Origin of the sequence: Achromobacter sp. RTa (genome assembly GCF_000757485.1) — a bacterium.
Classification (GTDB): Bacteria; Pseudomonadota; Gammaproteobacteria; order Burkholderiales; family Burkholderiaceae_B; genus Achromobacter.
In genome coordinates this window covers 1-55034 of the sequence record NZ_JPYO01000037.1, presented here as the reverse complement: position 1 = coordinate 55034, position 55034 = coordinate 1, and the positions used below count along the sequence as shown (strand labels likewise).

Genomic DNA, 55034 nt, shown 5'->3' with positions numbered 1-55034 from the left:
GATCAATCCGCCGTTGGCGGGCAGCCAGGTCAACGCGATCAGGCGCACCCGCTCGTCGAGCATGGCCTCCAGGGCCTGCGCATCCACGCAGCCGCTGTCGTCAGAAGGAATGGCCTCCAGCGTGGCGCCGGCGCGCTGCGCCGCGAGCCGCATCGCCGCCAGGTTGCCGCCCCATTCATGGCGGCCGACCAGGATGCGGTCGCCAGGCTTCCAGGCCGGCAGCGCGGCGAAAGCGGCGCCCCAGCCCGATGAGTTCCCGCCGGTCAGCGCGATCTCGTCAGGCTGCGCATTGAACAGCCGGGCGGCCAGCACTCGGGCCCTTTCCGTCTGTTCGCGCGAGGCCACGCCGGCCTCCATCGGCCCCAGCGTGGCTTCGCGGTGCAGATGCGAATGAATCGCCTGCAGCGTGGCGGCCGACGGGAGCGACGCGCCCGCGTGGTTGAAGTGGACGGTGGTTTGGGCGCCCGGGGTAAGGGCGCGCAACGCCTGCACGGCGGCCGGGGTCAGGGAGGCGGACATGGCGGTTCCGGGATGACTGCGTCAGGCTTGCGTGAGGGCGACGACGGCTTCGACCTCCACGGCGACGCCCTGGGGCAGGGAAGCCACCCCGACGGCGCTGCGGGCATGGCGGCCCGCGTCGCCGAATACGTCCACCATCAGGTCGGAGGCGCCGTTGGCGACGGCGCTCTGGCGGTTGAAGTCCGGCGTGCTTGCTACGAACACGCCCAGGCGCACCACGCGCGCCACCCGGTCCATCCGGTCGCCGGTGGCGGCGGCGATCTGCGACAGCACGCCCAGCGCGGACAGGCGCGCCGCCTCGACGCCATCCGCATCGGAGATCTGGTCGCCGAGGCGGCCCAGGTAGGCGGCCTTGCCGTTCTTGCGGGATATCTGGCCGGAGATATAGAGCAGATTGCCTTCCTGCACGCAGGATACGTAGTTGGCGGCGGGGGCGGCGGCGGCTTCCAGGGCGAGGCCAAGTTCGGCCACGCGGCCGGAGATCGAACGGGTCATGAGGGGGCTCCTGTGCAGGGATCTAGTGGAAACCCCCATGCTATCGGCCGTGGCGCGCCGTGACCAATCAATTCTTGTGACGTACGTATGAGCAAAACTAATGCGTGTCGCCGGGCGCCGCCGCCGCTTGCTCCAGCCAGGAATGGAAGCGCCGCGCCGCGTCGCCGAGTGCGCCGCGCGGCGTCACGAACCACCAGCCGATGCGCGGCGCCTCCAGCGTGGCGCCGGGCAGCGCCTCGACCAGCGCGCCGCTGGCCAGCTGGGCTCCGATCAGGCGGTGCCGGCCCATCGCCAACCCCTGGCCCGCCAAGGCGGCTTCCACCACGATGTTGTAGTCGTGCAGGCGCACCGGCCGCACGCGGCTGAGATCCAGGCCGTAGCGTTGCGCCCAGGCGTCCCATTCGAATGGATGTTTGGCGTGGGAGGCCAGCAGGGGATAGCGCAGCAGGTCCTCCGGCGCGCGCGGGCGCTTCTTTCCCGCGATGAGCCCGGGGGCGCAGACGATGGACAGGCGCTCCGCCATCAGCAGCCGCGCCCGTACGCCGGGCCAGGCGCCGCGCCCATAGCGTATCGCCACGTCGACCTCTCCGCCCGCGACGTCTGCCAGCGCGATGTCGGGCAGCAGCTGCAGGTCGATGTCCGGATGAGCGGCGGCGAATCCCGCCAGCCGCGGCGCGAGCCAGCGCGTGGCGAACGAGGCCAGCAGCCCGACCCGCAGCTTGCTGCGCGCCGCCGCGGGCGCGCGGATTTCGTCGGTGCCCAGGCGCAGCAATTCGAATGCGGCATGCACCCGGTCGTAGTAGGCCTGGCCTGCGGCGGTCAGGGCCACGGCGCGGGTGCGGCGTTCGAACAATGCCACGCCCAGCTCCGCCTCCAGGCGCTGGATGTGATGGCTGATGGCGCTTTGCGTGACGAACAGTTCCTGGGCCGCCTGCGAAAAGCTCAGCCGCCGCGCGGCCGCTTCAAAGGCACGCAGGGAGACCAGGGCGGGCAGGGATCGCGCGGAACGCATGGTGCAGGGCAATCGTGATGGAGGAAATGCGCATCATCGTACTGCGCGGCGGGCGGGAAGCAGCCCGGAAATGCAAAAGGCCCGCAACATGTTGCGGGCCCTTCAGTACTGCATTCTTTGGCTCCCCGAGCTGGGCTCGAACCAGCGACCTGCGGATTAACAGTCCGTCGCTCTACCGACTGAGCTATCGGGGAACAGGTAGAGGGGCCGAATTATGCACAAATTTCGGGAAGTTTGCAAAACGGTCGGGGACGGAACAGGCACGGCTGCGTCGCGCGGGATTTTTCCAGTCGCCGCGCCCGCTGGACGCTCTCGTGTACCCGCTTGATTTAATTCATTCAAATGAATTAAATTGTCGACTCAACCTTGTCAGGAGCGCAGCATGATTCAAATTCCCCCTCCTCTATCCTTGGCCGAGCGCGACAGGCGCTGGCAGCTGGCGCGCCGGCTCATGCGCGAAGAACGTCTCGACGCGTTGATCGTCTATGGCGACCGGGAGGCGGCCGCTCCGGCGGCCTTCGCGCCGGATTGCTACTTCACTAACGACCGACCAGGATCGCTGGTGCTCTTTGTTGGCGAGGACGCGCCGCTGGTATTCACGTTCGCCTCCATGATGGTGGCTGACCATATCCAGGCCGCAATGCGCGGCGACCTGCAATGGCTGGCGCCCGAGCAGTTGCGCGTGGGCAAGACCGGCCGCGACGCAGGCGCCTATCTGGCCAGCCGCGGCCTTGCCGGCGCGCGCGTCGGCATCATCGGTCTGGAGCCATACCCGCCCTTCTATTTCGATGGCGCCTTGCCCTGCCGCACGATGGAGGGGTTGGCGGGCGCGCTTGCGCGGGCCGAGTTCGTGCCAGTGTATCGGGCATTCTTCGCATTGGCGTCCGTCAAGAGCGAAGAGGAACTGGGGCTTATCCGCTATGCCGCGCACATTGGCGAGGCCATGAGCGAGACCCTGCGCGCGACCGCCCGCCCGGGGGTATCCGAGGCAGAACTGGTCGCTGCCGTGACATCCACCTGCTTCTCCATGGGGGGCTACACCGCCGAGATTCTGCTGGGGTCGGGGCCGGAATATGTGGGCTGGGGCCCGCCGGCCTGGCAGTACCGTTCGCAGCGTCCTCGCGTATTGCGTGAGGGGGACATCGTGCTGTCCGAGATATTCGCCCTCTACGGCATGATGGAAACGCAGCATCAGGCCGCGGTGGCGGTCGGCGACGTGCATCCGGATATTCTCCGCGCGGCGGCAGTCGCCCGCGAGTGCTACGAGCGTGGGCTGTGGGCGCTTCATGCCGGCAACACGTTCGGCGCCGTGGTGGACGCGATGGAGCAGCCGCTGCTGGAGGCGGGCGGTTGGCACGTGCATCCGCTGATACACAGCATCAATCCCTATGGGCCGGTGGGCTTTGGTACGGCGCCCGGCATAGAATGCCTACCTGAAGCCGGCCGCTATGTGCAGTTGCAACGTCTGCCCACGGTAGCGCGGGAACTGGAGCTGAAGCCGGGCATGTGTTTCGCTTTTGAGCCCAACTGCGCTTTTGGGCGGCATGTGGCCAACGTTGGCGGTACCGTCATCGTGGGCGACACGGCTGGCGTTGAACTCAACCAGAACTCGACGAGATTGATGCAGGCAAGGTGGTAGCCATGACGCCTCGCCTCACGGATACGATGAAGCCATCCACAGACGGTCATGCGGAACGCGCCCGCGAAACGCGCGACAAACTGATCGAGGCGGGGCTGTCGCTGTTCAGCCGATACGGGCTGGACGGCGTGCGCACGCGTGAACTGGCCGACAGGGCGGGCGTGAATCAGTCGGCCATTCCCTATCATTTCGGCGGTAAGGACGGTGTATATGCCGCAGTCATCCGGCGCGTGGCGAACGGCATCGTCGAGCGAGCAGGCCTGGAACGCATATTGGCCGAGCAGCCGTCCGGCGCCGCCGCCTCGGCGCGCGCGCTGGAGGCGCTGATGCGGGCATTCACGCGCGCGCTGCTGGACGGCGCCGGCGAATCCGTAAGCGGCAGCCTGCTGTTGGCGCGCGAACAGCTTCAACCTTCGCCGGTCTTTGACGAGACTTATGGACAACTGTTCCAGCCCTTGCACGTGGCGGTGACGCAGCGGGTTGCCGGCATACGGGGCGACTCAGCGGACGACGCCAGCAATATTCTGCGCGCGCACGCCATTCTCGGTCAGGCAATCGCATTCGCGGTGGCCAGGCAGGCGCTATTGCGGCGCCTGACCGTGCAGGCATTGCCGCAGGCCGTCGTGGACGAGATCGCGGTGCTGGTGGGCTGCATGGCGGTCGCGGCCGCCAAGGCCGGCTAGCGCCACGCCGCGCTTAGCGGCCGAGCGGAGGGTCCAGGCTCAGGACGTGACCCGCCAGCCGCACCAGTTGCCGGTTCAATTCGTCCAGCTCGGCCTGTGACAGGATGGACTGGCTGGCGGCAGTGATTGCCCGCGCGGCGATATCGACTCGGTCGTAAACGGCTTCGCCCACGGCCGTCAGCCTGACCTCGACCACCCTGGCATTGGTGGCGCGCTTGGCGCGCACCGCGAAACCGCGCTGTTCGACCTGATCCACGATGCGGCTCACGACCGATTGTTCGATCAGGGTGCCTTTGCAGATTTCGCTGATGGTGGCGACCTCCGCCCAACGCAGATGCTGCATGACGCGGAACTGCTGCAGCGTCAGCTCGACAGGACGCAGCGCACGCAGGAGCTGCGCATTCATTGCGTTCATCAGACGGCTCAGGTTGTACGGCAGATAGCCTGTTGGAGCCGCGCGCGCATCAGGGACTGGAGCACTGGTCTTTTTCGCCATGCGGCCATTCTAGCATCCACCTCCAGCCCGGTCAGAGCCCATTCTTGCGCCAATAAATTCCCTTGCATGAATCTATAAATAAAGATAATACGCTATGAATATAGGGAAAACGATATACGAAAAATAAAAAGAATGTAATTGCATATATTAACTCCGTACGTTAACTTGGCGCCACAAGCAGTCCAACTGAACCAAGGGTGCAGCGGAGACATAACGATGATCGGGGGAATGTTCCGGCGCTATGGCGCCGGCATGTGGCTGGCGCTCGGCGCCTCGGCGGCGGACGCGCAGCCGTCCATGACGTTGTACGGCGTGCTCGACACGGCAGTCGAGCACGTCAACAGGATTGGCGTAGACCACCGCAGTGTGACTCGTATGCCCGGAATAACGGGCTCTACGCCGTCACGCTGGGGGCTCAAGGGAGTTGAAGACCTGGGCGGCGGGCTTAAGGCGATGTTCCAGCTGGAAGGCGGATACGCCGTCGACAATGGCCGGCTGACGCAGGGAGGACGGCTGTACGGACGCCAGTCCTGGGTGGGTTTGACGGGGCCCTGGGGCCAGGTGTCGCTGGGGCGTCAGTTCACCATGAGCGCCTGGGCCACGATGGATGCGGACGTGCTAGGCCCGACGCTGTATGGCACCAGCAATCTGGACATGGTGCTGGCCAACCCGCGCGCCGACAACACCGTCGCCTATCGCGGCACGTTTGGCGCGGTGACGGTGGGCGGCACCTACAGCTTCGGGCGCGACAGCGTCAACGATGGCCCGAGCTTCTCCGGGCAGAACTGCGCGGGCGGTTTCAGCGCCGACCGCCGCGCCTGCAGGCAATGGACCGCCATGCTGATGTATCGGGGCGCAGGCTGGAACGTGAGCACGGCATACGACGTACTGCGCGGCGGGCCGGGCGCATTCGCGGGGCTGACCTCCAGCGCGCTGCGCGACCGCCGCTTCATGGTGGCGGGGTATGTCCTGAGCGGCGCAGGCAAGGTCGGCGCGGGCTATTTGCGCCGCGATAACGATGCCAGCCGCAATCCCAGAAGCCACTTGTGGTGGTTGGGGATCGCGTATGACCTGACGCCCGCGTTCAACTTGGGCGTGCAGGCCACATGGCTGGACTATCGGCACAGCCCCGATCGCACCTTGCTGCTGTCGGTGATGGCGCGGACCTCGCTGTCCAAACGCACCGCGCTGTATCTCACATCGGGCTACATCGACAACGGTGGACAGGTGACGACCTCGGTCAGCTCGGGCGCGCCGGGATCGGCGACCGCGCCGGGCGGCAATCAGCTAGGGGTGGCGCTCGGGGTAAGGCATCTTTTCTAGCGGGCGCGACGGGCGGCGCCCGCCAGCACTCGCACGGAAGTTCCAGGAGACAGGGTATGGCAGCAAAACGTGTGGAAATTTCAGGGGCGGGATTCGCCGGTTTGACCGCCGCTGCTGCGTTCGCGCAGCGCGGATGGTCGGTGCGGGTGCATGAGCGTGCGCCCACATTGCGCACGGCAGGCGCAGGGATCTTCGTTTTCGAGAATGGACTCAGGGTGTTGCGGGCTATCGACGCCTACGAAGATGCGGTGTGCGGCGCGCATATCGCCCCGGCGCGCGAGACGCGTGATAGCGCGGGACGTCTTCTGGCGCGGCATCCCGGCGGTCCGTCGCAGCGCGTCGTTACCGTTGTGCGCCAGCAGCTGCTGGAGTCGGTGGCGGCGGCGGCCCGTCGCGCGGGGGCGGAAATATGCATGAGTTCGGAAGTGGTGGACGCCACGCCCGAAGGCCGGATCCGATTGGCTGACGGACAGAGCGCCATCGCGGATCTGGTTATTGCCGCCGACGGCGTGCATTCGCAGATTCGCGACAGGCTTGAACTGCTGCGCTCGCGCGTGAAGCTGGGGGACGGCGCGATCCGCGTGTTGTTGCCACGCCGACATGACGATACCGACAGCCAGCAGGAAATCGTCGAGCATTGGTCGGGTAAGCGGCGCCTGCTGTATGTGCCCTGCGGCCATGATTGGCTGTATCTGGCATTGACCACGTTGAATGACGATCACGAAGGCAAGAGATTGCCGCTTGATGCTGGCGCGTGGGCGCGAACGTTTCCGCATCTCCGCAGGCTGATCGAACGCATCGGCCAGGAAGGGCGTTGGGACGAGTTCGAGATGATCCGTCTGTACCGCTGGTCGCACGGCCGTGTGGCGGTGGTGGGCGACGCCGCCCACGCACAGGCACCCAATCTGGGGCAAGGCGGCGGTTGCGCCATGATGAGCGCGCTGGGGTTGGCCGTGGCGCTCGAGCAAGAAATCGACATTCCCCAGGCGTTGCAGGCCTGGGAGGCGCGCGAGCGGCCGTTGATCGAACATACCCAACGGGTGTCGCGGCTTTACAGCCGCGTGGGACGCCTGCCGGAGTGCCTGCGCAGCCTGACGTTCAGCATTGCCGGCCGTTCGGCCTGGATGGTACGCCAGCGGATGCGCGCCGCCAATCATCACCCCACCGGAGCGCGCTGATGGCATTCGATCGTTTGCGGCAGTTGCCGCCCATGTTGCATTCCGGGGCACAGGACTATGCGAGGCAAGTGCTGAATGCTTCGCGCGCCGCCTCGCAAGCCGCGGGGTTCGTCGGCGATCTGGCTTACGGCGCGGATCCCTGGCAGACCCTGGATATCTATGCGCCCGCGTCATTCGGACAGGCGCCAATGGCGGTGCTGCTGTCGTTTCACGGCGGCGCCTGGATGAATGGCTACAAGGAATGGATGGGGTTCCAGGCGCCGGCGCTGGCGCATATTCCATTGATTTTGGTCACACCCGACTACCGTCTGGCGCCGGCCGTGGGCATGGCCGAGATAGTGGACGACTGCTACGCGGCACTGGCCTGGACCTACAGCAACATCGCCCGCTTCGGCGGAGACCCGGCGCGGATCTGGGTCGGCGGTCACTCGGCGGGAGCGCATCTGGCGGCCGTGCTCGCACTGCGACCCGATCTGGCCGAGCGCCATGGATTGCCGGCCGACGTCGTGCGAGGAGCGGCCTTGATCAGCGCGCCGCTGGCGCTGGACTTTCTCCATGCGCCGGCCACGCAGGCCGATCACAAGCTGGCGCAAGCGCTTGGCGCGGGGGCCGCTCAATGGAGTCCACTGCGTCTGGCCGAGCGGGCCGCCGTGCCGTTCTGCCTCGATTGGGGGGAACACGATTTTCCGCGCATCGTAGAGCAGAACCGGGCCTTTGTGGCGCGCCTGCAAGCGCGCGGCCTGTCCGTGAGCGGGCGGGAGTGGGCCGGACATGACCACTTTTCGGTGCATGTGGCCTGCGGCCAACCCGGTAGCGCATGGGCCCAGCAGTTCACCCATTATTTCTGAGCAGGAGAGCAACGGCATGCAGGCACATCATCAGCAAAGTATTTTTTCCCCTCGGCGGCTGGGGCACGTGAACTTCATCGTGGCCGATCTTGAGCGATCCATTGGCTTTTATCAGCAGGCCTGCGGCCTGAATCTGGAGTTCACCGAAACCGGTATCCGAGCGGGATTCATGGGCGTGGGCCATACCCCGCACGATATAGGCATGATCGAGCAGACGCAGGAGGCCCGCTACGGCCGCGATGGGCACCTGCAGATGCCGCGCGGCGTGGCCAGCCGTATCGGTCTGAATCACCTGGCCTGGGAGATGGAGTCCGAGGCAGCCCTGGTGACGGCTTGGGAGCAGGCGCAGGCGGCCGGCCTGGGGGAGTCTTCGCGCACGGTGGATCACCAGATCGCCCGCAGCATCTACCTGCGTGATCCGGACGGCAACATGAACGAGTTCTACGCCGACACCATCGCCGAGTGGCGTGCCGTGCTGCACGGCGACATGGATCTCATCACTTCGACGTGGGAGCCCGGCACACCGGCGCCATCGCCCGAGCCGCGATGGCATGAGAATCCGCCCACTCGGGTGTTCGAGGGTGCCGTAATGCAGCCCCGGCGCTTGTCCCATGCCGTGCTGCTGACACCGGACCTGGCGCCAATGCTGCGCTTCTATACCGGGATTGCGGGCTTGCGCGTGGTTCACGCCGGGGCGGACGTCGCGCTGCTGCGGCCTCGGGCGACGCAGTCGGCGTATCAGCTGGCGTTGGTGCGCAGCCAGGAAAAGGGTTTGCATCATTTCGCGTTTGAAGTCGACGGCGGGACGGACTGGACCGGCAGCGCGCTGCGCTTGCGGGATATGGGGCTTGCGGCCGAATCCAGGCAAGACGGTCCGCTCAAGCGCAGCCTGTTCGTGACGGATGCCGACGGTTTCTTAGTCGAGTTCTGCGCGCCCTTGCCCCATGCGCTCGAACGGCTGGAGACGGCAGGGTGGCTTCCGATTTCCGAGGACACGGCTTTTCGCGTGTAGCCCTTCGCGCCGTTTCGCCACGCCGGCGGGGGGCGTTCTCCCCCGATGACATCGACTTCTAGGACGGCCTCATGCAAGCTGCCGAATCCCCGTATTCCGGCGATCTCCGCCATCGCCACACAGCCCATCATTCCCGAGGCGCGATCATTGCCCGGCTGGAACGTCTGCACAAGTCTTCGCTGCAGGTGCGTGCGCGCCTGCTGATAGGCCTGGCGACCTTTTTCGATGGCTTCGATGCCCTGGTCATCGCGGCCACGCTGCCGCTCTTGATCAAAGAATGGTCGCTATCGCCAGCTCAAGCCGGGCTTCTGGTCGCGGTCAGCGCGGCCGGCGCCCTGATCGGCACGCTGGTGTTTCCACAGATCGCCGACCGCTACGGCCGGGTGCGGGCGGTCACCATCAGCACTGCCATCATCGGAGTGGGCAGCATCGCCTGCGGCTTCACCCAGAACTACGAGCTATTCCTGTTGATCCGCTTCATCCAGGGCGTGGGCATCGGCGGCGAGCTGCCTGTCGCCGCAACCTACATCAACGAAATCGCCCGGGCCCACGGCCGGGGGCGGTTTGTGCTGTTGTACGAGGTCATCTATCCGGTTGGACTGCTGCTGTCCACCATCGTGGGCGCCTGGATGGTGCCGAGGTTGGGCTGGGCATCTCTGTATTTCGTGGGCGGTGCGCCGGCGCTGCTGGCGCTGCTGATACCGCGCTTCGTGCCGGAATCCCCGCGCTGGCTTGCCGAGAAAGGACGCTTGGTGGAATCGCACGAGGCGTTGCGGCGATTCGAGGACAGTGCCCGGGAGCCGCTGCCCATACCCGGGGACAGCGCGAGCTTCGACGCCCTGCTCGCCTCCACGCCGGCGCGCCGGGTGCGCGATGTGTTCGGGCCGCTGTATCTGCGGCGCACCTTGGTCATTGCGCTGTTGTGGGCGTCTTGCGGCTTCATCCAATCCAGCCTCACGACCTGGTTGCCCACTATCTATCAGACCCTCTACAAGGTGCCGTTGCAGACCGCGCTGAATCTGGCGATCGGCGCTTCCGCGCTAGGTGTGGTGGGGTCGATCGTGTGCGCGCTCCTGGTGGACCGGGTTGGCCGCAAGCCCGTCATCATCTGGGCCTTTGCCGGGTGCACGATTGCGCTGACGGCGGCCGGCCTGCTGGCGGACCAAGGCGTATATGTCCTCGCCATGCTGTGCTCGCTGGCCTTCGGATTGCTGGCATGCGGATTCATTACGGTGTTTGTCTATACCCCCGAGATGTATCCGACCGGCGTACGCGCATTGGGCTGTGGCGTGGGCGGCGTATGGGCCAAGCTTGCCGCGATCTCCGGGCCGATGGTGATGACGCAGTTCGTGGGGTCGGGTCATCTCGGGCTGGCGTTCTTCTGCCTGGGCGGGGTGACGCTGATCACGGCATTCGCGGTGGGCCGCCATGGAATCGAAACTCGTGGGAAGGTGCTGGAAGAGTTGGAGGCCTGACGGCCGTCACCTGCGCCAAGATTGAGCGATCACGCGCGGGGAGCGCCTGCCAGTTCGCCCGGACAAAAAAAACCCCGCTTCGCCTTAGGCGCTGCGGGGTTTCATTCTGTTCGGGCTGCAAGCTTGGTGCCGGTGAAAGGAATCGAACCCTCGACCTTCTCATTACAAGTGAGCTGCTCTACCAACTGAGCTACACCGGCTTTGCCTGCGTGACCTTTGCACAGGGATCGCATTGTAATGAAAAAATGCGGCCCTGGCGTGGCCGTGCCTGCGCGGCGGCTATTTGACGATGGTCAGGCGCGGACGCTTGGGTTCGTCGTCGTCTCCGCCGTCGTCGCCGGGGGCGGCGGCGTCGGAGCCTTCGGGCGCGGCGGCGGCCGCCGTGCCCTGGGCGCCGGCTTCCGGCGGTTCGTAGGGCTGCACTTCGAAGCCCATGCCCGCGCCGGTTTCGCGCGCGTAGATGGCGCTGACGGCGCCCACGGGAACGTAGACGTTTTCGGTCACGCCGCTGAAGCGGGCCTGGAATTCGATGAATTCATTGCCCAGCACCAGGCGGTTGGTGGCCAGCGTGCCGACGTTCAGTGTGATCTGTCCGTCGCGCACATGGGCGACGGGCACCATGGTGTGCTCGTCGACCTGCACGGTGATGTACGGCGTGTAGCCGTTATCGGTGCACCATTCATGCAGCGCGCGGATCAGATACGGTTTGGTCGAAGTTTCACCCATTGCGGAACAGCCTTAACGACGCATCACTTTTTCCGAAGGCGTCAGCGCTTCGATATAGGCCGGGCGCGAGAAGATGCGTTCGGCGTACTTCTGCAGCGGAGCCGCGTTCTTGGGCAGCTCGATGCCGTAGTGGTCCAGGCGCCACAGCAGCGGGGCCACGGCCACGTCGAGCATGGAGAATTCCTCGCCCAGCATGTACTTGTTCTTCAGCAGCATGGGAGCCAGCTGGGCCAGGCGATCGCGGATGTTCTGGCGGGCGTTGGCCAGCTTCTTTTCGTCGGGCTTGGCGCTGCGGTCTTCGAGCGTCGAGACGTGGACGAACAGTTCCTTTTCGAAGTTGTAGAGGAACAGGCGCGTGCGGGCGCGCATGACCGGGTCGGCGGGCATGAGCTGCGGGTGGGGGAAGCGCTCGTCGATGTACTCGTTGATGATGTTCGACTCGTACAGGACCAGGTCGCGCTCGACCAGAATGGGCACTTGACCGTACGGGTTCATCACCGAGATGTCTTCGGGCTTGTTGTACAGGTCGATGTCGCGGATCTCGAAATCCATGCCTTTTTCGAACAACACGAAACGGCAGCGTTGCGAAAACGGACACGTGGTTCCGGAATAGAGCACCATCATGGCGGTAAGTCCTTTATTAAAAACGAAAGGCCAGCGCCTTAATCTAGCAGGCGCTGGCCCCAATTGCCAGGCGGGATAGGCATACGGCCCTATCCGCCGATCCCGTCCCCATTTACAGCCGGGGACGGCGAAAAAACCTGGCGGGGCTTGCGGTTAGCGCACGTGTTTCCAGTACGAGGCATTCAGGCGCCAAGTAACCAGGAAGAACAGCAGCAGGAACAACATGACGCCGACACCGAGGCGAACGCGGAACGTCTGGACGGGCTCGGCCATCCAGGACATGAACGCGGTCAGATCGGCGATGTCGTTGTCGTATGTTGCGACTTGGGCCGGGTTGGCGGCCTTGAATTTGGCATCGAAGGTGGCATGGCCGTGGTAGTTGGCTACCGGTTCGGCCTTGACCGTGGAAAAACCTTGAGCATCGTACACCGTCGTGACCCGTTCCCAGGTCTTGGGCGCGCCTTCCTTGCCTTCCACCTCGTGCATGGCGACGGTAGTGAGCTCGCGCGGACCCTGGCGTTCCCAGAGGGCATGGGGCATGCCCACGGCCGGGAAGACCAGGTTGTTCCAGCCCGTCGCGCGCGACGTGTCGCGGTAGAAGGTGCGCAGGTAGGTGTAGATGTAGTCGGAACCCGAGGGGCCGGCGTTCACGGACTTGGCGCGGGCGATCACGGACAGGTCCGGGGGCGTCGTGCCAAACCACTGCTTGGCGTCCTTCGGGGTCATGGCGACGGTCATCATGTCGCCGACCTTTTCGCCGGTGAACAGCAGGCTTTCCTTGATTTGCTGGTCGGTCAGCCCGATGTCCTTGAGCTTGTTGTAGCGCATCGAGGACGCGCTATGGCAGTTCAGGCAGTAGTTGACGAACAGCTTGGCTCCGTTCTGCAGCGACGACATGTCGTTGACGCGGTACGGGGCCTTGTCCAGCGGGAATCCGCCCTCGGCGGCGAAAGTGGAGGTGCACGCGAGCAACAAGGCCACGGCACCAATCAGCTTCTTGATCATGGTTAATCCGTTATCTGGTGGGCTCAGTGGGCGTGGAACGTGACGCGCTCGGGCACTTTCTTGAAGGTGCCAAGGCGGCTCCAGACCGGCATCAGGAAGAAGAATGCCAGGTACAGAAGCGTGCCGATCTGCGACGTGATGTTCAACGGCGGACTGGGCGGCTGCGTACCGATGTAGCCGAGCACCAGGAAATTGACCATGAAGATGCCGTAGATCCATTTGTGCCACGTGGGGCGGTAGCGGATCGACTTGACCGGGGAATGGTCCAGCCACGGCAGGAAGAACAGGATGACCACGGTGCCGCCCATGGCGACCACGCCCCAGAACTTGGCGTCGATCACGCGCAGCAGCACGGCCACGACGATCAAGATGCCGGGGATGGCGACGCGCATGAGGCCCTTCAGGTTGCTCTTGACGAGCAGGGCGATGGCGCCCAGCACCGAGGCGCCAGCCAGCACCCACGTGAACTCGTCGGTGGTGGCGCGCAGCATCGAGTAGAACGGCGTGAAGTACCACACCGGGGCGATGTGCGGAGGCGTCTTCAGCGAGTCGGCGGGGATGAAGTTGTTGAACTCCAGGAAGTAGCCGCCCATTTCCGGCGCGAAGAACACGATGAACGCGAACACCAGCAGGAAGCCTGCCACGCCCATCAGGTCATGCACCGAGTAGAAGGGATGGAACGGGATGCCGTCTTTCGGGCGTCCGTACTTGTCCTTCGGGCCTTGCTTGATCTCGATGCCGTCCGGGTTGTTCGAGCCGACTTCGTGCAACGCCACCAGGTGGGCGGCGACCAGGCCCACCAGCACCAGCGGGATGGCGATGACGTGGAAGGCGAAGAAGCGGTTCAGGGTGGCGTCCGACACGACGTAGTCGCCGCGGATCCAGATCGACAGTTCAGGGCCGATGAACGGAATGGCCGAGAACAGGTTCACGATCACCTGGGCGCCCCAGTAGGACATCTGGCCCCAGGGCAGCAGGTAACCGAAGAAGGCTTCCGCCATCAGACAGAGGAAGATCGCGACGCCGAAGATCCACACGAGCTCGCGCGGCTTGCGGTAGGAACCGTAGAGCAGCCCGCGCAGCATGTGCAGGTACACGACGACGAAGAACATCGACGCGCCGGTGGAGTGCATGTAGCGCACCAGCCAGCCCCATGGGACCTCGCGCATGATGTATTCGACGGATTGGAACGCGCGTTCGGCATCCGGCTTGTAGTGCATGACCAGGAAAATGCCGGTCACGATCTGCAGCACCAGCACCAACAGCGCCAGTGAGCCAAAGAAATACCAGAAGTTGAAGTTTTTCGGTGCGTAGTACTCGGACAAATGGGCTTTCCAGGTGGAGGTCACCGGGAAGCGCCGGTCCAGCCAGCCCAACAGGCCTGTCGTCTCGACGGTTTTCTCGCCAGCCATGTAACGGCTCCTTCTCTCACGTGGCGTAATGCGGATTTACTTACGTAATGAAAAAAGCGCGACGCGAGCGTCAGGCCTTGTTGTCTTCATCGACGCCCACGATGATGCGGGTATCGCTGAGATACTGGTACGGCGGAACTTCGAGGTTGTCGGGAGCGGGCTTGTTCTTGTAGACCCGGCCAGCCAGGTCGAACGTCGAGCCGTGGCAGGGGCAGAGGAATCCGCCTTGCCAGCTGGCGCCCATGCCGCCGCCCTTTTCGAAGTGGGCGGTGGGCGAGCAGCCCAGGTGGGTACAGATGCCGACGCAGACGAAGAGCTCGGGCTTGCGCGAGCGGCCCTCGTTTTCGGCGTAGGCGGGAGTGAAGCCAGGCCGCTTGGAATCGGGATCGGCCAGCAGGGCGTCCTGGGACTTGAGGCCGGCGATCTGTTCGGGAGACCGGTGGATGATCCAGACCGGCTTGCCGCGCCACTCGACCGTTTTCATGGAGCCGACGGGAATGTCGCCGACGTCCACTTCCACGGGCGCCCCGGCCGCGCGGGCCTTTTCGGAGGGGGAAAACGTGCTCACCAACGGTATTGCCGTTGCGACACCAGCTACGCCACCCACAGCACAGGCGGTGGTTACCCAGAAACGTCGCGAAGGATCGGGCGGCAGATTTGGATCAACCGCACCGTCATCATCATGCACCAGCGTATCCTGACTCATCTTCCTATCCTTGTTGATGCGCCCGCTCTACGAGTAGCATCACTTCTGCGGCATCGGCTTCGCGGGAATATGTAACAACATAGCAACCGCGTATTATAGCGCCAGCCCACTGGGGGGCGTATCACGAAGGGAGTGCTTTTATGAGCAAAGCGACTGGTTTCGTCAAAGAATTTCGAGATTTCGCTGTAAAAGGCAACGCGGTGGACCTCGCGGTCGGTGTCATCATCGGCGCGGCGTTCGGCAAAATCGTCGATTCGCTGGTCAAGGACATCGTCATGCCGCTGGTCAATTTCGTGCTTGGCGGTTCGGTCGATTTTTCAAACAAGTTCCTGGTCTTGTCGATGCCGGACGGCTATAGCGGCCCGATGACCTATGCCGATCTCACCAAGGCGGGCGCCAACGTCTTCGCGTGGGGGAACTTCGTCACGATCATCATCAACTTCGTGTTGCTGGCCTTCGTGATCTTCTGGATGGTCAAGGCCATCTACAAGGCCCGCACCAAGGCCGAGGAAGCGCCGGCCGCGCCCGCCGCGACGCCCGAGGACGTCGCCCTGTTGCGCGAAATCCGCGATTTGCTCAAGAAGTAACCAGAAACACCCGGGGTTCAAGCCTTGGCGCATGCCCAGCCAGGCTTGAACCCCGCGCGGCGCTACCCCGCAGCCATTTGCCGCTCGACGCGGCGCGCAAACATGGCGAAGCTTGCGCGGACGATGCTCGGCTTGAGCAGGAAGTCGTGGGATTCGGCGGCCAGCTCGTCATTGACAGGTTTGACTTCCCCATACGCGGCGGCGGCCAGCAGCTGATTGCGCGCCGCGCGCTCGATCAGCACCGACAGGTACAGCGCCTCTTCCACGGACGTCCCGGCAGCCAGGAAGCCATGGTTCGCCAGCAGGATGCTCCGCTTGTCGCCCAATGCTCCCGAAATGATTTCGCCTTCCTGGTCGGCGATGGGAAGCCCGGGCCATTCCTTCAGGTGGGCGCAATCGTTGTAAAAAGGCGTCGCATCCATGTGCGAGACGACCAGCGGCCTGCCCGTCATCGACAGGGTCGACACATACGGCGGGTGGGTGTGGATGATGCAATGCACGTCCGGGCGGTGGCGGTACACCCAGAAATGGAACCGCACGGCGGGATTGGGTGTGCCCGGACCTTCCAGCACCTCCATGTCTTCATTGATGCGAATGACGGTGCCGGGGACGATTTCATCGAACGCATGGGCCATCGGCGTCGTGAGGAACGTGCCGTCCTCGTTGCGCACGGTAATCTGGCCCGCCAGGGTTTCCGAATGGCCTTCGCTGGCGAGAACGCGGCAGCTCAACGCTACCTTCTCCTTCTCGCCCCAATTCCCGAAATCGAGCTTGTTCGCGGAGCGCGCGAAGAAGGCGTCGGAATGGGCTTGTTTGTCTAGCATGGGGTCTCCTTGGGGATAATGGCTCAATTACACGCTCGCCTCCGTTCCAATCGATTGACCGATCACGAATGCGGGTTGACTCAATGCGACAGGAACCCCGGCGCATCCCGGCCATTGCCGGCCGGGCTGCTAGAGTGCCTCCAGCCTTGCCACGTGCCCGCCGAACGATGAATCCACCAGCCCGGTCCGCTTCGCCCGAGATCGATCTCAACTTCGCTCCCCTGTTCCGCCCCTTCTATGCGCAGGAGATCTCCGGATACCAGCGCGAGCTGGACAAGCTGATCCTGCCGGGAGAATTCAGAGCGCTTACCGAACAGCCGAGGCTGCAATTGCAGGCCTGTCGCCTGCGCGCCGGTGGATTGGTGGTGAGCCTGGAGGCCACGCCGATTTGCGTGAACCATCGCGCGGAGCACGCCGCCGATCCGCAGCACGCGGAATTCCTGGCGAGTTTCGTGATAGCGGGGCATGGCGTCATCGTGCAGAACGAGGCCACGCTGCTCCTGGAGCCCGGCGACATCATTTTCCGCACGACGGCGCTTCCCTCGGAGATCCACATGCTCACCGATTCGCGCCTCGTGGTGATCAAGGGCCCCCTGTCGCGCCTGCTCGGCGCGCACAGCGCCGCGATGTCCCAGTTCACCGCGCAGCGCGCCGCGGCCAGCCTGCCCATGGTGCAGACCGCCCACCGCTGCCTGCACCACGTGTTCTTCGACAAGGCGGAATCCAATCCCACGTCGTCGCTGTTCGCCGAACAGGCGCTGCTCGCCCTGCTGGCCTCGATCTATACGAGCCAGGCTCTCGAAAAGATCCCCGGCGTCGTGCGGGCGCCGGCCGACAACTGGCAGATCCTGGCCAGCTATATCGAGGCCCACATCACCGATCCGGAACTTTCGGTTCAGGCGGTGGCGGACGTGCTGCGCGTTTCGCCCCGCTGGGTGCACCGGCTTTTCAAGATGCGCTCGCTGCAATACACCAGCTATGTGCGCGAACGCCGCTTGCAGCTGGCCAAGGAGGCGCTGGAGGATCCGAGGCGGAGGCACGTCGAGGTGAAGGAAATCGCCGTCTCTTGCGGGTTCCAGCATACGAGCCATTTCATCCGCCGCTTCCATGAGCGTTTCGGAATGCCGCCCGCCCTCTACCGCAAGACGGCAGGAGCGGACGAGGGACCCGCGTAGATCCGGCAAGGCGCCGCTGCCCGGTTGTTTCAGGCGCGGCGCGCGTCCTGCGGCGTGGGCTTCATTAGAAAGGCTGAGGTGCCGGCGACGACGCCGAGAAACGCCAGGTAGATGCCGACGGGAAGAATGCTGTCGAACTTCTGCACGAGCGTGGCCGAGATGAGCGGCGCCAGCCCGCCTCCGATGGCGGCCGAGAACTGGACCCCGATGGACAGCCCGGAATAGCGCAGTTCCGCGGGGAACTGCACGCTGTAGAGGCTAGATTGCGGCGCGATCATGATCGCGTAGTTGAACGCCATGGCGATGAAGACGGCGATGCTGTATGCCACGAGCGAGCCGCTGCCCACCGCGAGAAATATCGGGATGGCCATGACGCCCAGGAGCATCCCGCCCCAGCCGCAGACACGGCGTGCGCCGATGCGGTCGCCCAGCATGCCGAAGAGCGGAATGGTGAACATCAGCACGCCCGCGCCGTACAGCAAGGCATGCAATGCGTCGGTCCGGCTGAATCCCAGCTTCGACACGGCATAGGACACCGAGAACACGAGGAAGGTGTAGATGAGGGTCACTTCGGCGATCTTGCAGCCGATGCACAGGATGAGGGACTTGCCGTGCGCGCGCAGGAGTTCGCCCAGCGGCATCTTGTCTTCAAGGGGCTGCCTGGCCTGGGCCTTTTCGCGCTTGACCTGCTCGAACTCCGGCGATTCGTCGATGCCCTGGCGGATGAACAGGCCCACGACGATGAGCACGGCGCTTGCGAGGAACGGCAGGCGCCAGCCCCAGGACAGGAAGTCTGCCTCGGGCAGCCGCGTCACCAGCGCGAAGGAACCCACGGACAGCAGGATGCCCAGGGGCGCGCCTACCAACGGCAGGCTGCCGAAAAAGGCCTTCCACTTCGGCGGCGCGTGTTCTACGGCCATCAGCATGGCGCCTCCCATTTCCCCGCCGAACGAGAGTCCCTGCCCGATCCGCAGCACCACCAGAAGCACCGCCGCGGAAATGCCGATCTGTTCATAGGTCGGCAACAGTCCGATGAGCACCGTACAGATGCCCATCAGCAGCAGGCTCAGCGTCAGCATCGACTTGCGTCCGATGCGGTCGCCGAAGTGGCCGAACAGGATGCCGCCGATGGGCCGGGCGAGCATGCCGCTGGCAAAGGCGCCAAAGGCCGCAAGCGTCCCGGTGACGGGGTCGAACTGGGGAAAGAACAGTTTGTTGAACACCAGGGCGGCGGCCGTTCCGTACGCGAGGAAGTCGAAGGCCTCCACGGCGGTGCCGACGACCGTGGCGACGGCGATCCGGAACAGATGCGGTTTCTTTTGGGGTCGGGAAAGGGGCGCTGCAGCCTGAATGGCATCCATGGGGTCTCCTCCTTGCTGTTTATTGGTATGTGTCGGCGCGGGCTATCTACGGGCCGGGCGGAACGTAGCCAGGCAATTGCCGGATGCGTTGCCGCCATGCCGCGATACCGGGGTAGGACGCGATGTCGATGGAGGCCTCCTCGGCCAGCGCCAAGTAGCCGTAACAGGCGATGTCGGCCACGGTCGGCGCATCGGCGCCGGCCAGCCAGGCGTGTTGGGCCAGGCGCTTGTCGATGCGGCGCAGGACGCGTTCAGTGCGGCGCTCCATGCCGGGCACGTCCAGCAGCGTCTCGCTCACGCCCAGGTGGTGCGCAGCCTCGGCGTTGCTGACCACGCGGGTCAGCCGCAGGGGCTGCAGGCTGTTCGCGATTTCGTTGGCGGATACCGATATCCAGGCGTACATGGCGCCGAGATAGGGCTGGGGCGCGAGCCACCCGGGCGCGTACGTGTGGGCAAGATGGAGAAGAATGGCGTGGCTGTCCCAGATGGCAAGATCGTCGTCGACAAGCGCGGGGACCTGCTGGAACGCGCTGATGCGCTCGAATTCCTCGGTCTGGTTCCTGCGCGCGAGGACATCGACAAAGACGCTGCGATATTCCTTGCCGATAAGGGCGAGAAAGAGCCGGACCTTGTAGCAGTTGCCGGAGCGTGGGTGGTCGTGCAGTGTCAGCATTCTTGGAGATCCGCATGAGGGGCGCCCGGCCGGGAAAGGCCGGATCGCGAGCCGATGCATGGAATGCTAGGGCGGTGTGCGCCCGCCAGAGTTGACAGGGAGAGAACCGCGATTGACCGGATGCGACGCGTAGCGGCGCCAGGGACGCCCAGGCCGCCGGAAATGAAAAAGCGCCCCGCAGGGCGCTTATGACGCAATGTCCCCGCCAGCGCCGTCAGGAGCGCGGCGTGGGGGCCTCGTCCCACCGCCGGGCCGCCCCAAGGTGGGACAGCCCCTTGCGAGGGCAGCCAGCGCCGTCAGGAGCGCGGCGTGGGGGCCTCGTCCCACCGTCGGGCCGCCCCAAGGTGGGACAGCCCCCTTGGGGGGCAGCTAGCTCCGTCAGGAGCGCGGCGTGGGGGCTCTTCTTCTACCTCAGTCGTTCAAGCAGGGTTGTCGATATCCACGAACTCCACCTTGATCCCGAAGCGCTCCGCCACGGCCTGGCCCAGCGCCTGCACGCCGTAGCGTTCCGTGGCGTGGTGGCCCGCCGCGATGAAGCCGACGCCTGTTTCGCGAGCCAGGTGCACGGTGGATTCGGACACTTCGCCCGTGATATAGGCGCTGGCGCCGGCGTCCACGGCGTCGGCCAGCATGCCTTGGGCGCCGCCCGTGCACCAGGCGACCCGCGCCAGCGGCTGGTCCGGGTCGCCCACGACGAGCGGTTGCCGGCCCAGGCGCTCGGCCACGCGCTCGCCCAGCTGGCCCAGCGTTTTCACGCCGGTGGCCTCGCCCAGCCAGACCAGGTTGTCCGGCCCACAGGTTTGCGGCGAGCCGTCATCGCGCAGCGCCGGGACCAGGCCCAGCACGCGGGCCAGCTGCACGTTGTTGCCCAGCGTGGGATGCGCGTCCAGCGGCAGGTGGTAGGCGTAGAGGTTCAGGTCGTTCTTGAGGGCCAGGGCCATGCGCGCGCGGCGCGTGCCGATGACGCGGCGGTCTTCGTTGCGCCAGAGCCAGCCGTGGTGCACCAGCACCGCGTCCGCGCCGCGTTCGACCGCAACGCGCAGCAAGGCTTCGCTTGCCGTGACTCCGGCGATAATGTGTCCAATTTCGGATCGGCCTTCCACCTGCAGCCCGTTCGGGCAATAGTCCTTGAAGCGCGCCGCTTGCAGGGTGTCGTCCAGCCAGCTGGCCAGGACGCGGGAGTCCACTTTACTCATTGCTTGTCCTATCAGAAACATGCGCCGATATTGGCTGATATTCGCTCAGGCCGTCACGGTCTGCCTGGGTATTCTATTCGTGGTCACGACCTTGCGGCCCGACCTGCTGCGGCTGGCCGGCCCGGCTGCCGGGCCGCAAGCCGCCACGGCGGCGGCCAGGCCGCCCGCCGGGCGCGCCATGGGGATGGTGTCCTACGCCGACGGCGTGGCGCGCGCTGCGCCGGCCGTGGTCAATGTATACACCACCAAGCACGTCAACGTGCCGCTGATCCCGCTGCCAGACGATCCGGTGCTGCGCCAGCTGTTCGGCCAGGTGCCGGGCGTGACGCGGCGCCAGGCTTCGACCAGCCTGGGTTCCGGGGTGATCGTGAACCAGGACGGCTACGTGCTGACCAACTATCACGTGGTGCAGGCTGCCGATGCGATCGAGGTCGCGCTGACCGATGGCCGCCGCGACGCCGCCAAGGTGGTGGGCGCGGACCCGGACACGGACCTCGCGGTGCTGCGGCTGGCCAGCCTGCGCTCCCTGCCGGCCGCCACGCTGGCTCCAGACCGGGGGCTGCGCGTGGGCGACGTGGTGCTGGCCATCGGCAATCCGTTCGGCGTGGGGCAGACCACGACGCAGGGCATCGTGTCGGCGCTGGGCCGCAATGGGCTGGGGCTGAACACGTACGAGCATTTCATCCAGACCGACGCGGCGATCAACCCGGGCAACTCGGGGGGCGCGCTGATCGACGCCGAGGGCAACCTGGTGGGCATCAATACCGCCATTTATTCGGAGTCAGGCGGATCGATGGGCATCGGTTTCGCCACGCCTATCGAGATTGCGCGCAAGGTCATGGACGAGATCGTCAAGACCGGCGGGGTCAAGCGCGGCTGGCTGGGAGTGGAGCCGCAGGACGTGACGCCGGAACTTGCACGCGCTTTCGAACTGGACCGCAATACGACGGGCGTGATCATCGCCGGCGTGATGCGCGACGGGCCCGCAGCAAAAAGCGGCCTGAAAGTGGGCGACATCGTGCAGTCGGTCAATGGAAAGCGCATGGTCGACACGACTAGCCTGCTGTCCGAGATCGCGCAGTTGCCGCCGGGCCAGCGCGCCACGCTGGGCATTCTGCGTGGCGGCAAGCCGGCGGAGCTGGCGGTGGTGGTGGGCACTCGTCCGGGTAAGCCGCGTTAGGGCGTTATGAAGCTTCCTTCCGCATCAGGCGGAGCAACTGCAGCACGGCCTTCTTGACGCTTTCGGAGTGCTGCCGCAGCAGCGCCCGGATTTCGGTGTCATAGGGGTCGTCGGCCTCGTTGTGCTGGCAGGCGCCGTTGCAGGTTGAGCCTGGGCCGGGCGCCACCCCGTCCGTCAGCCATGGCACGCTGGTGTCCAGCGCGCGGGCAAGCCGCAGCAAGGTGGCACGCGATGGCTCATAGCGGTCGTTGCGGGTGAGGATCCGGTGGATGCAGGACTGCGACGCGCCGGATATACGCGCCAACTGGTTCTGGCTTTTGATGCCGCGCCACCGCATCAGGGTGTGCAGCCGCTGGGCAAGTGACATGGCTGCAATTTAGGATTGCAACCCGTGGCCTACAACGTGAAACGGTCCTGCTTTGATGCAGGACCGTCCGGGGGGTTACTGGCGTTCGGTCAAGGAGCCCGACGCCGCGTCGTCCGCCGCGTCAGGCTTGGGCGTGACCATGCGGGCGCATATCAGCCCGATCTCATAGAGCAGGCACAGCGGCACCGCCAGCATGAACTGGCTGACCACGTCCGGCGGCGTGACCACGGCGGCGATGATGAAGGCGCCCACCACCACGTAGCCGCGGGCGGACTTCAGCTTGGACAGTTCGACCACGCCCATCTTCACCAGCAGCACCACCGCCACCGGCACTTCGAACGTGATGCCGAACGCCATGAACATGGTCATGACGAAGCTGAGATACGCCTCGATGTCCGGCGCGGGCGTGATGGACTGTGGCGCGAACGTGGCGATGAAATGGAATACCGTGCGGAACACCACGAAATAGCAGAATGCCATGCCCGCGATGAACAGGAAGGTGCTGGATACGATGAGCGGCAGCGCCAGGCGTTTTTCGTGCTTGTACAGCCCCGGCGCCACGAAGGCCCAGGCCTGGTACAGCACCACGGGCAGCGCCAGAATGAAGGCGGCCATCATCGTGACCTTGACGGGCACCATGAAGGGCGTGATCACGCCGGTGGCGATCATGCGCGTGCCTTCCGGCAGCGACGCGAGCATGGGCTGGGCCAGCACGTCGTAGATGGCCGACGCGCCGGGGTAGATGAACAGCACGATGAACACGCCGACCACGGCGGCGACGGCGCGCAGCAGTCGGGTGCGCAGTTCGACCAGGTGGGAGATGAAGGTCTCCTGCTGGCCTTCTTCTTGGGTGGCGTCCTGGGTCACGTCGGTGTTCCGGAGGGCAAGACGGGCTTGGCCTCGTCAGCCTTGGGCGCGCTGGGCGCCGGGGCGGGTTGCGGGGCGGCGGCAGCCGGCGCGGGCTCGGCCGCCGGAGGAAGGTCCAGGTCCAGGTTGTGGTTCTGGCCGGGCGGCGCGATCGTACGGGCGGGCTCGGCGGGAGCCTCCGCGGCGGCCGTGCCGCTGGCGGCGCGGGCAACCTCGTCGAGCTCGGCGCGGAACTGCTGGACCGGTTCCTGGAGCGAGGCTTGCGTTTCGTTCAGGGATTTCTGCACGCCCTGGGCGGCGTCTTCCATTTCGTTCTTGAACTTGCGCAGCTCGTCGAGTTCGATCTCGCGCTGGATATCGGACTTCACGTCATTGACGTAACGTTGCGCGCGGCCCAGCAGGTGGCCGACGGTGCGGGCCACCTTGGGCAGGCGTTCGGGTCCGATGACGATCAAGGCGACGACGCCGATCACCATCAGTTCAGTGAGGCTGACATCAAACATTCGACGGCCGCTTGGAAGGTGATGCGATGGGGGCCGGCCTGGTCAAGGCGGGCCCGGGAGGCTGGCGCAGGCTCAGGAGTTGGATTTTTCCTTGGCCTGCACGTCGATGGTTTCGCCGGAGACGCGCTGCTGCGCGATCGGTTCCGCGGGCTTGTCGCTATTGGCTTCCTTCATGCCTTCCTTGAAACCCTTGACCGCTCCGCCCAGGTCCGAGCCGATATTGCGCAGCTTCTTGGTGCCGAAAATCAGCGCCACGATGACCAGGACGACCAACCAATGCCAGATGCTGAAACTACCCATGATGTTTCTCCGAATTACGCGGGGGGGGCTACGCGCCCTTTCCAGGGGCGCGAGCCGCCGATGATGTGGAAATGCAGATGCGGGACTTCCTGGCCGCCTTCGACGCCAGAGTTGATCATGATCCGAAATCCGCCATCAGGGCCCGGCCGGCAGCCGTTTTCGGCGGCGAGCCGCGGCGCCAATGACATCATTCTACCCAACCAACCTGCGTCCTCGGACGTAATATCCTGCATGGATATGACATGACGTCGAGGGATAAGCAATAAATGCACCGGCGCGGCCGGATTGATGTCGTGGAACGCAACAAAATCCTCGTCTTCATAGACCTTCTTGGACGGGATGTCGCCAGTGGCGATCTTGCAGAAGATACAGTTGTCGCTCATTTTCCGGGTTTCCGTGGTCAGTCTTGGGGGCGGCTCGCCTTTTCCGCCAGGCCCGACAGCCCTTCGCGGCGGGCCAGCTCGGCCAATACGTCTTCGGGGCGCAGGTTGAAGTGGGTCAGCGCCACCAGGCAGTGGAACCACAGGTCGGCGGTTTCGCTGACGATGCGGTCCGGCACGCCGTCCTTGGCGGCCATGACCAGTTCGGTGGCTTCCTCGCCGATTTTCTTCAGGAAGGCGTCGGGGCCCTTGGCCAGCAGCTTGGCGGAATAGGAAGCCTTGGGGTCGCCTCCGTTCTCGGGGCGGCGGGTTTCCAGCGTGTCGGCGATGCGCGCCAGGATGTCGGCGGCGCTTGCGGCTTGGTTGGTCATTTGTAGATCAGTTCGGGGTCTTTGAGCACGGGATCGACCGTGGCCCAGGAGGCCTGGTCGGTCTGGCCCTCGAGGCGGCGGTAGAAGCAGCTGGCGCGCCCGGTGTGGCAGGCGATGCCGCCTTGCTGGTGCACCTTGAGCAGGATCACGTCGCCGTCGCAGTCCAGGCGCAGTTCGTGGACTTCCTGGACGTGGCCGGATTCCTCGCCCTTGCGCCACAGCCGTTGGCGCGAGCGCGACCAGTACACCGCGCGGCCCGTGGCAGCCGTTTCGGCCAGGGACTCGCGGTTCATCCAGGCCACCATCATGATCTGGCCGTTTTCGGCGTCTTGAGCGATGGCGGGTATCAGGCCGTTTTCGTCGAAGACGACATCGGCCATCCAGGCGGGTTCGTTGCTCATTTCTCTATCCATAGTCCCGCGCGCAATACCCAAAACCAGCGCGGCGCAATCCATAATCTTACGGCAATACCTTGTTGCACGCGTAAGCCGGCCCAAACAGGGGTGTTCCACCGCTTTCCTGCATTCGAGGCACCCCCATCATCAGCAAACGATCCACCCCCAAGCGGGGCCGCGCGGAGCCGGCTTTGCCGGTCCGCAGCGGCGCCCCCTTGAGGGGGGAAGCGCCGAAGGCGCTTCGGGGGTGGGGCCGTCCAGCCGGTCCGCGGCGGCGCCCCCTTGAGGGGGAAGCGCCGAAGGCGCTTCGGGGGTGGGGCCGTCCAGCCGGTCCGCAGTGGCGCCCCCTTGAGGGGGAAGCGCCGCAGGCGCTTCGGGGGTGGGCTACACCCTCACAGGAATGCCCTGTTCGGCCATGAAGCGCTTGCATTCGCCCACGGTGTGCTGGCCGAAATGGAAAATGCTGGCGGCCAGGACCGCGCTGGCGCGGCCGGTGGTGACGCCATCGGCCAGATGCTGCAGGTTGCCGACGCCGCCGGAGGCGATGACGGGCACCGGCACGGCGTCCGAGACGGCGCGCGTGAGTTCCAGGTCGAAGCCGGATTTGGTGCCGTCGCGGTCCATGCTGGTCAGCAGGATTTCACCGGCGCCGTAGGCCGCCATGCGGCGGGCCCAGGCAACGGCGTCCAGCCCGGTGGCCTTGCGGCCGCCATGCGTGAAGACTTCCCAGCGGGCCGGTTCGCCTGGGGCCGACACGCGGCGCGCGTCGATCGCGACCACCACGCATTGCGAGCCGTGGTAGTCGGAGGCGGCGCGGACCAGCTCCGGATTGGCCACGGCCGCGCTGTTGATGCTGATCTTGTCGGCGCCGGCGTTGAGCAGGCGCTGGATGTCGGAGACCTGGCGCACGCCGCCGCCTACCGTCAGCGGGATGAAGACCTGCGAAGCCACCTGTTCGATGATGGGCAGGATCAGGTCCCGGCCGTCGCTGGTGGCGGTGATGTCCAGGAAGGTGAGCTCGTCCGCGCCCTGCTCGTTGTACCGGCGGGCGATCTCGACGGGGTCTCCGGCGTCGGCCAGATTCACGAAGTTCACGCCCTTGACGACCCGCCCCGCGGTGACGTCGAGGCAGGGGATGATGCGGCGGGTCAGCGCGCTGGCAGTGGGCGCGCCGGCGCCGGGGGTGCTGCTGGAGGTGGTCATTTTGCCAATTCGTCGGCGCGGGCCTGCGCCGACTGGAAGTCGAGCGTGCCTTCGTAGATGCTGCGGCCCAGGATGGCGCCTTCGACGCCCTCTTCCTCGACGGCGCACAGCGCTTCGATGTCCTGGATGCCGGCGATGCCGCCCGAGGCGTAGACGGGGATGCGCACGTGCTGGGCCAGCCGGACCGTGGCTTCGACGTTGACGCCCGACAGCATGCCGTCGCGGCCGATATCGGTGTAGATGATGGCCTCGCAGCCGTAGTCCTCGAACTTCTTGGCCAGGTCCAGCACGTCGTGGCGCGTCAGCTTGCTCCAGCCGTCGGTTGCGATCTTGCCGTCGCGGGCGTCCAGGCCGACGATGATCTGGCCCGGGAAGGCGCCGCAGGCGTCTTGCAGGAAGCCTGGATTCTTGACCGCGGCCGTGCCGATGATCACGTAGGAAATGCCGGCGTCGAGGTAGCGTTCGATGGTGTCGAGGTCGCGAATGCCACCGCCGATCTGCACGGGGATGTCTTCGCCCACGGCGTCGAGGATCGCCTTGATGGGGGCTTCGTTCTTGGGTTTGCCGGCAACGGCGCCGTTCAGGTCGACCAGGTGCAGGCGGCGGGCGCCTTGCTCGAGCCAGCGGGAAGCCATGGCGGCGGGGTCTTCGGAGAACACCGTTGCATCGTCCAGGTCACCCTGGCGCAGGCGCACGCAGCGCCCGTCTTTGAGATCGATGGCGGGGATCAGCAGCATGGTGGGCAGCGAGAAAATATAGGGGTTGAATGGGCGGGCGGACGCAGGCCAGGGCCTACGGCTGCCAGTCTACAAAATTGCGATACAGGCGCAAACCGTGCTCGGCGCTCTTTTCGGGGTGAAACTGCACCGCGAAAATGTTAGCTGCCGCCACTGCGCAGGTAAAGGCGAGGCCATAATCGGTTTCACCAACGGTCAGGCCGGGATCCGCCGGGTCGGCGTAGTAACTATGGACGAAATAGAAGTGCGTTTCGTCCGGAATGCCGGCCCAGATAGGATGAGAGCGCGTCTGGCGGACTTTGTTCCATCCCATGTGGGGCACTTTGAGGCGCTCGGGGCTGGTGTCGGCCGGGCCCGCGGAGCCGGTATCGGCCAGGCAGGCTCCGTCGCCGGCGAGCGGGTCCGCGAAGCGCGGGCCCGAAAAGCGGCGCACGACGCCGGGAAACAGCCCCAGGCAGGACGTGCCGCCTTCCTCGCTGGAATCGAACAGCATCTGTTCGCCCACGCAAACGCCCAGCAGGGGCTTTTCGCGCGCGGCGCGCACGACGGCTTCGCGCAGGCCGGATTCATTCAGGGTGCGCATGCAGTCCGCCATGGCGCCCTGCCCGGGAAACACGACGCGGTCGGCCGCGGCGATCTCCTGGGGCTGGTTGCAGATGCGGACGTCCGCGTCGGGAGCGGCGTACTTCAAGGCGCGGGCGACGGAGTGGAAATTGCCCATTCCGTAGTCGACGATGGCGATAGTGGTCACTTCTGTCTGCCTGGAGCGGTGGGATCGCGAACGTTACAGCACGCCCTTGGTGGAGGGCACGACGTCGCCCATGCGGGGGTCGACTTCCAGGGCCATGCGCAGCGCGCGGCCACAGGCCTTGAACACCGTTTCCGCCTGATGGTGGGCGTTGAAGCCGCGCAGGTTGTCGATGTGCAGCGTGATCAGGGCGTGGTTGACCAGGCCCTGGAAGAATTCGCGGGTCAGGTCCACGTCGAAATCGCCGATGCGGGCGCGGGTGAAGGGGATGTGGTACTCGAGGCCGGGCCGGCCCGAGAAGTCCACCACCACGCGCGACAGGGCTTCGTCCAGCGGCACGTAGGCATGGCCGTAGCGGCGCAGGCCGGCCTTGGTGCCGGCCGCCTTGGCGATGGCCATGCCCAGCGTGATGCCCACGTCTTCCACCGTGTGGTGCGCATCGATGTGCAGGTCGCCCTCGGCCTTGATGTCGAGATCGATCAGGCCATGGCGGGCGATCTGGTCCAGCATGTGGTCCAGGAAGGGCACGCCGGTGTCGATCGTCTGCTTGCCGGTGCCGTCGAGGTTGATGGCCACGCGGATGCGGGTTTCGTTGGTGTTGCGGGTGATCTCTGCGGTACGCATGTTAAGCACTCAAAATCTCTTGCAGGGCGGAGAGCAAGGCGGCGTTTTCAGCCGGGGCGCCCACCGAGATGCGCAGGCAGTTGGCCAGTAGCGGATGGGCGTTGGAGAAGTTGCGAATCAATATTTTGCGCGTTTTCAGGGCGAGATGCACGGCGTTGCCGTCCAGCTTGCCGGAAAAGCGGGCAAGAACGAAGTTTCCGGCGGAAGGGAATACCCGTACGCCGGGCAGCCGGGCCAGGGCGGCCGCCAGCGGTTCGCGGTCCGCGCGCAGCCGGGCGGCCTGTTCGTCCAGCACCGCCTTGTGGCGCAGCACGGCCATCAAGGTCGCCTGGGTGAGCACGTCCAGGTTGTAGGGCGGGCGGACCTTGTCCAGTTCGGCGACCCAGGAGGGATGGCCGGCCAGATAGCCGAAGCGCAGGCCGGCCAGGCCGATCTTGGACACCGTGCGCATGACGACCACGTTGGGCGCGTCCAGCACCTGGGGCATCCAGGTGCTGCCGGCGAAGGGCTGGTAGGCCTCGTCCAGCACCACCAGCCCGGGGGCGGCGGCGATGATGGCCTGGATCGCGTCGTCGGGCCACAATCCCCCGGTGGGGTTGTTGGGCGCCGCCAGGAAGACCACCTTGGGCCGGTGTTCGCGAATGGCGGCCAGCATGGCCGGCAGGTCGAGCTCCAGGTCGTCCGTCAGCGGCACGCCCACGAAGCGGGCGTGGTCGAAACGCGCCGCCATATCGAAATACACGAACGAGGGCCAGGGCGACAGCACGGTGTCGCCGGGGTTGCAGCAGGCCTGCACGACGAGGTGGATGAGTTCGTCCGAGCCGTTGCCGAACAGCACGTCCGCCGCCTCCGGAACGCCGAAGGCCGTCTTGATGGCCCGTTTCAGCGCCGAAAGGTCGGCGGCGGGATAGCGGTTCAGCGGAGTATCGCGCACGGCGCGGGCGATGTCCTCGCGAACCGCTTCCGGCAGTTCGTAGGGGCATTCCATGGCGTCCAGCTTGATGCAGCCGTCGGCATGCGCCACGGGGTAGGCGGCCAGCTCGCGGATGTCCGCCCGGACCGTGCCGGCGATGCGGCCGGCGATGCTTTCCGCCGGGGCAGGGCTCATGGCTTGTCGACCCGGTACTGGGCGCTGGCGGCGTGCGCCTGCAGGCCCTCGCCCAGCGCCAGCTCGGCGGCGATGCGGCCCAGGGTCTGCGCGCCCTGGTGCGAGACCTGGATCAGGCTGGAGCGCTTCTGGAAGTCGTAGACGCCCAGCGGCGACGAAAAGCGGGCCGTGCGCGAGGTCGGCAGCACGTGGTTCGGCCCGGCGCAGTAGTCGCCCAAGGCCTCGGAGCTGAAGCGTCCCATGAAGATCGCGCCGGCGTGGCGGATCTGCGCCGTCCATTTCTCGGGCTGCTCGGTGGAGATCTCCAGGTGCTCGGGCGCGATGTCGTTGGCGATGCTGCACGCTTCTTCCAGGCTCCGGACCAGGATCAGCGCGCCGCGGTTCGCCAGGCTGGTCCGCAGGATGTCGGCGCGCGGCATCGTGGGCAGCAGGCGTTCGATGGCGGCCTGGACCTCTTCGATGAAGGCGGCGTCCGGGCACAGCAGGATGGACTGCGCAAGCTCGTCGTGCTCGGCCTGCGAGAACAGGTCCATGGCGATCCAGTCGGCCGGCGTCTTGCCGTCGCAGATGACCAGGATTTCGCTGGGGCCGGCGATCATGTCGATGCCGACCACGCCGAACACGCGGCGCTTGGCGGCGGCGACGTAGGCGTTGCCGGGGCCGACGATCTTGTCGACGGCCGGCACGGTGGCCGTGCCGTAGGCCAGCGCGCCCACGGCCTGCGCGCCGCCGATGGCGAACACGCGGTCCACGCCGCCGATGGCGGCCGCGGCCAGGACGATGGGGTTGCGCACGCCGTCGGGCGTGGGCGTGACCATGATCAGGTCCTGCACGCCGGCGACCTTGGCCGGGATGGCGTTCATCAGCACCGACGACGGGTAGGCGGCCTTGCCGCCGGGCACGTACAGGCCCACGCGGTCCAGCGGGGTCACTTGCTGGCCCAGCATCGTGCCGTCCGGCTCGGTGTAGGTCCAGGTCTCGGCGCGCTGGCGTTCGTGGTAGCTGCGCACGCGGTCGGCGGCGGCCTCCAGCGCGTTGCGCTGGGCGGCCGGCAGCGCGGCCAGGGCGGCATGCCAGTCCGCCTTGGGGATCTCCAGCGTTTCGGCCGACGCGCCGGGCATGCGGTCGAAGCGCTGCGTGTATTCCACCAGGGCGGCGTCGCCGCGGGCGCGCACGTCCGCCAGGATGCCGGCCGCGGCGCGGTCGATGGACTCGTCCTCGGTGGCCTCGAAGGCCAGCAGCTTGGACAGGGCGGATTGGAATCCGGGATCGCGGGAGTCGAGACGATTGATCAGGGCCATGGCGTCATGGGGCAAGCAGGTAACGGCCGCCGCGGCGTCGCGGCGGGCGGGGGTCAGGCGTTGCGGGCAGCGGCTCTTTCGAAAGCGTCCAGCAGGGGTTGCAGGCGGGCGCCACGGGTCTTCAGCGCAGCCTGGTTGACGATCAGGCGCGACGAGATGGGCATGATGTCTTCCACGGCGACCAGGTCGTTGGCGCGCAGCGTGCCGCCCGTGGAAACCAGGTCCACGATGCAATCGGCCAGGCCGACAAGCGGCGCCAGCTCCATCGAACCATACAGCTTGATGATGTCTACGTACACGCCCTTGGACGCAAAGTGTTCACGGGCTGAATGCACATACTTGGTGGCCACCCGCAGCCGCGCGCCCTGGTGCACCGCGCCTTCGTAGTCGAAGCCCTTGCGTGCCGCCACGGCCAGGCGGCACTTGGCGATGTTCAGGTCGATGGGCTGGTACAGGCCGCCGGGCTGCTCCTTGGCGTGCTCGATCAGCACGTCCTTGCCCGCGATGCCGATGTCGGCCGCGCCGTACTGCACGTAGGTGGGCACGTCCGAGGCCCGCACGATGATCAGGCGCAGGCCGGGATCGCTGGTGGGCAGGATCAGCTTGCGCGAGCTTTCGGGGTTCTCGGGGACCTCGATGCCGGCCTCGGCCAGCAGGGGCATGGTTTCCTCGAAGATCCGCCCTTTGGACAACGCCAGGGTCAGGGGCGTGGTCGTCTCGCTCATCAAGCATTCTCCTTGCCGCTGACGCGTTGGATGTCGGCGCCCAGGGCGCGCAGCTTCAGTTCCATGCGGTCGTAGCCGCGGTCCAGATGGTAGATGCGGTCGACCAGGGTTTCGCCCTCGGCGGCCAGGCCGGCGATGACCAGGCTGGCCGAGGCGCGCAGGTCGGTGGCCATGACGGTGGCGCCCGACAGGCGCCGCACGCCGCGCACGGTGGCGGTGTGGCCGTCGATGCCGATGTCCGCGCCCATGCGGCGCAGCTCCTGCACGTGCATGTAGCGGTTCTCGAAGATCGTTTCCTCGATGACCGAGGTGCCCTCGGCCACGGTGTTCAGGGCCATGACCTGGGCCTGCATGTCGGTGGCGAAGCCCGGGTATTCCTGCGTACGGAATCCCACGGCGCGGGGGCGCGAGGACATGGCGCCGCGGATCCAGTCGGGGCCGGTTTCGATGGTGAGTCCGGCTTCGACCAGCTTGTCCAGGGTGGCGCCGAGAATGCCGGCGTCGGTGTTGCGCAGGACGATGTCGCCGCCCGCCGCGCCCACGGCGCACAGGAAGGTGCCGGCCTCGATGCGGTCGGAGATGACGCGGTGTTCGGCGCCGTGCAGGCGCTCCACGCCGTCGATCACTATGCGGCTGGTGCCGTGGCCTTGGATGCGCGCGCCCATCTTGATGAGCAATTCAGCCAGGTCCACCACTTCGGGTTCGCAGGCGGCGTTCTCCAGCACCGTCTGGCCCTCGGCCAGCACGGCGGCCATCAGCAGGTTCTCGGTGCCCGTGACGGTGACCATGTCGGTGCGGACCGAGGCGCCCTTCAGGCGCTTGGCCCGCGCCACCACGAAGCCGTGCTCGATGCTGATTTCCGCGCCCAGCGCCGCCAGGCCCTTGATGTGCTGGTCCACGGGGCGCTGGCCGATGCTGCAGCCGCCGGGCAGGCTGACGCGGGCCTCGCCGAAGCGCGCGACCAGCGGGCCCAGCACCAGGATGGAGGCGCGCATGGTCTTGACCAGCTCGTACGGGGCTTCCAGCTTGCCGACCTTGTCGGCCCGCAGGGTGACGACGCCGTCCTTGCCGCGCTGCGCGTGCACGTCCATCTGGCCGAGCAGGCGCAGCATGGTGGCCGTGTCGTTCAGGTGGGGGACGTTGGACAGGGTCAGCGTATCGGCCGTCAGGAGGCTTGCGCAGAGGATCGGCAGGGCCGAGTTCTTGGCGCCGGAAATGGAGATCTCGCCATGCAGCGGCGAGCCCCCGGTGATGCGTAGCTTGTCCATCATTGGCCCGCCTGCCGGTATTCGTCGGGCGTCAGGGTGCGCATGGAGAGCGCATGGATCTCGGCCTTCATGCGGTCGCCCAATGCGGCATAGACCAGTTGATGGCGCTGGATGAGGCGCTTGCCTTCGAAGGCGGCGCTGACGATGACCGCGTCGAAATGCGAGCCGTCGCCTTGCACGTCGAGATGTTCACAGGGCAGGCCGTCCGCGATGTATTGGCGGACTTGCGCGGGAGTGGGAAGCATGGACGTCAATTCCTGAGTTTGTAGCCGCTGGCCAGGAGCCGCAGCGCGTAGAGCGATAGCGCGAGGAACACCCCCGTCACCACCGCCAGGCTGCGCCACGGGGAGACGTCCGACACCGAGAAGAATCCGTAGCGGAAACCGTCGATGGTGTAGAAGATGGGGTTCCAGTGGGACACGCTCTGCCAGAAGGCGGGAAGCGTGTGGATGGAATAGAACACGCCGGACAGGAAGGTCGCCGGCATGATCAGGAAGTTCTGGAAGGCGGCGAGCTGGTCGAATTTCTCGGACCAAAGGCCAGCGATGAGGCCCAGCACGCCCATGATGCCGCAGGCCAGCACGGCGAACACGGCAAGCCACAGCGGGTGCGACGGCACCAGCGACACGAAGAACAGCGCCACCACCCAGACGCACAGGCCGACCGCGAGGCCGCGCACGATCGCGGCCAGCACGTAGGCGGCGAAGATGTCGCGGTGCGACAGCGGCGGCAGCAGCATGAATACCAGGTTGCCCGTGATGCGGCTCTGGATGAGCGACGACGAGGGGTTGGCGAACGCGTTCTGCAGCATGCTCATCATCATGAGCCCGGGGATCAGGAACGCCGTGTAGGGCACGCTGCCATACACCATGACGCGCCCTTCCAGCACGTGCGCGAAGACCAGCAGGTACAGCAGCGCCGTGATCACCGGCGCGGCGATCGTCTGGAAACTGACCTTCCAGAAGCGCATCAATTCCTTGCGCAGCAGGGTGGGAAAGCCGGAGCCCGCGTCCAGGCGGGGGTGCACCAGCGGCTGGCTGGCGGTCGCTGCGGGCTGGGTCATGACGAAATCTCTTCGGGTTGCAGGGCGGGCGCGGCCGGCTCGTCGCCCTGGTGCATGATGCGGACGAATGCGTCTTCCAGGTCGACGCCGCCCACGCGGGCCATCAGGGCCTGGGTGGTGTCGAGCGCCACGATGCGGCCGCGCTTGAGCATGGCGATGCGGCCGCACAGCGCTTCCGCTTCTTCCAGGTAGTGGGTGGTGAGCATGATGGTGTGGCCGGCCTTGTTCAGGCGCGAGATGAATTCCCACAGCGTGCGGCGCAGATCCACGTCCACGCCCGCGGTGGGTTCGTCCAGCACGATCACGGGGGGGCGGTGCACCAGCGCCTGGGCCACCAGCACGCGGCGCTTCATGCCGCCGGACAGCGCCCGCATGTTGGCGTTGGCCTTGTCCGCCAGCCCCAGGTTGAAGAGGATCTCATCGATCCAGTCGTCGTTCTTGCGCAGGCCGAAATAGCCCGACTGGATGCGCAGGGTTTCGCGCACCGTGAAGAAGGGGTCATAGACCAGTTCCTGAGGCACGACGCCCAGGGCCCGCCGTGCCGACTTGTAGTCGGCCACGACATCGTATCCACAGACCGTGGCCCGGCCGGAGGACGCGTGCGCCAGGCCGGCGAGAATCGAGATCAGGGTGGTCTTGCCGGCGCCGTTGGGGCCGAGCAGCCCGAAGAACTCGCCGTGCTCGATGTTCAGGCTGACGTTGTCCAGGGCCTGGAAGCCGGATCCGGGCGCGCGCCCGAGCAGCTTCCGCCAGCCGCTTTGGCGCGGGGAGTAGATCTTGGAGACGTTTTCTAGACTGACAGCGGACATGACGGGGGGAAGTGGCCCGAAAAGAGCGAATCGCTCATTATATAAGCGCGCCGGGACGGGAAAGGGCGATGCCCCTGGCGCCCGTGCGGGTGGGCAGGTTATCCGTCCCCGAAATGAACGGCCCGGCGGGCCTCAAGAGGCGCGCCGGGCCGGGGCAGCCTGGACGGGAATCACTTGTTGCGCTGGTTCAGCGCGTCGATCAGGCCGTCGATGCCGTTCTGGTTGATCTGCTGGGCGAACTGGTTGCGGTAGTTCTCGATCAGCCAGATGCCTTCCACGTTCATGTCGTAGATCTTCCAGCCCTGGGGGGTCTTTTCAAGGCGGTAGTCGACGCCCGTCGGCTGGCCGTTGGACTGGCTGATGAGCGTGCGGACGACGACGTCGTCGGCCTTGGGATCGCCGCGGAACGGCAGCGTGCGGATGGTGGTGCTGGGCGTGACCCGGGTCAGCGCGCCGCTATAAGTGCGCACCAGCGTGCCGCGGAAGGCTTCGGCCAGGGCCGTCTTTTGCTGCTCGTTGGCCTGGCGCCAGTAGCGGCCGGCCGCCAGCCGCGTCGTCTTCTGGAAATCGACGTAGGGCAGGATGTGCGCGTTGACGACCTCGTTGATGCGGGCGGTGTTTCCGGCCTTGACGGCGCCGTCGGCCTTGAGCACATCGAGGGTTTCATTGGCCGCGGCCAGCACGAATTGGTCCGGAGGGCCGTTGGGATCGGGCTTGGCCTGCGCGGCGGCGGCGGCCAGCCCCAGGAGGCTTGCGAAAGCCAGCCGCTGCAGCAGGGAAACAAAAGAAACTTGCATCAAAACTCCTTACTGGTACTGATGGCGCGATCCCGCCGCTTATTTGGCCGCGGGTTGCGGCGCGGGCGCGGCGGGGGTGGCAGGCGCGGCGGGAGCGGCGGCGTCCTCGTCGTCTTCGTAGTTGGGCAGCGAGGCCTCGTCATCCACCTTCTGGCCGAGCACCATGGCGGCGCGGCGTTGCAGATAGGCGTCGCGGACGAAGCTGTACGGGTCGAGCGCCACGCGGTCGACCGTGTCGGTTGCGTCCAGGAGGCTGGCGCGCGTATCGACCACGCGCAGGCCCCAGAGCGAATTGCGCAGGCGGACGTTGTCGATCGCGTCCACGCCCATGTATCCGTAGGTGGTGCCCGCGTAGTCGCCTATCAGGCCGGCGCCGTCGCGCACGGTGGACGAGCCGAAGAACGGCAGCACCAGGTACGGGCCCTGGCCGAAACCCCACACGCCCAGCGTCGTGCCGAAGTCGTTCGGGATCCGGCGCGCGCCATTGGCCGAGGCGACGTCGAAGCAGCCGCCCACGCCCATGGTGGTGTTGAACAGGAAGCGGCCGAGCGTGTTGACGAAGTCGTGGCCCCGGCCCTGCAGGAAGCTGTTGGTGCCGGACCAGAGGTCGCCGACGTTGCTGAAAATATTGTGCACGCAACTGCGCACCGGCTCCGGCGTGACAAAGGTATACGCCTGCGCGACGGGCTTGAACACGGCGCGGTCGACCGTGTCGTTGAACTTGTAGATGCCGCGGTTGAAGCCTTCCCAGGGGTCGCGGGGATCCGGGTTCTGCGGTGCGGCGCAGCCGGCCATCAGCGCGCCAGCCGCTGCGACAGTGGCAATCCGGGAAATCGCTTTCTTCTTCATGATCAGGGCATCCCTATCCATAATTCTTATGATATTGCGTACGCGGACCTCGCCTGTTACCGCGTCTTTCGCAGAATCTTCAATCAATCGGGCGTCTTCGCGGCGGGCTCCGGCGAATTCGTGCCCTGCTTTTCCGCCGATCCATACAGGAACTGGCTGATCAGCTGTTCAAGGACGACGGCGCTCTGCGTGTAGCGGATCTTTCCGCCGTCGGCAAAATTCTCCTCTTCGCTGCCCGCGGTCAGGCCCAGGTACTGTTCGCCCAGCAGCCCGGACGTCAGGATGGACGCCGACGTGTCCTTGGGGAACTGGTAGGCCGTTTCCAGCTTGACCGATACGATCGCCTGGAAGGTCTTGTCGTCGAACGAAATGCCGTCGACCCGGCCCACCACGACCCCGGCGCTCTTGACGGGCGCGCGCACCTTGAGGCCGCCTACGTTATCGAAGTTGGCCGTTACCGTATAGGTCGGCGCGAAAGAAAAAGTGCTCAAGTTGCCGGCGCGCAACGCCAGGAACGCCAGCGCGACCGCACCCAGCAATACGAACAGGCCTACCCAGAAATCGGTTTTTTCGCGTGACATGATCGATCCGTATCAATTTCCAAACATCAAGGCGGTGAGCAGGAAGTCCAGCCCCAGCACCGCCAGCGAGCCCACGACCACGGTGCGCGTGGTGGCCCGGGCCACGCCCTCGGGGGTGGGCTTGGCCTGCCAGCCTTCGTAAAGCGCGACCAGCGTCACCGAGACGCCGAACACCAGGCTCTTGATGACGCCGTTGGCGACGTCCTTCCAGACGTCCACCCCATTTTGCATCTGCGACCAGAAGGCGCCGGCGTCCACGCCGATCATGACCACGCCCACCACCCAGCCGCCGAGGATGCCCACCATGGAGAACACCGCCGCCAGGATGGGCATGGCGATGATGCCGCCCCACAGGCGCGGCACGAGCACGCGTCGCACCGGGTCCACGGCCATGACTTCCATGGCCGCGAGCTGTTCGCCCGCCTTCATGAGGCCGATTTCCGCCGTGAGCGAGGTGCCGGCGCGGCCGGCGAACAGCAGCGCCGTGACGACGGGCCCCAGTTCGCGCACCAGCGACAAGGCTACCAGCAGGCCCAGGGCCTCTTCCGAGCCGTAGCGGTTCAGCGTGTAATAGCCCTGCAGGCCCAGCACGAAGCCCACGAACATGCCGGACACCGCGATGATCAGCAACGAATAGTTGCCGATGAAATGGACCTGCTGCGACACCAGGCGGGGGCGCGACAGCGCGATGCCGCTGCGCGCCAGCATGGCGCCGAAGAACCGGGTGAAGTAGCCGAGGCCCGAGACCCGGGTGCGCACCCAGCCGCCCAGCGAGCCGATAGGGTTGCGGGATACGCTCATGCGCGGCGCCCCTTCTGTTGCGAAAGCCACTTCTGGAAAGCGGGCGTTTCGGGATACTGGAACGCGACCGGGCCGTCGGGCTCTCCCTTGAGGAATTGCTGCACGTAGGGGTCTTGCGAGGCCGACAGCGTTTCCGGCGACCCGGCGGCGGCGAGCTTGCCCTGGCCCACCAGGTAGACCTGGTCCGCGATGGAGAACGATTCCTGGACGTCGTGCGTGATCAGCACCGACGCGCAGCCCAGGCGGTCGGCCAGGCTGCGGATCAGGCGGGCGGTGATGCCCAGCGAGATCGGATCCAGGCCGGCGAAGGGTTCGTCGTACAGAATGAGTTCGGGCTCCAGCACCACGGCGCGGGCCAGCGCCACGCGCCGGGCCATGCCGCCCGAGATTTCGGAAACCTTCAGGTGCGCGGCGGCGCGCAGGCCGACGGCGTCGAGCTTGTCCAGCACGCGCTCGGTGACTTCCGTCTCTTCCAGCCGGGTGTGCTCGCGCAGCGGGAAGGCCACGTTTTCGAAGACGTTCAGGTCGGTGAAGAGCGCGCCCTGCTGGAACAGCACGCCCATGCGCGTGCGCAGCGTTTGCAGTTCGGCCGGGGAGACGTGCGCCATGTCCTGGCCGAAGGCCAGCACCCGCCCCTGCTGCGCGGTGAGCTGGCCGGTGGCCGCCCGCAGCAGGGTGGTCTTGCCCGAGCCCGAGCCGCCCATGATGGCGACCACCTGGCCCGCGCGCACGTCCATGGAGATATCACGCAGAACGGTGAAATCGCCGTAGCCGAGCGCCACGCCTTCCAGGCGCAGGGCGAATTCCGGGGTGCTGCTTGTTTGAGCGGGCATGGGCAACGAAAGGGTGTTTCGGCGGCGGTGCTTGCCCTGCTGTCTGGTCGATGCGTCTGGCGGACATGGGGCCGGCGCGGACAAGACAGGCGGCGTCGGGAAGCGCCCTGTTACTCATATGCCGGGACAAGGTCGGGCCATGGCTCCCGGCGGCGAGGCGCCATTGTAGCCCGACGCTTTGTAATCACAACGCGAGGGGCCGTCCGTGGAACAGTGTTTTCGAGCCAGGGAACAATCCCGGTTCAGCGGCGCGTCTGCGCCGCTGCCGTTTCCCTGGCCAGCCGCTGGACCAGGTCCGCGGTGGTTTCGCGCCTGGCCAGGGGGGCGCCTTGGCCGGCCCACAGGGAAAGCACGTCGATATTGCCCGCCTTGCCGCCCGCCGTGCGCATGGGCCGCGTCAGGGCGTTTTGCAGGGGGTACGGCAGGATGTCGTCCGCAAGGGTGTCGGCGTCCCGCATGAATGCGTTTTCGATGCCGCGGGCGGGACGGCCGGAAAACGCCCGGGTCACGCGCGATTGCTCGGAGCGCGAGGCGGGAAGGAGCGCCTTGTAGGCTTCGTTAATACCAGACTCCTCCGTGGTGAGAAAGGCCGTCCCCATTTGTGCGAGGTCGGCGCCCAGGGCCAGGGCGGCAGCGATGCCGCGGCCGTCCATGATGCCGCCCGAGGCGATGACCGGCACGGAGACGGCGTCCGCCACCTGCGGCACCAGAGCCATGGTGCCGATCAGCGATTCCTCGAAACCGCCCAGGAATGTGCCCCGGTGGCCGCCGGCCTCGGCGCCTTGCGCGACGACGGCGTCCACGCCGTCCTGCTCGAGCGCCACCGCTTCGCGCACCGTGGTTGCGGTGCCCACGGTGAGGATGCCCGCCGCGCGGCAGCGCGCGAGCGCTTCCGCCGGGATGCGGCCGAAGGTGAAACTGAAAACCGCCGGGCGCACACGCAGGATCGCCTCGATCTGCCCTTCCAGCGGATCCGGCTGGGGGCCGGGCTCGGCGGGCGCCGGCAGGCCCAGCTGCTGGTGATAGCGCGCCATCAGGGCCAGCATGCGGCCGGCGTCGCCGCGCATGGCTTCCTGCGGCACCGACGCGAACAGGTTGATGGCGAACGGCCGCTGCGTGCGCGCGCGGATCGCCTGCGCCGCGGCCTCGATCTGTTCGGGGCCCATGTAAGCGGCCCCGAGCGAACCCAGGGTTCCCGCCTTCGATGCTTCGGAGACCAGTTCCACCGTCGTGGCGCCGCCGGCCATGGGGGCCTGGACGATGGGGTGGAGCAGCTTGAGCAGTTCAATCAGACGGGTAGCCATGGGATTACTCCTGAAAGGTTATTGAAGCTGGATGTTCCCAGCCTTGATGACGTGGGCCCACTTTTCGGTTTCGCTCTTGATGAAGGCCGCGAATTCCTCGGGCGTGCCGCCGCCGGCCTGGCTGCCGGTGTCCGCAATGGCCTTCTGCACGTCGGGCTCTTTCAGGATGCGGTTGAACTCGGCATTGAGCTTGGCGATGATCGGCGCGGGCGTGCCGGCGGGCGCCACGATGCCCTGCCAGTTGTACGACTCGAAGCCGGGCAGGCCCGATTCGGCCATGGTGGGCACGTCGGGCAGCACGGCCAGGCGCTTGGCGGAGGTGACGGCGATGGGGTGGATCTTCTTGCCCTGGATGGCCGGCAGCGCGGAATAGCCCATTTCGAACATCATCGAGATATGGCCGCCCATGAGGTCGGTCGCGGCCAGGCTGCCGCCCTTGTACGGGACGTGGACGATGTCGATCTTGGCCTGTTCGCGGAACATTTCGCCGGAGAGGTGGTGGGCGCCGCCCACGCCGGACGAGCCGAACGACAGCTTGCCGGGTTCTTTCTTGGCCAGCGCGATCAGGTCGGCCAGCGTCTTCACCGGCAGGTCGTTGTTCACGCTCAGCACCAGCGGGCTGTTCTCGAGCAGGATGATGGGCGCCAGATCCTTCTGCGGATCGTAAGGCATGTCCTTCATCAGTGTCGGATTGACCGCCATGGGCGCCAGATTGCCCGTGCCGATGGTGTAGCCGTCGGGGGCGGCTCGGGCGATCAGGTTGGTGCCGACCACGCCGCCGGCGCCCGCCTTGTTCTCGACCACGATGGGTTGGCCCAGCGTGTCGCCCAGCTTGCGCGCCAGCAGGCGCACGCGGGTATCGGCGAAGCCGCCCGGCGCGTAGGGCACGATCATGGTGATGGGCTTGGCCGGCCAGTCCGCGGTCTGGGCCTGGGCGGCGCCGCTGAAGGCGGCAACGGCCGCGAGGGCGGCGATCAGGGGGCGCAACGGTTTCATGCTGGGAACTCCTCTTTCTGCTTTCTAGTGGAACAGCCCTGTGGGCCGATCGCATTATGCCCAGCGCCTTCGACGTCTGTCGTGATTTTTCCCAAGCGCCATGCCGAAAGCGCCAGCAGCGCCGCGCTGCCCCCCAGCACTTGCGGCAGGCCGGCGCCCCAGCCGGCCGCCCACGAAGCCAGAAGCGGCCCCAATATCTGGCCAGCCGCGAAAGCCGCCGTCATGATGGCGGCCGCCCTGGGGGCCGCCGCGCCGGCTCCCCGCCGGGCGGCCAGCATGCCCGCCTGGGTGATCACCATGAAGGTGCCGCCCACCAGCACGGCGGCCAGGATCACCGCGGCAATGTGGTGCCATATCGCCACGGCCAGCATGCCCAGGGCCATCAGGGCCTGGGCGCCGCGCCAGACCTGGCGGTCGTCGCGGCCGCGGCCCAGGCGCGGGACCAGCAGGCAGGAGATCGCCGCGGCCAGCCCGAACAGCGGCCAGGCCCAGCCGAAGACCGCGGGGTCGGGGATGGTTTCCTTGGCCATCGCGGGCAGGAAGGTGGCGGGAACGATGTAGCCCACGCCGAAGACGCCGTAGTGCAGGGCCAGCCGCGGCATGGCGGGAGGCAGGCCGGCGGCCGGCGCCGTGGCGGCTCGCGGCGGGACGGGCGCCGCCTGGCGGCGCAATCCGGTCCAGGCTGCTGCGGACAAGGCCAGCGCCAGGCCGCCCAGGGCGATCCAGAGGGTGTCCGCCCGCGCGCCCCGCGCCGCCAGGGCGAGGCATGCCAGCCCCGTCAGCGCGATGCCCGCTCCCACGCCGGCGTAGGTCACGGCGGACGCGCCCGCCTCGCGCGGGTCGCCCGCGGGCGCGGGCCGCCAGGCCGCCACGCAGATGAAGGCGCTGGCGCTTGCATACCCCGCCGCCAGCCGCAGCGCGCACCAAGCCGCCATTCCGTGCCAGAACGGCATGGCCAGCGTCAGCAGGGCTACGGCAAGCAGGCTGGCGGCCAGCGCGCCGCGCAGCCGCCGGATGGGCCAGGCGATGGCGGCCAGGGCTCCGAGCAGGTAGCCCGCATAGTTCGCCGAGGCCAGCCAGCCGCCCTGCGCCAGGGACAGGCCGGCTTCCTGCGCCATGGAGGGCCACACCGGCGTGAAGGCGAAGCGGCCGATCCCCATGGCGGCCGCCAGGGCCAGCGCCGCGGGCCAGGCCAGGGCGGCCGGGCTGCGGGAATCGGGAACGGAAGAAGTAACGGGCGTTGACATGCCCCCTACTCTACGGCTGTACTAATATCTTTAATAGTGAATTATTAAGAATTTGAGTTCTTGAAATGAGAAATTTGGATCTGGACGCGCTGCAGATATTCAAGGCGGTGGCCGACCAGGGCGGCGTGGCGCGCGCCGCCCTGCACCTGAACCGCGTGCAGTCCAACGTGTCGACCCGCCTGAAGCAGCTCGAAGCCTCGCTGGATGCGCCGCTGTTCCGGCGCCAGAACCGCCGCCTGGTGCTGTCGGATCAGGGCCGGGTGCTGCTGTCGTACGCCGACCGGCTGCTGCGCCTGTCGGACGAGGCGCAGGCGGCGGTGCGCGAGGGTTCGCCGCGAGGCGTGCTGCGCATCGGCACCATGGAAAGCACGGCCGCCGCGCGCCTGCCGCCCATCCTGGCGGCCTATCACGCGTCCTGGCCGCAGGTGCGCATCGAACTGGTGACCGGCACCTCGGCGGCGCTGGCCGCCAAGGTGCGCAACTACGACATCGAAGCCGCGTTCGTCGCCCAGCCGTTTCCGGCGCAGGGGCTGGCGGCGGTGGACGCGTTCCGGGAAGAGCTTGCGCTGATCTCGCCCATGGCGTGGGATCCGATCGGGAGCGCCCGGGAACTGGGCGACCGCAGCGTCATCGCGTTCGCCTCCGGGTGCTCTTATCGGCGCATCCTGGAGTCCTGGCTGAACCAGGAAGGGATTACGCCGGGCAATGTGATGGAGTTCGCGTCGTATCACGCCATCGTGGCATGCGTGGCCGCGGGGTCGGGCGTGGCCATCGTGCCGCGCTCGGTGCTCGAGGTGCTGGGAACGGCGCATTCCGTGCGCGTCGGCGCGCTGCCTGGCGCGCATGGCCGGGCCTTGACCCAGCTGGTCTGGCGCGCCGACGACGATACGCCGGCGCTGCAGGCCTTGCGGCAGGAACTGGAAGCCGCTCAGAAGCGGTAGCCGACGCCCAGCGTAGCCACCCAGGGATTGATCCGCGCGGTGCCGATGTGCTGGCCGTCCAGTTTCACCTTGGACGAGATGTCGATGTAGCGGATGTCCGCGTTCATGAACCAGCGGTCATTGATCTTGATGTCCGCGCCAAGCTGCGCGGCCACGCCCCACGAATCCTTCAGCTTCAGGTCGGAGCCGCTCAGCGCGCCCTCGGCCTTGGTGTCGAAGAAGTGGGTGTAGTTGATGCCCACGCCGATGTAGGGCTGGATCATGCTGTCCGGCAGGATGTGCCATTGCAGGCTCAGCGTGGGCGGCAGGTGCTTGGTCGAGCCGATCTTGCCCAGGCCGCTGCCGCGGATGTCGTGCTGGAAGGGCCAGGCGCCCAGCAGTTCGATGCCGATGTTGCGCGTGGCCATGTAGGTCAGGGTGAAGCTCGGGCGCACGTTGTTGTTGACGTCCAGCTTGACGCTGCCGTCGAGTACGCTGCCGTTGTTGGACGAGGGGCGGACCTGCGTCACACCGACCTTGAGCAGCACGTCCCCGGCTTCGTGTGCGTGCGCGGGAGCGGCAAGCGTGCCGGCGGCGATCAGGCCGGCGATGGCGGTGGCGCGGATACGGCCGTTCAGCGAAAACATTTTCTTCTCCGATCTTTCCATTAGGTGAGCTGACAGGTTCTCAAACCTGGCGTCTGGCCCGCTTGACGTGTGTCAAATCGTGAAAAGACCGCAATCGAAAAGTGGTTATGTTGCAACAGGCCGCGATGCGCTGGCGCGGTCCGGCAAAAAAATCGCCGCCGGGGCATGCGCCCGGCGGCGATCTGGCTGGAGCCTGATCGTGAGGATCAGCGCGGCAGTTCGCTGCTGCCCATGAGGAAGGCGTCCACCGAGCGTGCGCACTGGCGGCCTTCGCGGATGGCCCAGACCACCAGGGACTGGCCGCGGCGCATGTCGCCGGCGGTGAAGACTTTTTCCACGTTGGTGCGGTAGTCGTCGGTATTGGCGCGCACGTTGCCGCGCGCGTCGCGATCCACGCCGAAGGCGTCGAGCACCGTCTGCACCGGCGACACAAAGCCCATGGCCAGCAGCACCAGGTCGGCCTTGATCTCGAATTCCGAGCCTTCGGCCTCGCGCATCTTCATCTGGCCGGTGGCTTCGTCCTTGAACCATTCGACGCGCGCGCCGACCAGCTTCTCGACCTTGCCGTTGCTGCCCTTGAGCAGCTTGGTGGTCACGGACCAGTCGCGCTCGCAGCCTTCCTCGTGCGAGGAGGACGTGCGCATCTTCAGCGGCCAGTACGGCCACGTCATGGACTTGTTCTCGGATTCGGGCGGCTGGGGCATCAGTTCGAACTGCGTGACCGAGGCCGCGCCATGGCGGTTGCTGGTGCCCACGCAGTCGGACCCCGTATCGCCGCCGCCGATCACGACCACGTGCTTGCCCTTGGCCAGCGTCTGATTGGTGAGGCGGTCGCCGGCCACGGCCTTGTTCTGCTGGCGCAGGAAGTCCATCGCGAAATACACGCCCGACAGTTCGCGACCGGGCACCGGCAGGTCGCGCGGGGTTTCCGAGCCGCCGCTCATCACTACCGCGTCGAATTCGGCCAGCAGCGATTCCGGCGTGCGCACCGTCAGGCCATCGGCCACGGGGTCGCTCGGATTGCCGATATAGGTCGAGGGCGCGAATTCCACGCCTTCGGCTTCCATCTGGGAGATGCGGCGGTCGATCTGGTGCTTTTCCAGCTTGAAATCGGGGATGCCGTAGCGCAGCAGCCCGCCGATGCGGTCGCTCTTTTCGAACAGCGTCACCGAATGGCCCGCGCGGGCCAGCTGCTGCGAGCAAGCCAGGCCGGCGGGGCCGGAGCCCACCACCGCGACCTTCTTGCCGGTCTTGCGCGCCGGCACTTGCGGCGCCACCCAGCCTTCGGCCCATCCCTTGTCGATGATCGCGTGCTCGATGGACTTGATGCCCACAGCGTCGCTGTTGATGTTCAAGGTACAGGCGGCTTCGCACGGGGCCGGGCAGATGCGGCCGGTGAACTCGGGGAAGTTGTTGGTGGAGTGCAGCACGTCCAGCGCGCGCTTCCAGTCCTGCTTGTACACCAGGTCATTCCAGTCCGGGATGATGTTGTTGACCGGGCAGCCGTTGTTGCAGAACGGAATGCCGCAATCCATGCAGCGCGCCGCCTGCTGCTTGGCCTGGTCGTCGTTCAGGTGCAGCACGAATTCGCGCCAGTTCTTCAGACGCTTCTGCGGGGCCTCCGAGGCCTCCTGCAGGCGCTGGTATTCCATGAATCCGGTGATCTTTCCCATGATTTCCCTCACGCAGCCAGTTGTTGCGGGTTGGCTGCACGCCACATTTCACCCAATGCGCGGCGGTAGTCCGTCGGCATGATCTTTACGAATTTGCCGCGCGAGGCTTCCCAGTCGCCCAGGATCTCGCGCGCGCGGAAGCTGCCGGTGTAGCGGAAGTGGTCTTCCACCAGGCGGCGCAGGATGGTCTCGTCCGTTTCGCGTTCGCCGCCGCGCTGCGCGCTGTGCCAGGTATCCATGCCGTTCTGCGCGAGCTGCTCGGCATGCGAGGACACCGGTTCCAGTTCCACCATGGCCAGGTTGGCGCGGTGCTTGAGCGTGCGCTCCGGATCCCACACGTAGGCTACGCCGCCGGACATGCCGGCCGCGAAGTTGCGGCCCGTGGCGCCCAGCACCACGACAGTGCCGCCGGTCATGTATTCGCAGCCGTGGTCGCCCGTGCCTTCCACCACCGTGGCGGCGCCCGAGTTGCGCACCGCGAAACGCTCGCCGGCCACGCCGTTGAAGAAGGCCTCGCCCGCCAGCGCGCCGTACAGCACGGTGTTGCCGGCGATGATGTGGTCGGGGCCGAAGCCGCGGAAGTCGTTGGGAGAGCGCACGATGATGCGGCCGCCCGACAGGCCCTTGCCCACGTAGTCGTTGCCTTCACCCACCAGGTCCATCGTGATGCCGTGCGCCAGGAACGCGCCGAAACTCTGGCCTGCCGTGCCGTTGCACTGGATGTGGATGGTGTCGTCCGGCAGTCCGTCATGGCCGTAGCGCGAAGCCACGGCGCCCGACAGCATGGCGCCGATCGTGCGGTTGCGGTTGCGCACCGGAACGATGAACGAGACTTTCTCGCCGCGCTCCAGCGCGGGCTTGCTGCGTTCGATCAGCTGGTGATCGAGCGCGCCGGCCAGGCCGTGGTCCTGCTCTTCCGTCTGGCGCACGTCGGCGTCGGACGGCGTCTGGTGGAACACGCGGGCGAAGTCCAGGCCTTGCGCCTTCCAGTGCTCGACGCCCGAACGCATGTCCAGCAGGTCGGCGCGGCCGATCAGGTCGTCGAACTTGCGGATGCCCAGCTGGGCCATGATTTCGCGCACTTCCTCGGCGATGAAGAAGAAGAAGTTCACGACATGCTCGGGCTTGCCCTGGAATTTCTTGCGCAGGACCGGATCCTGCGTGGCCACGCCCACCGGGCAGGTGTTCAGGTGGCACTTGCGCATCATGATGCAGCCTTCCACGACCAGCGGAGCGGTGGCGAAGCCGAATTCATCGGCGCCCAGCAGCGCGCCGATGACGACGTCGCGGCCGGTCTTCATCTGGCCGTCGGCCTGCACGCGGATGCGGCTGCGCAGGCGGTTCAGCACCAGCGTCTGCTGGGTTTCGGCCAGGCCCAGTTCCCAGGGCGTGCCGACGTGCTTGATCGACGAGACCGGGGAAGCGCCCGTGCCGCCGTCATGGCCGGCGATCACGACGTGGTCGGCCTTGGCCTTGGCCACGCCCGCGGCCACCGTGCCCACGCCCACTTCGGACACCAGCTTGACCGACACCGACGCCTTGGAATTCACGTTCTTCAGGTCGTGGATGAGCTGGGCCAGGTCTTCGATGGAATAGATGTCGTGGTGCGGCGGGGGCGAAATCAGGCCCACGCCTGGGACCGAGTAGCGCAGTTTGGCGATGTATTCGGAAACTTTGTGGCCGGGCAGCTGGCCGCCTTCGCCGGGCTTCGCGCCCTGCGCCATCTTGATCTGGATCTGGTCGGCCGACGACAGGTATTCGGCGGTCACGCCGAAACGGCCCGAGGCCACCTGCTTGATCTTCGAGCGCAGCGAATCGCCCTTCTTCAGCTGGACGTCCGCCTCGATGCGGTCCGAACCCAGCACGGAGGCCAGCGTGTCGCCGTCCTTGACGGGGCTCTTGCCTTCGCGCATTTCATCGCGGTAGCGCAGTTCGTCCTCGCCGCCTTCGCCGGTGTTGGATTTGCCGCCGATGCGGTTCATGGCCACGGCCAGCACCGAGTGCGCCTCGGTGGAGATCGAGCCCAGCGACATGGCGCCGGTGGCGAAGCGCTTGACGATTTCCTTGGCGGGTTCGACGTCGTCCAGTGGGATCGCGCGCGACGGGTCGAAGCGGAACTCGAACAGGCCGCGCAGGGTCATGTGGCGGCGGCTCTGGTCGTTGATGATCTGCGCGTATTCCTTGTACGTGCGGTAATTGTTGGCGCGCGAAGCGTGTTGCAGCTTGGCGATGGAGTCCGGGGTCCACATGTGCTCTTCGCCGCGCACGCGGTAGGCGTATTCGCCGCCCGCGTCCAGGTCGTTGGCCAGGACCGGGTCGGTGCCGAAGGCGGCGCGGTGCTGGCGCAGCGCTTCCTCGGCGACCTGGAAGATGCCGATGCCTTCAATGTTGGACGAGGTGCCGGTGAAGTACTTGTTGACCAGGGCGCTTTGCAGGCCCACGGCTTCGAAGATCTGCGCGCCGGTGTAGGACATGTACGTGGAAATGCCCATCTTGGACATGACCTTGTTCAGACCCTTGCCGATCGCCTTGATGAAGTTCTTCACCGCCTTTTCGGGGTCGTTCATCTTGCCCAGCGATTCCAGCGCCAGGTAGGGGTGGATGGCTTCGGCGCCGTAGCCGCCCAAAAGCGCGAAGTGGTGCACTTCGCGCGCAGAGCCGGTTTCCACGACCAGGCCGGTGTTGGTGCGCAGCCCGGCGCGGATCAGGTGCTGGTGGACGGCCGAGGTGGCCAGCAGCGCGGGGATGGCCACGCGCTCGCTGTCGACCAGGCGGTCGGACACGATCAGGATGTTGTAGCCGCTCTGCACCGCGTCGACGGCGCGCGCGCACAGCGCGGCCACGCGGGCCTCGATGCCCTCGGGGCCCCAGGCGGCGGGATACGTGATGTCCAGCTCGAAGCTGCGGAACTTCTTGCCGGTTACCTGTTCGATGTCGCGGATCTGCGCCATGGCGGCGAAGTCCAGCACCGGCTGGGACACTTCCAGGCGCAGCGGCGGGTTGACGTTATTGATGTCCAGCAGGTTCGGCTTGGGGCCGATGAAGGACACCAGCGACATCACGAGCTGTTCGCGGATGGGGTCGATCGGCGGGTTCGTGACCTGCGCGAACAACTGGCGGAAATAGTTGTAGAAGGGCTTGGCGCGGTCCGAGAGCACGGCCAGCGGGGCGTCGTTGCCCATCGAGCCGATCACTTCCTCGCCGCTCGCGGCCATGGGCTCGAGGATGAACTTGTAGTCTTCCTGGGTCCAGCCGAAGGCCTGCTGGCGGTCCAGCAGCGAGACGGACGACTGCGTGGCGACGGCGGCCTGGCGCGGGGCCGGCAGCGACTCCAGCTTGATCTGCAGGCGTTCGATCCACTGGCGGTAGGGCCGGCTGTTGGCCAGCTGCAGCTTGATCTCTGCGTCGTCGATGATGCGGCCCTGCTCCAGGTCGATCAGGAACATCTTGCCCGGCTGCAGGCGCCACTTCTTGATGATGCGGTTCTCGGGGATCGACAGCGTGCCGGCTTCGGAGGCCAGGATGACCATGTCGTCATCGGTGACCAGGTAGCGGGCCGGGCGCAGGCCGTTGCGGTCCAGCGTGGCGCCGATCTGGCGACCGTCGGTGAAGGCGACCGCGGCGGGGCCGTCCCAGGGCTCCATCATGGCGGCATGGTATTCGTAGAACGCGCGGCGGCTTTCGTCCATCTGCGTGTGCTGTTCCCAGGCTTCCGGGATCATCATCATCATGGCGTGGGCCAGCGAATAGCCCGAGTTCACCAGCAGTTCCAGGCAGTTGTCGAACGTGGCGGTGTCGGACTGGCCTTCGTAGACGATGGGATACAGCTTCTTCAGGTCTTCGCCCAGCACGGCCGACTGCATCATGCCTTCGCGGGCGCGCAGCCAGTTGAAGTTGCCCTTTACCGTGTTGATTTCGCCGTTGTGGGCGATCATGCGGTACGGGTGGGCCAGCGGCCAGGCCGGGAAGGTGTTGGTCGAGAAGCGCTGGTGCACCAGCGCCAGCGCGGACACCGTGCGCGGATCGGCCAGGTCGCGGTAGTAACGGCCGACCTGGTCGGCCAGCAGCAGGCCCTTGTAGACCACGGTGCGCACCGAGGCCGAGGGCACGAAATATTCCTTGCCATGCGCCAGGTGCATGTTCTGGATGGCGTGGCTGGCGGTCTTGCGGATCACGTACAGCTTGCGCTCCAGCGCGTCCGGCACCATCACGTCGGCGCCCCGGCCGATGAAGAGCTGGCGGATCACGGGTTCGCAGGCGCGCACGGCGGGCGACATGGGCATATCGACGTCCACCGGCACATTGCGCCAGCCCAGCACGACCTGGCCTTCGGCGCGCACCGAGCGCTCCAGTTCCTGCTCGCAGGCCAGGCGCGATGCGGTTTCCTTGGGCAGGAACACCATGGCCACGCCGTACTCGCCGGGCGGCGGCAGGACGATGCCTTGCTGGCCCAGTTCATCGCGATAGAGCGCGTCGGGGATCTGGATCAGGATGCCGGCCCCGTCGCCCATCAGCTTGTCCGCGCCGACCGCGCCGCGGTGGTCCAGGTTTTCCAGGATCTTCAGGCCCTGCTGGATGATGGCGTGGCTTTTCTTGCCCTTGATGTGCGCAACGAAGCCAACGCCACAGGCGTCATGTTCGTTCTTGGGGTGGTACAGGCCCTGGACCGGCGGCAGGCCGATGCGGCTGGCGTCGATGGGGGTCGCCTTGGGCGGGGGACAGGATTCGATCTGGGTGTTTTGGGGCATGGCGCGCTCCGCAGTGGGCCTGCGTCGTAATGTTGCAGTGCAGGAGACGGACAATACCCCCGCAGGCAGCATGGCGCAATATAAATAAAAGGGGTCTGCCCCTAATTTTATCAAGTGTTATTCATAGAGGATTAATATAGGGACAAAGCAACAGCGGCGCCAGTAGCGGGCTTGCGAGACGGTATGCACCGGGACGGTGCGCGCCGAAGGCTTGGATCCCCGTTTTTTGCTTTATACGTCCCCATTTTTAGGGCACGCCTCCAGGCCAGGCGTAGGTGGCCCGCGGTGTTGCGCGTACGCCAATGCTGCGGTGTCCGCGGCAGGCGCGATGAAGCCCAGCGCACCGCCGGCGCGCTGGGCTGAAGGAAAGAAGCGATGGCGATCCGCCGCCTGGGGCGGATTCCGGATCAGGTATTGGAAGCGGACGGGGTGGACGTCGGCTCGGCGTCGGCGTCGGCCGGGGCCGGAGTGGCTGGCTTCTTGCGGGGGCGGCCGCGCTGGCCGGGGGCGACTCGCCGGCTGGCGGTGTGGGCCAGGCTTGCGATGAAGCTGGGGCCGCCCAGGGCCCACTGGCCGGAAACCGCCTGGTCGATGCGCTGGCTTTCCTCGCGCGACAGGCCGTCCTGCAGCCGCTTGCGGTAGTTGGCCTGGCGGTCGAACGGCGTGTTGCCGCAAGCCCAGTAGTCCGCGTGGTCGGATTGCCACTGCGCCGGGGCCGCGCTGGTGTTGCCGGTATGGCTGGCGGCGGACGACCAGGGCCAGGAATCGGGATCCTGCGAGGCGCCGCTGCGCACGGGGTAGGTTTCGAGCCAGACCAGGGCGGGCAGCACCCAGGCGCCCGGCTCGAGCAAGGCGGAGCGGTAGCGTCCGGCGAAGACACGGCCGCCGCGCAGCCGAGCCGCCAGGTTGCGGCCCAGCGTTTGCATCAGCCGCGGCAGGCCCTCTTCGTCCGCTGGCGTGGCCAGCAGGAGGATGCGGTCGTTGGCGAGCACCCAGCCATGAACCGAGACACGGTGGCGTTGGGCGGATTCGCCCAGCCATGTGGCCAGTTGGTTCAGGATGTCGGCAGGCGCGGGTTGCGACGGCGCCGCCAGCGGCTGGATGAAGTTGGCCTGCACCAATTGGGGCAGCCCAGGGGCGTACAGACGGGGCAGACGGGCCATAGTGTCAGGACTTGCGTATCCGGAAGAACGGTTTGTCTTCTCTCACGGTATATAAATAGTGCCACGGTAGGCGCTGGTCAAGTCCCGTGATCACGATATGGGCAAGGAACCGCCTTTTTTTTCGTCGTCCGTACCCGATATCGCGCAGGTTAACATTCGGCGACGGAACGTCGTACCGTGGATATACCCTAACCCGGCGGCGCTTTTTTGACCCTCACGACTGGAGAACACTATGGCCGTGGCCCTGGAACTCATTTCGCAGCATCGCTGCTTTGGTGGCTGGCAGCGCTACTACCGCCACGAGTCCACGGAGATCGGCCTGCCCATGCGGTTCTCGGTCTACGTGCCGCCGCAAGCCGAAGAGGGGCCGGTTCCCGTGCTGTTCTACCTTGCGGGGCTGACCTGCACCGAGGAAACCTTCATGATCAAGGGGGGCGCCCAGCGCCTGGCCGCGGAGCTTGGCGTCATGCTGGTCGCCCCGGACACCAGCCCGCGCGGCGCCAACGTCCCCGGCGAGGACGAAAGCTGGGACCTGGGCACTGGCGCGGGCTTCTATGTCGACGCCACCACGCCAGCCTGGCGCACCCACTATCGCATGTACAGCTACGTGACGGAGGAATTGCACGGGATCGTAACGGGCGACGCCTTGCCGGGCGACGCGTCGCGCACCGGGATCTTCGGCCATTCCATGGGCGGCCACGGCGCGTTGGTGCTGGCCCTGCGCAACCCGGGCAAGTTCCGTTCGGTGTCGGCGTTCGCGCCCATCGCCGCGCCCAGCCTATGCCCCTGGGGCAAGAAGGCGTTCGGGGCCTATCTGGGCGCCGATGAGCAGGACTGGGCCGCCTACGATGCCTCCGCGCTGATGCGCCAGGCCCGGCAGCCTTTCCCGGGCGGCATCCTGATCGACCAGGGGGAATCGGACCAATTCCTGGCGGAGCAGTTGTATCCCGAGGTATTCGCGGCGGCCTGCGCCGACGCGGGCCAGCCGCTGGTCCTGCGGCGCCATGAGGGCTACGACCACGGCTACTACTTCATCTCGACCTTCATCGAGGATCACATCCGGTTTCACGTCGAGCGGCTTGGAAAACCGGCGGCCTGAGGCCGCTTCTATACTGGCGGGCCTGCCGCGGCGGGCCCGCGGCACCCGGGAGGCAGCCGGGCCGCAGCCCGCGGCGTGTTCTTAAAAAGGAACGCCTGACTTGATCAACGGAATCGCTCCCTTCGTCTGGATACTGCTGGGCGCCGTCGTCGTCCTGTTGCCTGGGATCGTCATGTTGCTGGGCAGGGGCGGCCCACGCGATGAGCGGGGCCGCAAGATGTTCCAGTTCCGGCCGGTGCGCCGGCTGTTCGGACTGATGCTGGTGCTGCTGGGCTGCGTGTCGGGCTTGCTGGCGTTGTCGCTGGTGCAGTTTTTCCGGCTGACCACCGATGAACCCGTCGCGCGCGTTGAAATCCGGCAGCAGGCAGAGGGCCAGTTCCAGCTCACCGCCAGCGCGCCCGGCACCGGAACCCGGCAATACGTGTTGTATGGCGACCAGTGGCAGATCGATGCCCGGGTCGTCCGCTGGCGGGTGCCGGCGCTGATGGCGGGCGTGCCGCCCTTGTACCGCCTGGAGCGGCTGTCCGGCCGCTACAGCGATGCGGCCCGCGAGGCGTCGGCTACGCGCTCGGTTCACTCCCTGGACGACTGGCCCGCGCCGGACCTGGGATCCCTGAAGAAGAATTTCCCGAACTGGTTTCCCTTCGTCGATGTCCAATTCGGCAGCGGCGCCTACATGCCCCTGTTCGACGGAGCCCGCTACCAGGTCTTCCTGGACCCGCGCGGCGCCCTTTTCATCCGCCCGGACGGGGAAGCCACGGCCGAAGGGCTGAAGCGCCTGGGCTGGTAGGTGGAAGCCCCCCACGCTGCGCGCGCTACGCGTGCTTGCTGCCCCCCCGAGGGGGGCTGCGCCGCCTTGGGGCGGCCCGGCGGCGGCGCGGCTGTTCTTGCGTGAGCGCCCACGCTGCGCGCACTGTGTGCGTTCGCTGCTCTCTGAGGGGCTGCGCTGTCTCGGGCAAGTGGATCTGAAGGCCATGAGTAAGCTGATCAACCTGTTACCCATGTCCCCGTACACCTGTTACCTATGTCTCCGGTCCGTACTCTGGCCCGCCTTGGGGCGGCCCGGCTGGCCGAAAAATAAATGAGGACGAGCTATGTGGGAGGAAACTTTGACGCGCCGCAATAGTCGAATTAGCACTCCCATTACTAGAGTGCTAACATCGAATCCATGTCGTTACCCCTTCGCCTTCCGGAGACCCCCGCTATGAAACAACCCAGTACCTCGTTGGCCACTTCCGGCAACGCCCTGGCGTTGGCCATTGCCAATCCGGGCGCACTCGGCACGATCGACGCATACATTTCCGCGGTGAACCGCCTGCCGGTCCTGTCGGCGGAACGTGAAACCGAACTTGGCCGCCGTCTGCGCGACCAGGAAGACCTGGGCGCGGCGCGCGAGCTGATCCTGTCGCACCTGCGCCTGGTGGTGTCGGTGGCCCGCCAGTACCTGGGTTATGGCTTGCCCCACGCTGACCTCATCCAGGAAGGCAATGTCGGCCTGATGAAGGCCGTGAAGCGCTTCGACCCCGAGCGCGGCGTGCGCCTGGTGTCGTTCGCGGTGCATTGGATCAAGGCGGAAATCCACGAGTACATCATCCGCAACTGGCGCCTGGTGAAGGTCGCAACCACCAAGGCCCAGCGCAAGCTGTTCTTCAACCTGCGCAGCATGCGCCCCGACGGCCAGACGCTGGATCCCGACCAGGTCGACCACATCGCGCGCGAATTGAACGTGCGCCGCGAAGACGTGAGCGAGATGGAAGTCCGCCTGTCCGGCCGCGATATGTCGCTGGAAAACCAGGATGACGACGATGACAGCTACGCGCCCATCGCCTACCTGTCCGACGACGGCCGCCAGGAGCCCACGCGGGTGCTGGAGCGGGCCGCGCGCGACGAGTTGCAGGGCAACGGCCTGAGCGATGCGCTGGAAGCGCTGGACCCCCGCTCGCGCCGCATCGTCGAGGCGCGCTGGCTGCAGGACGACGGCGGCGCCACCTTGCACGAACTCGCGCAGGAATTCGGCGTGTCGGCCGAGCGCATCCGCCAGATCGAGGCCGCCGCCTTGAAGAAGATGCGGGGCAACCTCGTCGCGGCGTGATTGGCGCGTCGAGCATGCAAAGGGCCGCTCTTTAGCGGCCCTTCGTTTTGTGCGGCGGCGGGGCATCGCCGCGCATAATTTGATACAAATTTGCCCGAAATTTTTGCACCGCGCCAGAAACTTAATGAAGATCGCGTCGCCTAACTTCATGTAGACCGCGAACTTCGGTTGGCCGTCTAGTCGTCCGTCTCGGCTTCTCCTCTTTCCCCTCCCCTATGAGACGGATGTTTGCGGGGCACCATGCATATCGGTGCCCCGTTTTTTATGTGGGCCCCCACGCTGCGCACGCGTTGCGTGCTTGCTGCCCCCCAGGGGGGCTGCGTGTACAGACCGGGGACATAGGTAACAGGTGTACGGGAACATGGG

At 66.3% G+C, this 55034-nt stretch carries 57 protein-coding genes and 2 tRNA genes (1 of these 59 running past the window's edge); 14 read left to right on the top strand and 45 right to left on the bottom strand.

Features of this window, described 5'->3' with window-relative positions; genetic code table 11:
- The 4 genes from JL37_RS15185 to JL37_RS15170 form a co-directional block, all read right to left on the bottom strand.
- Positions 1-519, bottom strand: partial view of an aminotransferase class V-fold PLP-dependent enzyme gene (locus JL37_RS15185; RefSeq protein WP_043545076.1) — the beginning only. Its footprint begins 678 nt before the window's first position; 519 of the gene's 1197 nt are visible here — the first part of the coding sequence; the start codon lies at positions 517-519; its stop codon lies off the left edge, out of view.
- Positions 520-540: 21 nt separating this feature from the next.
- Positions 541-1014: a RidA family protein gene (locus JL37_RS15180; protein ID WP_043545075.1), complete on the bottom strand. Its 474-nt coding sequence runs from the start codon at positions 1012-1014 to the stop codon at positions 541-543.
- A gap of 97 nt (positions 1015-1111) precedes the next feature.
- On the bottom strand, positions 1112-2026 hold the full coding sequence (gcvA, locus tag JL37_RS15175; protein WP_043545073.1) for a transcriptional regulator GcvA: 915 nt from the start codon (positions 2024-2026) through the stop codon (positions 1112-1114).
- Between the two features lie 118 nt (positions 2027-2144).
- A tRNA-Asn gene (locus JL37_RS15170) sits at positions 2145-2220 on the bottom strand.
- 257 nt (positions 2221-2477) lie between these two features.
- Between JL37_RS15170 and JL37_RS15165 the strand changes: the two genes are divergently transcribed.
- Entirely contained in the window at positions 2478-3665 is a 1188-nt protein-coding gene (locus JL37_RS15165) for a Xaa-Pro peptidase family protein (protein ID WP_231570353.1), read from the top strand.
- A gap of 26 nt (positions 3666-3691) precedes the next feature.
- Positions 3692-4348 carry a CerR family C-terminal domain-containing protein gene (locus tag JL37_RS15160; RefSeq protein WP_043545103.1) on the top strand — a complete coding sequence of 219 codons (657 nt, stop codon included), beginning with the start codon at positions 3692-3694 and terminating at the stop codon, positions 4346-4348.
- Positions 4349-4361: 13 nt separating this feature from the next.
- Here the strand turns inward: JL37_RS15160 and JL37_RS15155 are convergent, their stop codons facing one another.
- Positions 4362-4763, bottom strand: a complete 402-nt coding sequence (locus JL37_RS15155) for a MarR family winged helix-turn-helix transcriptional regulator (protein WP_197064616.1) — start codon at positions 4761-4763, stop codon at positions 4362-4364.
- Positions 4764-5060: 297 nt separating this feature from the next.
- Between JL37_RS15155 and JL37_RS15150 the strand changes: the two genes are divergently transcribed.
- The 5 genes from JL37_RS15150 (at position 5061) to JL37_RS15130 (ending at position 10680) form a co-directional block, all read left to right on the top strand.
- Positions 5061-6167 (top strand): porin, encoded by a 1107-nt coding sequence (locus tag JL37_RS15150; protein ID WP_231570352.1) that lies wholly within the window; start codon positions 5061-5063, stop codon positions 6165-6167.
- Between the two features lie 56 nt (positions 6168-6223).
- Positions 6224-7345: an NAD(P)/FAD-dependent oxidoreductase gene (locus JL37_RS15145; protein WP_043545070.1), complete on the top strand. Its 1122-nt coding sequence runs from the start codon at positions 6224-6226 to the stop codon at positions 7343-7345.
- Complete coding sequence (locus JL37_RS29750; protein WP_052097248.1) at positions 7345-8193, top strand: alpha/beta hydrolase; 849 nt, start codon at positions 7345-7347, stop codon at positions 8191-8193. The genes JL37_RS15145 and JL37_RS29750 overlap by 1 nt, the downstream gene beginning before the upstream one ends.
- Positions 8194-8209: 16 nt before the next feature.
- A complete protein-coding gene (locus JL37_RS15135; protein WP_197064615.1) occupies positions 8210-9205 on the top strand; it encodes a VOC family protein in 996 nt (331 codons plus the stop codon).
- Positions 9206-9276: 71 nt separating this feature from the next.
- On the top strand, positions 9277-10680 hold the full coding sequence (locus JL37_RS15130) for an MFS transporter (protein ID WP_052097245.1): 1404 nt from the start codon (positions 9277-9279) through the stop codon (positions 10678-10680).
- Between the two features lie 124 nt (positions 10681-10804).
- Here JL37_RS15130 and JL37_RS15125 read toward each other — a convergent pair.
- The 6 genes from JL37_RS15125 to petA form a co-directional block, all read right to left on the bottom strand.
- Positions 10805-10880, bottom strand: a tRNA-Thr gene (locus tag JL37_RS15125).
- Positions 10881-10959: 79 nt separating this feature from the next.
- On the bottom strand, positions 10960-11406 hold the full coding sequence (locus JL37_RS15120) for a ClpXP protease specificity-enhancing factor (protein ID WP_043545069.1): 447 nt from the start codon (positions 11404-11406) through the stop codon (positions 10960-10962).
- A gap of 12 nt (positions 11407-11418) precedes the next feature.
- Positions 11419-12030: a glutathione S-transferase N-terminal domain-containing protein gene (locus tag JL37_RS15115; protein ID WP_006388039.1), complete on the bottom strand. Its 612-nt coding sequence runs from the start codon at positions 12028-12030 to the stop codon at positions 11419-11421.
- Positions 12031-12183: 153 nt separating this feature from the next.
- Complete coding sequence (locus JL37_RS15110) at positions 12184-13035, bottom strand: cytochrome c1 (RefSeq protein ID WP_043545068.1); 852 nt, start codon at positions 13033-13035, stop codon at positions 12184-12186.
- A 23-nt stretch (positions 13036-13058) separates the two neighbouring features.
- Positions 13059-14447, bottom strand: a complete 1389-nt coding sequence (locus JL37_RS15105) for a cytochrome bc complex cytochrome b subunit (RefSeq protein WP_043545065.1) — start codon at positions 14445-14447, stop codon at positions 13059-13061.
- A gap of 70 nt (positions 14448-14517) precedes the next feature.
- Entirely contained in the window at positions 14518-15153 is a 636-nt protein-coding gene (gene petA, locus JL37_RS15100) for a ubiquinol-cytochrome c reductase iron-sulfur subunit (protein ID WP_043545062.1), read from the bottom strand.
- Positions 15154-15293: 140 nt separating this feature from the next.
- Between petA and mscL the strand changes: the two genes are divergently transcribed.
- Positions 15294-15740: a large conductance mechanosensitive channel protein MscL gene (gene mscL / locus JL37_RS15095; RefSeq protein ID WP_043545060.1), complete on the top strand. Its 447-nt coding sequence runs from the start codon at positions 15294-15296 to the stop codon at positions 15738-15740.
- 62 nt (positions 15741-15802) lie between these two features.
- Here mscL and JL37_RS15090 read toward each other — a convergent pair whose 3' ends face one another.
- The gene (locus tag JL37_RS15090) at positions 15803-16564 is read right to left on the bottom strand and encodes an aldolase (RefSeq protein WP_043545058.1); all 762 of its coding nucleotides are present in this window, start codon (positions 16562-16564) and stop codon (positions 15803-15805) included.
- A gap of 167 nt (positions 16565-16731) precedes the next feature.
- On the opposite strand from JL37_RS15090, the gene JL37_RS15085 reads away from it, so the two are divergent.
- Complete coding sequence (locus tag JL37_RS15085; protein WP_231570351.1) at positions 16732-17739, top strand: AraC family transcriptional regulator; 1008 nt, start codon at positions 16732-16734, stop codon at positions 17737-17739.
- Positions 17740-17768: 29 nt separating this feature from the next.
- On the opposite strand, the gene JL37_RS15080 is transcribed toward JL37_RS15085, so the two are convergent.
- The 3 genes from JL37_RS15080 to JL37_RS15070 all read right to left on the bottom strand — a co-directional run bounded on the left by JL37_RS15080 (position 17769) and on the right by JL37_RS15070 (position 20969).
- On the bottom strand, positions 17769-19100 hold the full coding sequence (locus JL37_RS15080) for an MFS transporter (protein ID WP_043545055.1): 1332 nt from the start codon (positions 19098-19100) through the stop codon (positions 17769-17771).
- 46 nt (positions 19101-19146) lie between these two features.
- The gene (locus tag JL37_RS15075) at positions 19147-19773 is read right to left on the bottom strand and encodes a glutathione S-transferase family protein (RefSeq protein ID WP_043545054.1); all 627 of its coding nucleotides are present in this window, start codon (positions 19771-19773) and stop codon (positions 19147-19149) included.
- A 419-nt stretch (positions 19774-20192) separates the two neighbouring features.
- On the bottom strand, positions 20193-20969 hold the full coding sequence (locus JL37_RS15070; protein ID WP_043545052.1) for a Nif3-like dinuclear metal center hexameric protein: 777 nt from the start codon (positions 20967-20969) through the stop codon (positions 20193-20195).
- Positions 20970-20988: 19 nt separating this feature from the next.
- Between JL37_RS15070 and JL37_RS15065 the strand changes: the two genes are divergently transcribed.
- On the top strand, positions 20989-22149 hold the full coding sequence (locus tag JL37_RS15065; RefSeq protein WP_043545050.1) for a trypsin-like peptidase domain-containing protein: 1161 nt from the start codon (positions 20989-20991) through the stop codon (positions 22147-22149).
- A 4-nt stretch (positions 22150-22153) separates the two neighbouring features.
- On the opposite strand, the gene JL37_RS15060 is transcribed toward JL37_RS15065, so the two are convergent.
- The 26 genes from JL37_RS15060 to JL37_RS14935 form a co-directional block, all read right to left on the bottom strand.
- Positions 22154-22516, bottom strand: a complete 363-nt coding sequence (locus JL37_RS15060) for a helix-turn-helix domain-containing protein (protein WP_043545049.1) — start codon at positions 22514-22516, stop codon at positions 22154-22156.
- A 75-nt stretch (positions 22517-22591) separates the two neighbouring features.
- Positions 22592-23383, bottom strand: coding sequence for a twin-arginine translocase subunit TatC (gene tatC / locus JL37_RS15055; protein ID WP_043545048.1), 792 nt, complete (start codon positions 23381-23383; stop codon positions 22592-22594).
- Complete coding sequence (tatB, locus tag JL37_RS15050) at positions 23380-23886, bottom strand: Sec-independent protein translocase protein TatB (protein WP_043545047.1); 507 nt, start codon at positions 23884-23886, stop codon at positions 23380-23382. The genes tatC and tatB overlap by 4 nt, the downstream gene beginning before the upstream one ends.
- A 72-nt stretch (positions 23887-23958) precedes the next feature.
- The gene (tatA, locus tag JL37_RS15045) at positions 23959-24186 is read right to left on the bottom strand and encodes a Sec-independent protein translocase subunit TatA (RefSeq protein WP_043545046.1); all 228 of its coding nucleotides are present in this window, start codon (positions 24184-24186) and stop codon (positions 23959-23961) included.
- A gap of 14 nt (positions 24187-24200) precedes the next feature.
- A complete protein-coding gene (locus JL37_RS15040) occupies positions 24201-24569 on the bottom strand; it encodes a histidine triad nucleotide-binding protein (protein WP_043545045.1) in 369 nt (122 codons plus the stop codon).
- A 17-nt stretch (positions 24570-24586) separates the two neighbouring features.
- Positions 24587-24937, bottom strand: coding sequence for a phosphoribosyl-ATP diphosphatase (locus JL37_RS15035; RefSeq protein WP_043545043.1), 351 nt, complete (start codon positions 24935-24937; stop codon positions 24587-24589).
- Positions 24934-25338, bottom strand: a complete 405-nt coding sequence (gene hisI / locus JL37_RS15030; protein WP_043545041.1) for a phosphoribosyl-AMP cyclohydrolase — start codon at positions 25336-25338, stop codon at positions 24934-24936. The genes JL37_RS15035 and hisI overlap by 4 nt, the downstream gene beginning before the upstream one ends.
- 378 nt (positions 25339-25716) lie before the next feature.
- Positions 25717-26535 (bottom strand): imidazole glycerol phosphate synthase subunit HisF, encoded by an 819-nt coding sequence (gene hisF, locus JL37_RS15025; protein WP_043545039.1) that lies wholly within the window; start codon positions 26533-26535, stop codon positions 25717-25719.
- On the bottom strand, positions 26532-27272 hold the full coding sequence (gene hisA, locus JL37_RS15020) for a 1-(5-phosphoribosyl)-5-[(5-phosphoribosylamino)methylideneamino]imidazole-4-carboxamide isomerase (protein ID WP_043545038.1): 741 nt from the start codon (positions 27270-27272) through the stop codon (positions 26532-26534). Before hisA ends, hisF begins: the two co-directional genes overlap by 4 nt.
- 55 nt (positions 27273-27327) lie before the next feature.
- Entirely contained in the window at positions 27328-28023 is a 696-nt protein-coding gene (locus JL37_RS15015; RefSeq protein WP_043545037.1) for an imidazole glycerol phosphate synthase subunit HisH, read from the bottom strand.
- Positions 28024-28056: 33 nt separating this feature from the next.
- Positions 28057-28644, bottom strand: a complete 588-nt coding sequence (gene hisB / locus JL37_RS15010; protein WP_043545036.1) for an imidazoleglycerol-phosphate dehydratase HisB — start codon at positions 28642-28644, stop codon at positions 28057-28059.
- Between the two features lies 1 nt (position 28645).
- On the bottom strand, positions 28646-29752 hold the full coding sequence (hisC, locus tag JL37_RS15005; RefSeq protein ID WP_043545035.1) for a histidinol-phosphate transaminase: 1107 nt from the start codon (positions 29750-29752) through the stop codon (positions 28646-28648).
- On the bottom strand, positions 29749-31053 hold the full coding sequence (gene hisD / locus JL37_RS15000) for a histidinol dehydrogenase (protein WP_043545034.1): 1305 nt from the start codon (positions 31051-31053) through the stop codon (positions 29749-29751). The genes hisC and hisD overlap by 4 nt, the downstream gene beginning before the upstream one ends.
- Positions 31054-31106: 53 nt before the next feature.
- Entirely contained in the window at positions 31107-31778 is a 672-nt protein-coding gene (hisG, locus tag JL37_RS14995) for an ATP phosphoribosyltransferase (protein ID WP_043545033.1), read from the bottom strand.
- Positions 31778-33046: a UDP-N-acetylglucosamine 1-carboxyvinyltransferase gene (gene murA, locus JL37_RS14990; protein WP_043545095.1), complete on the bottom strand. Its 1269-nt coding sequence runs from the start codon at positions 33044-33046 to the stop codon at positions 31778-31780. Before murA ends, hisG begins: the two co-directional genes overlap by 1 nt.
- Positions 33046-33291 carry a BolA family protein gene (locus tag JL37_RS14985; protein ID WP_043545032.1) on the bottom strand — a complete coding sequence of 82 codons (246 nt, stop codon included), beginning with the start codon at positions 33289-33291 and terminating at the stop codon, positions 33046-33048. Before JL37_RS14985 ends, murA begins: the two co-directional genes overlap by 1 nt.
- A gap of 5 nt (positions 33292-33296) precedes the next feature.
- Complete coding sequence (locus JL37_RS14980; RefSeq protein WP_043545031.1) at positions 33297-34109, bottom strand: ABC transporter permease; 813 nt, start codon at positions 34107-34109, stop codon at positions 33297-33299.
- The gene (locus JL37_RS14975; protein WP_043545030.1) at positions 34106-34918 is read right to left on the bottom strand and encodes an ABC transporter ATP-binding protein; all 813 of its coding nucleotides are present in this window, start codon (positions 34916-34918) and stop codon (positions 34106-34108) included. The genes JL37_RS14980 and JL37_RS14975 overlap by 4 nt, the downstream gene beginning before the upstream one ends.
- A 170-nt stretch (positions 34919-35088) precedes the next feature.
- On the bottom strand, positions 35089-35715 hold the full coding sequence (locus JL37_RS14970; protein WP_043545028.1) for a phospholipid-binding protein MlaC: 627 nt from the start codon (positions 35713-35715) through the stop codon (positions 35089-35091).
- A gap of 39 nt (positions 35716-35754) precedes the next feature.
- Positions 35755-36564, bottom strand: a complete 810-nt coding sequence (locus JL37_RS14965) for a VacJ family lipoprotein (RefSeq protein ID WP_043545094.1) — start codon at positions 36562-36564, stop codon at positions 35755-35757.
- 83 nt (positions 36565-36647) lie between these two features.
- Complete coding sequence (gene mlaD, locus JL37_RS14960; protein WP_043545027.1) at positions 36648-37145, bottom strand: outer membrane lipid asymmetry maintenance protein MlaD; 498 nt, start codon at positions 37143-37145, stop codon at positions 36648-36650.
- A gap of 12 nt (positions 37146-37157) precedes the next feature.
- Positions 37158-37946: a lipid asymmetry maintenance ABC transporter permease subunit MlaE gene (gene mlaE, locus JL37_RS14955; protein ID WP_043545026.1), complete on the bottom strand. Its 789-nt coding sequence runs from the start codon at positions 37944-37946 to the stop codon at positions 37158-37160.
- Positions 37943-38779, bottom strand: a complete 837-nt coding sequence (locus JL37_RS14950) for an ABC transporter ATP-binding protein (RefSeq protein ID WP_043545024.1) — start codon at positions 38777-38779, stop codon at positions 37943-37945. The genes mlaE and JL37_RS14950 overlap by 4 nt, the downstream gene beginning before the upstream one ends.
- Positions 38780-39021: 242 nt before the next feature.
- Positions 39022-40083, bottom strand: coding sequence for a nitronate monooxygenase family protein (locus JL37_RS14945; RefSeq protein WP_043545023.1), 1062 nt, complete (start codon positions 40081-40083; stop codon positions 39022-39024).
- A gap of 18 nt (positions 40084-40101) precedes the next feature.
- On the bottom strand, positions 40102-41079 hold the full coding sequence (locus JL37_RS14940) for a tripartite tricarboxylate transporter substrate binding protein (RefSeq protein ID WP_043545022.1): 978 nt from the start codon (positions 41077-41079) through the stop codon (positions 40102-40104).
- The gene (locus JL37_RS14935; RefSeq protein ID WP_043545021.1) at positions 41076-42326 is read right to left on the bottom strand and encodes a YbfB/YjiJ family MFS transporter; all 1251 of its coding nucleotides are present in this window, start codon (positions 42324-42326) and stop codon (positions 41076-41078) included. The genes JL37_RS14940 and JL37_RS14935 overlap by 4 nt, the downstream gene beginning before the upstream one ends.
- A gap of 65 nt (positions 42327-42391) precedes the next feature.
- Here JL37_RS14935 and JL37_RS14930 point away from each other — a divergent pair, with 65 nt between their 5' ends.
- Positions 42392-43267 carry a LysR family transcriptional regulator gene (locus tag JL37_RS14930; RefSeq protein ID WP_043545020.1) on the top strand — a complete coding sequence of 292 codons (876 nt, stop codon included), beginning with the start codon at positions 42392-42394 and terminating at the stop codon, positions 43265-43267.
- On the opposite strand, the gene JL37_RS14925 is transcribed toward JL37_RS14930, so the two are convergent.
- The 4 genes from JL37_RS14925 to JL37_RS14910 all read right to left on the bottom strand — a co-directional run bounded on the left by JL37_RS14925 (position 43255) and on the right by JL37_RS14910 (position 51477).
- The gene (locus tag JL37_RS14925; RefSeq protein WP_043545093.1) at positions 43255-43893 is read right to left on the bottom strand and encodes an OmpW family protein; all 639 of its coding nucleotides are present in this window, start codon (positions 43891-43893) and stop codon (positions 43255-43257) included. The two genes, JL37_RS14930 and JL37_RS14925, sit on opposite strands and share 13 nt — an antisense overlap.
- Before the next feature lie 206 nt (positions 43894-44099).
- Positions 44100-45566: a glutamate synthase subunit beta gene (locus tag JL37_RS14920; protein ID WP_043545019.1), complete on the bottom strand. Its 1467-nt coding sequence runs from the start codon at positions 45564-45566 to the stop codon at positions 44100-44102.
- Positions 45567-45574: 8 nt separating this feature from the next.
- Positions 45575-50314 (bottom strand): glutamate synthase-related protein, encoded by a 4740-nt coding sequence (locus JL37_RS14915; RefSeq protein ID WP_043545018.1) that lies wholly within the window; start codon positions 50312-50314, stop codon positions 45575-45577.
- Positions 50315-50721: 407 nt separating this feature from the next.
- Entirely contained in the window at positions 50722-51477 is a 756-nt protein-coding gene (locus tag JL37_RS14910) for a hypothetical protein (protein ID WP_043545016.1), read from the bottom strand.
- 232 nt (positions 51478-51709) lie between these two features.
- Here JL37_RS14910 and fghA point away from each other — a divergent pair, with 232 nt between their 5' ends.
- From fghA to rpoH, 3 genes are all read left to right on the top strand, one after another.
- On the top strand, positions 51710-52576 hold the full coding sequence (fghA, locus tag JL37_RS14905; RefSeq protein WP_043545014.1) for an S-formylglutathione hydrolase: 867 nt from the start codon (positions 51710-51712) through the stop codon (positions 52574-52576).
- Between the two features lie 100 nt (positions 52577-52676).
- A complete protein-coding gene (locus tag JL37_RS14900; RefSeq protein ID WP_043545012.1) occupies positions 52677-53366 on the top strand; it encodes a hypothetical protein in 690 nt (229 codons plus the stop codon).
- A 414-nt stretch (positions 53367-53780) separates the two neighbouring features.
- Positions 53781-54668, top strand: a complete 888-nt coding sequence (gene rpoH, locus JL37_RS14895; RefSeq protein WP_043545010.1) for an RNA polymerase sigma factor RpoH — start codon at positions 53781-53783, stop codon at positions 54666-54668.
- Positions 54669-55034: the final 366 nt, after the last annotated feature.

Bases quoted from the DNA above. Each gene is read 5' to 3' on its own strand.
- JL37_RS14970 (WP_043545028.1), bottom strand. From the start codon at position 35,715: ATGCAAGTTTCTTTTGTTTCCCTGCTGCAGCGGCTGGCTTTCGCAAGC.
- gcvA (WP_043545073.1), bottom strand. From the start codon at position 2,026: ATGCGTTCCGCGCGATCCCTGCCCGCCCTGGTCTCCCTGCGTGCCTTT.
- hisD (WP_043545034.1), bottom strand. From the start codon at position 31,053: ATGGCCCTGATCAATCGTCTCGACTCCCGCGATCCCGGATTCCAATCC.
- JL37_RS15105 (WP_043545065.1), bottom strand. From the start codon at position 14,447: ATGGCTGGCGAGAAAACCGTCGAGACGACAGGCCTGTTGGGCTGGCTG.
- rpoH (WP_043545010.1), top strand. From the start codon at position 53,781: ATGAAACAACCCAGTACCTCGTTGGCCACTTCCGGCAACGCCCTGGCG.
- JL37_RS15160 (WP_043545103.1), top strand. From the start codon at position 3,692: ATGAAGCCATCCACAGACGGTCATGCGGAACGCGCCCGCGAAACGCGC.
- JL37_RS15070 (WP_043545052.1), bottom strand. From the start codon at position 20,969: ATGAGTAAAGTGGACTCCCGCGTCCTGGCCAGCTGGCTGGACGACACC.
- JL37_RS14910 (WP_043545016.1), bottom strand. From the start codon at position 51,477: ATGGCCCGTCTGCCCCGTCTGTACGCCCCTGGGCTGCCCCAATTGGTG.
- JL37_RS14950 (WP_043545024.1), bottom strand. From the start codon at position 38,779: ATGCCCGCTCAAACAAGCAGCACCCCGGAATTCGCCCTGCGCCTGGAA.
- JL37_RS14935 (WP_043545021.1), bottom strand. From the start codon at position 42,326: ATGTCAACGCCCGTTACTTCTTCCGTTCCCGATTCCCGCAGCCCGGCC.
- JL37_RS14980 (WP_043545031.1), bottom strand. From the start codon at position 34,109: ATGACCCAGCCCGCAGCGACCGCCAGCCAGCCGCTGGTGCACCCCCGC.
- JL37_RS15040 (WP_043545045.1), bottom strand. From the start codon at position 24,569: ATGAGCGACAACTGTATCTTCTGCAAGATCGCCACTGGCGACATCCCG.
- mscL (WP_043545060.1), top strand. From the start codon at position 15,294: ATGAGCAAAGCGACTGGTTTCGTCAAAGAATTTCGAGATTTCGCTGTA.
- JL37_RS15110 (WP_043545068.1), bottom strand. From the start codon at position 13,035: ATGATCAAGAAGCTGATTGGTGCCGTGGCCTTGTTGCTCGCGTGCACC.
- JL37_RS15155 (WP_197064616.1), bottom strand. From the start codon at position 4,763: ATGAACGCAATGAATGCGCAGCTCCTGCGTGCGCTGCGTCCTGTCGAG.
- JL37_RS14975 (WP_043545030.1), bottom strand. From the start codon at position 34,918: ATGTCCGCTGTCAGTCTAGAAAACGTCTCCAAGATCTACTCCCCGCGC.
- JL37_RS14965 (WP_043545094.1), bottom strand. From the start codon at position 36,564: ATGAAGAAGAAAGCGATTTCCCGGATTGCCACTGTCGCAGCGGCTGGC.
- tatA (WP_043545046.1), bottom strand. From the start codon at position 24,186: ATGGGTAGTTTCAGCATCTGGCATTGGTTGGTCGTCCTGGTCATCGTG.
- JL37_RS15135 (WP_197064615.1), top strand. From the start codon at position 8,210: ATGCAGGCACATCATCAGCAAAGTATTTTTTCCCCTCGGCGGCTGGGG.
- tatB (WP_043545047.1), bottom strand. From the start codon at position 23,886: ATGTTTGATGTCAGCCTCACTGAACTGATGGTGATCGGCGTCGTCGCC.
- JL37_RS15075 (WP_043545054.1), bottom strand. From the start codon at position 19,773: ATGCTGACACTGCACGACCACCCACGCTCCGGCAACTGCTACAAGGTC.
- JL37_RS15035 (WP_043545043.1), bottom strand. From the start codon at position 24,937: ATGACCAACCAAGCCGCAAGCGCCGCCGACATCCTGGCGCGCATCGCC.
- JL37_RS15180 (WP_043545075.1), bottom strand. From the start codon at position 1,014: ATGACCCGTTCGATCTCCGGCCGCGTGGCCGAACTTGGCCTCGCCCTG.
- mlaD (WP_043545027.1), bottom strand. From the start codon at position 37,145: ATGTCACGCGAAAAAACCGATTTCTGGGTAGGCCTGTTCGTATTGCTG.
- JL37_RS15085 (WP_231570351.1), top strand. From the start codon at position 16,732: ATGAATCCACCAGCCCGGTCCGCTTCGCCCGAGATCGATCTCAACTTC.
- hisB (WP_043545036.1), bottom strand. From the start codon at position 28,644: ATGCGTACCGCAGAGATCACCCGCAACACCAACGAAACCCGCATCCGC.
- JL37_RS14940 (WP_043545022.1), bottom strand. From the start codon at position 41,079: ATGAAACCGTTGCGCCCCCTGATCGCCGCCCTCGCGGCCGTTGCCGCC.
- hisF (WP_043545039.1), bottom strand. From the start codon at position 26,535: ATGACCACCTCCAGCAGCACCCCCGGCGCCGGCGCGCCCACTGCCAGC.
- mlaE (WP_043545026.1), bottom strand. From the start codon at position 37,946: ATGAGCGTATCCCGCAACCCTATCGGCTCGCTGGGCGGCTGGGTGCGC.
- JL37_RS15090 (WP_043545058.1), bottom strand. From the start codon at position 16,564: ATGCTAGACAAACAAGCCCATTCCGACGCCTTCTTCGCGCGCTCCGCG.
- JL37_RS14915 (WP_043545018.1), bottom strand. From the start codon at position 50,314: ATGCCCCAAAACACCCAGATCGAATCCTGTCCCCCGCCCAAGGCGACC.
- murA (WP_043545095.1), bottom strand. From the start codon at position 33,046: ATGGACAAGCTACGCATCACCGGGGGCTCGCCGCTGCATGGCGAGATC.
- JL37_RS15145 (WP_043545070.1), top strand. From the start codon at position 6,224: ATGGCAGCAAAACGTGTGGAAATTTCAGGGGCGGGATTCGCCGGTTTG.
- JL37_RS14925 (WP_043545093.1), bottom strand. From the start codon at position 43,893: ATGTTTTCGCTGAACGGCCGTATCCGCGCCACCGCCATCGCCGGCCTG.
- JL37_RS15080 (WP_043545055.1), bottom strand. From the start codon at position 19,100: ATGGATGCCATTCAGGCTGCAGCGCCCCTTTCCCGACCCCAAAAGAAA.
- JL37_RS14920 (WP_043545019.1), bottom strand. From the start codon at position 45,566: ATGGGAAAGATCACCGGATTCATGGAATACCAGCGCCTGCAGGAGGCC.
- hisA (WP_043545038.1), bottom strand. From the start codon at position 27,272: ATGCTGCTGATCCCCGCCATCGATCTCAAAGACGGGCGCTGCGTGCGC.
- petA (WP_043545062.1), bottom strand. From the start codon at position 15,153: ATGAGTCAGGATACGCTGGTGCATGATGATGACGGTGCGGTTGATCCA.
- JL37_RS15120 (WP_043545069.1), bottom strand. From the start codon at position 11,406: ATGGGTGAAACTTCGACCAAACCGTATCTGATCCGCGCGCTGCATGAA.
- JL37_RS14930 (WP_043545020.1), top strand. From the start codon at position 42,392: ATGAGAAATTTGGATCTGGACGCGCTGCAGATATTCAAGGCGGTGGCC.
- JL37_RS15060 (WP_043545049.1), bottom strand. From the start codon at position 22,516: ATGTCACTTGCCCAGCGGCTGCACACCCTGATGCGGTGGCGCGGCATC.
- hisG (WP_043545033.1), bottom strand. From the start codon at position 31,778: ATGAGCGAGACGACCACGCCCCTGACCCTGGCGTTGTCCAAAGGGCGG.
- JL37_RS15130 (WP_052097245.1), top strand. From the start codon at position 9,277: ATGCAAGCTGCCGAATCCCCGTATTCCGGCGATCTCCGCCATCGCCAC.
- JL37_RS15065 (WP_043545050.1), top strand. From the start codon at position 20,989: ATGCGCCGATATTGGCTGATATTCGCTCAGGCCGTCACGGTCTGCCTG.
- JL37_RS15150 (WP_231570352.1), top strand. From the start codon at position 5,061: ATGATCGGGGGAATGTTCCGGCGCTATGGCGCCGGCATGTGGCTGGCG.
- JL37_RS14985 (WP_043545032.1), bottom strand. From the start codon at position 33,291: ATGCTTCCCACTCCCGCGCAAGTCCGCCAATACATCGCGGACGGCCTG.
- hisC (WP_043545035.1), bottom strand. From the start codon at position 29,752: ATGAGCCCTGCCCCGGCGGAAAGCATCGCCGGCCGCATCGCCGGCACG.
- JL37_RS15115 (WP_006388039.1), bottom strand. From the start codon at position 12,030: ATGATGGTGCTCTATTCCGGAACCACGTGTCCGTTTTCGCAACGCTGC.
- JL37_RS14945 (WP_043545023.1), bottom strand. From the start codon at position 40,083: ATGGCTACCCGTCTGATTGAACTGCTCAAGCTGCTCCACCCCATCGTC.
- JL37_RS29750 (WP_052097248.1), top strand. From the start codon at position 7,345: ATGGCATTCGATCGTTTGCGGCAGTTGCCGCCCATGTTGCATTCCGGG.
- fghA (WP_043545014.1), top strand. From the start codon at position 51,710: ATGGCCGTGGCCCTGGAACTCATTTCGCAGCATCGCTGCTTTGGTGGC.
- hisI (WP_043545041.1), bottom strand. From the start codon at position 25,338: ATGAGCAACGAACCCGCCTGGATGGCCGATGTCGTCTTCGACGAAAAC.
- JL37_RS15165 (WP_231570353.1), top strand. From the start codon at position 2,478: ATGCGCGAAGAACGTCTCGACGCGTTGATCGTCTATGGCGACCGGGAG.